This window comes from Methylocystis rosea, assembly GCF_003855495.1.
In the GTDB taxonomy this organism is placed as follows: Bacteria; Pseudomonadota; Alphaproteobacteria; order Rhizobiales; family Beijerinckiaceae; genus Methylocystis; species Methylocystis rosea_A.
The window spans coordinates 288,357-346,027 of record NZ_CP034087.1; the positions used below are offsets into that span (position 1 = coordinate 288,357).

General features: G+C 59.8%; 42 protein-coding genes and 8 pseudogenes (1 of these 50 only partly in view). 27 read left to right on the forward strand and 23 right to left on the reverse strand.

From position 1 onward, the window contains the following. From EHO51_RS19130 to EHO51_RS20640, 5 genes are all read left to right on the forward strand, one after another. Positions 1-573, forward strand: partial view of an acyl-CoA carboxylase subunit beta gene (locus EHO51_RS19130; protein ID WP_124740430.1) — the end only. The gene continues 963 nt to the left of window position 1, outside the view; the window shows 573 of its 1,536 coding nt (coding positions 964-1,536); its start codon lies beyond the left edge, outside the window; the stop codon is at positions 571-573. Positions 574-1,185: 612 nt separating this feature from the next. Beyond that, positions 1,186-1,512, forward strand: coding sequence for a hypothetical protein (locus EHO51_RS19135; RefSeq protein WP_124740431.1), 327 nt, complete (start codon positions 1,186-1,188; stop codon positions 1,510-1,512). Between the two features lie 258 nt (positions 1,513-1,770). Next, positions 1,771-3,408, forward strand: a complete 1,638-nt coding sequence (locus tag EHO51_RS19140) for a formylmethanofuran dehydrogenase subunit A (protein ID WP_124740432.1) — start codon at positions 1,771-1,773, stop codon at positions 3,406-3,408. Next, positions 3,396-3,596 carry a dihydroxy-acid dehydratase gene (locus EHO51_RS21490; RefSeq protein WP_432431934.1) on the forward strand — a complete coding sequence of 67 codons (201 nt, stop codon included), beginning with the start codon at positions 3,396-3,398 and terminating at the stop codon, positions 3,594-3,596. Before EHO51_RS19140 ends, EHO51_RS21490 begins: the two co-directional genes overlap by 13 nt. A 666-nt stretch (positions 3,597-4,262) precedes the next feature. Next, positions 4,263-4,526 carry a hypothetical protein gene (locus tag EHO51_RS20640; protein WP_164479484.1) on the forward strand — a complete coding sequence of 88 codons (264 nt, stop codon included), beginning with the start codon at positions 4,263-4,265 and terminating at the stop codon, positions 4,524-4,526. On the opposite strand, the gene EHO51_RS19155 is transcribed toward EHO51_RS20640, so the two are convergent. The 7 genes from EHO51_RS19155 to EHO51_RS19185 form a co-directional block, all read right to left on the reverse strand. After that, entirely contained in the window at positions 4,486-4,761 is a 276-nt protein-coding gene (locus EHO51_RS19155) for a hypothetical protein (RefSeq protein WP_124740433.1), read from the reverse strand. The two genes, EHO51_RS20640 and EHO51_RS19155, sit on opposite strands and share 41 nt — an antisense overlap. A gap of 446 nt (positions 4,762-5,207) precedes the next feature. After that, positions 5,208-6,497 carry an adenosylmethionine--8-amino-7-oxononanoate transaminase gene (locus EHO51_RS19160; RefSeq protein ID WP_124740434.1) on the reverse strand — a complete coding sequence of 430 codons (1,290 nt, stop codon included), beginning with the start codon at positions 6,495-6,497 and terminating at the stop codon, positions 5,208-5,210. A gap of 219 nt (positions 6,498-6,716) precedes the next feature. Further along, the gene (gene cysD, locus EHO51_RS19165; protein WP_124740485.1) at positions 6,717-7,622 is read right to left on the reverse strand and encodes a sulfate adenylyltransferase subunit CysD; all 906 of its coding nucleotides are present in this window, start codon (positions 7,620-7,622) and stop codon (positions 6,717-6,719) included. 94 nt (positions 7,623-7,716) lie between these two features. Next, a complete protein-coding gene (ccrA, locus tag EHO51_RS19170) occupies positions 7,717-8,991 on the reverse strand; it encodes a crotonyl-CoA carboxylase/reductase (RefSeq protein WP_124740435.1) in 1,275 nt (424 codons plus the stop codon). Positions 8,992-9,138: 147 nt separating this feature from the next. Next, positions 9,139-9,777 carry a dethiobiotin synthase gene (bioD, locus tag EHO51_RS19175; protein WP_124740436.1) on the reverse strand — a complete coding sequence of 213 codons (639 nt, stop codon included), beginning with the start codon at positions 9,775-9,777 and terminating at the stop codon, positions 9,139-9,141. A gap of 309 nt (positions 9,778-10,086) precedes the next feature. After that, entirely contained in the window at positions 10,087-12,696 is a 2,610-nt protein-coding gene (locus tag EHO51_RS19180; protein WP_124740437.1) for a YbcC family protein, read from the reverse strand. A gap of 19 nt (positions 12,697-12,715) precedes the next feature. Then, a complete protein-coding gene (locus EHO51_RS19185; RefSeq protein WP_124740438.1) occupies positions 12,716-14,305 on the reverse strand; it encodes an NADH-quinone oxidoreductase subunit L in 1,590 nt (529 codons plus the stop codon). Between the two features lie 101 nt (positions 14,306-14,406). Between EHO51_RS19185 and EHO51_RS19190 the strand changes: the two genes are divergently transcribed. Further along, on the forward strand, positions 14,407-15,312 hold the full coding sequence (locus EHO51_RS19190; protein WP_124740439.1) for a LysR family transcriptional regulator: 906 nt from the start codon (positions 14,407-14,409) through the stop codon (positions 15,310-15,312). A 5-nt stretch (positions 15,313-15,317) separates the two neighbouring features. On the opposite strand, the gene EHO51_RS19195 is transcribed toward EHO51_RS19190, so the two are convergent. Beyond that, positions 15,318-16,271, reverse strand: a complete 954-nt coding sequence (locus EHO51_RS19195; protein ID WP_245434980.1) for a LysR substrate-binding domain-containing protein — start codon at positions 16,269-16,271, stop codon at positions 15,318-15,320. 409 nt (positions 16,272-16,680) lie between these two features. On the opposite strand from EHO51_RS19195, the gene EHO51_RS19200 reads away from it, so the two are divergent. From EHO51_RS19200 to EHO51_RS19215, 4 genes are all read left to right on the forward strand, one after another. Continuing rightward, positions 16,681-18,267 (forward strand): MFS transporter, encoded by a 1,587-nt coding sequence (locus EHO51_RS19200; RefSeq protein ID WP_124740440.1) that lies wholly within the window; start codon positions 16,681-16,683, stop codon positions 18,265-18,267. Then, positions 18,267-19,856 carry an efflux transporter outer membrane subunit gene (locus EHO51_RS19205; protein WP_124740441.1) on the forward strand — a complete coding sequence of 530 codons (1,590 nt, stop codon included), beginning with the start codon at positions 18,267-18,269 and terminating at the stop codon, positions 19,854-19,856. Before EHO51_RS19200 ends, EHO51_RS19205 begins: the two co-directional genes overlap by 1 nt. A 55-nt stretch (positions 19,857-19,911) precedes the next feature. Then, positions 19,912-21,105: an HlyD family secretion protein gene (locus EHO51_RS19210; RefSeq protein ID WP_124740442.1), complete on the forward strand. Its 1,194-nt coding sequence runs from the start codon at positions 19,912-19,914 to the stop codon at positions 21,103-21,105. 83 nt (positions 21,106-21,188) lie between these two features. Next, a complete protein-coding gene (locus tag EHO51_RS19215) occupies positions 21,189-21,890 on the forward strand; it encodes a hypothetical protein (RefSeq protein WP_124740443.1) in 702 nt (233 codons plus the stop codon). Positions 21,891-22,285: 395 nt separating this feature from the next. Here the strand turns inward: EHO51_RS19215 and EHO51_RS19220 are convergent, their stop codons facing one another. The 6 genes from EHO51_RS19220 to EHO51_RS19245 all read right to left on the reverse strand — a co-directional run bounded on the left by EHO51_RS19220 (position 22,286) and on the right by EHO51_RS19245 (position 29,276). Beyond that, a complete protein-coding gene (locus EHO51_RS19220; protein ID WP_124740444.1) occupies positions 22,286-23,347 on the reverse strand; it encodes a bile acid:sodium symporter family protein in 1,062 nt (353 codons plus the stop codon). A 125-nt stretch (positions 23,348-23,472) separates the two neighbouring features. Beyond that, the gene (smbP, locus tag EHO51_RS19225; RefSeq protein ID WP_164479485.1) at positions 23,473-23,811 is read right to left on the reverse strand and encodes a small metal-binding protein SmbP; all 339 of its coding nucleotides are present in this window, start codon (positions 23,809-23,811) and stop codon (positions 23,473-23,475) included. Positions 23,812-23,925: 114 nt separating this feature from the next. After that, the gene (locus tag EHO51_RS19230) at positions 23,926-24,306 is read right to left on the reverse strand and encodes a PepSY domain-containing protein (protein ID WP_124740446.1); all 381 of its coding nucleotides are present in this window, start codon (positions 24,304-24,306) and stop codon (positions 23,926-23,928) included. A gap of 142 nt (positions 24,307-24,448) precedes the next feature. Next, positions 24,449-24,778, reverse strand: a complete 330-nt coding sequence (locus EHO51_RS19235; protein WP_124740447.1) for a hypothetical protein — start codon at positions 24,776-24,778, stop codon at positions 24,449-24,451. A gap of 346 nt (positions 24,779-25,124) precedes the next feature. Then, positions 25,125-28,643 (reverse strand): HAD-IC family P-type ATPase, encoded by a 3,519-nt coding sequence (locus EHO51_RS19240; RefSeq protein ID WP_245434982.1) that lies wholly within the window; start codon positions 28,641-28,643, stop codon positions 25,125-25,127. Between the two features lie 345 nt (positions 28,644-28,988). Beyond that, on the reverse strand, positions 28,989-29,276 hold the full coding sequence (locus EHO51_RS19245) for a hypothetical protein (protein WP_124740449.1): 288 nt from the start codon (positions 29,274-29,276) through the stop codon (positions 28,989-28,991). 242 nt (positions 29,277-29,518) lie between these two features. Between EHO51_RS19245 and EHO51_RS19250 the strand changes: the two genes are divergently transcribed. From EHO51_RS19250 to EHO51_RS21055, 8 genes and pseudogenes are all read left to right on the forward strand, one after another. Continuing rightward, complete coding sequence (locus EHO51_RS19250) at positions 29,519-30,862, forward strand: IS1380 family transposase (protein WP_124740450.1); 1,344 nt, start codon at positions 29,519-29,521, stop codon at positions 30,860-30,862. Positions 30,863-31,199: 337 nt separating this feature from the next. Then, a pseudogene (locus EHO51_RS19260) lies at positions 31,200-31,898 on the forward strand (IS5 family transposase); the annotation flags it as partial. Between the two features lie 389 nt (positions 31,899-32,287). Continuing rightward, positions 32,288-33,385, forward strand: a pseudogene (locus EHO51_RS19265) (recombinase family protein); the annotation flags it as partial. A gap of 562 nt (positions 33,386-33,947) precedes the next feature. Continuing rightward, positions 33,948-34,082 (forward strand): annotated as a pseudogene (locus tag EHO51_RS19270) (IS5/IS1182 family transposase); the annotation flags it as partial. Positions 34,083-34,748: 666 nt separating this feature from the next. Beyond that, on the forward strand, positions 34,749-35,102 hold the full coding sequence (smbP, locus tag EHO51_RS19275; protein ID WP_245434984.1) for a small metal-binding protein SmbP: 354 nt from the start codon (positions 34,749-34,751) through the stop codon (positions 35,100-35,102). Between the two features lie 359 nt (positions 35,103-35,461). Further along, a complete protein-coding gene (ftsH, locus tag EHO51_RS19280; protein WP_124740488.1) occupies positions 35,462-37,378 on the forward strand; it encodes an ATP-dependent zinc metalloprotease FtsH in 1,917 nt (638 codons plus the stop codon). Between the two features lie 75 nt (positions 37,379-37,453). Next, positions 37,454-38,245, forward strand: coding sequence for a 1-phosphofructokinase family hexose kinase (locus tag EHO51_RS19285; protein ID WP_245435078.1), 792 nt, complete (start codon positions 37,454-37,456; stop codon positions 38,243-38,245). A gap of 68 nt (positions 38,246-38,313) precedes the next feature. Next, a pseudogene (locus EHO51_RS21055) lies at positions 38,314-38,751 on the forward strand (DUF4158 domain-containing protein); the annotation flags it as partial. A 433-nt stretch (positions 38,752-39,184) separates the two neighbouring features. Here the strand turns inward: EHO51_RS21055 and EHO51_RS19295 are convergent. Continuing rightward, a pseudogene (locus EHO51_RS19295) lies at positions 39,185-40,520 on the reverse strand (IS701 family transposase). Positions 40,521-40,581: 61 nt separating this feature from the next. Here EHO51_RS19295 and EHO51_RS19300 point away from each other — a divergent pair. Then, positions 40,582-42,735 (forward strand): annotated as a pseudogene (locus EHO51_RS19300) (Tn3 family transposase); the annotation flags it as partial. Between the two features lie 25 nt (positions 42,736-42,760). Next, complete coding sequence (locus EHO51_RS19305; protein WP_245434993.1) at positions 42,761-43,174, forward strand: diguanylate cyclase; 414 nt, start codon at positions 42,761-42,763, stop codon at positions 43,172-43,174. A 280-nt stretch (positions 43,175-43,454) separates the two neighbouring features. Here the strand turns inward: EHO51_RS19305 and EHO51_RS19310 are convergent, their stop codons facing one another. Continuing rightward, a complete protein-coding gene (locus EHO51_RS19310; RefSeq protein WP_124740456.1) occupies positions 43,455-43,718 on the reverse strand; it encodes a hypothetical protein in 264 nt (87 codons plus the stop codon). 23 nt (positions 43,719-43,741) lie between these two features. On the opposite strand from EHO51_RS19310, the gene EHO51_RS19315 reads away from it, so the two are divergent. Beyond that, positions 43,742-43,924, forward strand: coding sequence for a hypothetical protein (locus EHO51_RS19315; RefSeq protein ID WP_124740457.1), 183 nt, complete (start codon positions 43,742-43,744; stop codon positions 43,922-43,924). Positions 43,925-44,000: 76 nt separating this feature from the next. Continuing rightward, positions 44,001-45,266 (forward strand): CYTH and CHAD domain-containing protein, encoded by a 1,266-nt coding sequence (locus tag EHO51_RS19320; protein ID WP_245434996.1) that lies wholly within the window; start codon positions 44,001-44,003, stop codon positions 45,264-45,266. Between the two features lie 115 nt (positions 45,267-45,381). On the opposite strand, the gene istB is transcribed toward EHO51_RS19320, so the two are convergent. The 7 genes from istB to EHO51_RS19350 form a co-directional block, all read right to left on the reverse strand. After that, positions 45,382-46,224 (reverse strand): IS21-like element helper ATPase IstB, encoded by an 843-nt coding sequence (gene istB / locus EHO51_RS19325; RefSeq protein ID WP_124740458.1) that lies wholly within the window; start codon positions 46,222-46,224, stop codon positions 45,382-45,384. Continuing rightward, complete coding sequence (gene istA, locus EHO51_RS19330; protein WP_124740459.1) at positions 46,221-47,747, reverse strand: IS21 family transposase; 1,527 nt, start codon at positions 47,745-47,747, stop codon at positions 46,221-46,223. Before istA ends, istB begins: the two co-directional genes overlap by 4 nt. An 891-nt stretch (positions 47,748-48,638) precedes the next feature. Further along, positions 48,639-48,863, reverse strand: coding sequence for a hypothetical protein (locus EHO51_RS19335; RefSeq protein ID WP_124740460.1), 225 nt, complete (start codon positions 48,861-48,863; stop codon positions 48,639-48,641). A 442-nt stretch (positions 48,864-49,305) separates the two neighbouring features. Beyond that, positions 49,306-49,467, reverse strand: coding sequence for a hypothetical protein (locus tag EHO51_RS21060; protein WP_245434997.1), 162 nt, complete (start codon positions 49,465-49,467; stop codon positions 49,306-49,308). Between the two features lie 88 nt (positions 49,468-49,555). After that, on the reverse strand, positions 49,556-50,167 hold the full coding sequence (locus EHO51_RS19340) for a TniB family NTP-binding protein (protein ID WP_245435000.1): 612 nt from the start codon (positions 50,165-50,167) through the stop codon (positions 49,556-49,558). Between the two features lie 14 nt (positions 50,168-50,181). Next, on the reverse strand, positions 50,182-50,544 hold the full coding sequence (locus EHO51_RS19345; protein WP_245435003.1) for a Mu transposase C-terminal domain-containing protein: 363 nt from the start codon (positions 50,542-50,544) through the stop codon (positions 50,182-50,184). Next, positions 50,541-51,449 carry an integrase catalytic domain-containing protein gene (locus EHO51_RS19350; RefSeq protein WP_164479486.1) on the reverse strand — a complete coding sequence of 303 codons (909 nt, stop codon included), beginning with the start codon at positions 51,447-51,449 and terminating at the stop codon, positions 50,541-50,543. The genes EHO51_RS19345 and EHO51_RS19350 overlap by 4 nt, the downstream gene beginning before the upstream one ends. Positions 51,450-52,753: 1,304 nt before the next feature. Between EHO51_RS19350 and EHO51_RS19355 the strand changes: the two genes are divergently transcribed. The 5 genes and pseudogenes from EHO51_RS19355 to EHO51_RS19375 all read left to right on the forward strand — a co-directional run bounded on the left by EHO51_RS19355 (position 52,754) and on the right by EHO51_RS19375 (position 57,616). Then, positions 52,754-53,830, forward strand: coding sequence for a hypothetical protein (locus EHO51_RS19355; RefSeq protein ID WP_245435006.1), 1,077 nt, complete (start codon positions 52,754-52,756; stop codon positions 53,828-53,830). A gap of 11 nt (positions 53,831-53,841) precedes the next feature. Beyond that, positions 53,842-54,198 (forward strand): copper resistance CopC family protein, encoded by a 357-nt coding sequence (locus EHO51_RS19360; RefSeq protein WP_124740464.1) that lies wholly within the window; start codon positions 53,842-53,844, stop codon positions 54,196-54,198. Beyond that, positions 54,195-55,115 carry a CopD family protein gene (locus EHO51_RS19365; RefSeq protein ID WP_124740465.1) on the forward strand — a complete coding sequence of 307 codons (921 nt, stop codon included), beginning with the start codon at positions 54,195-54,197 and terminating at the stop codon, positions 55,113-55,115. The genes EHO51_RS19360 and EHO51_RS19365 overlap by 4 nt, the downstream gene beginning before the upstream one ends. 202 nt (positions 55,116-55,317) lie before the next feature. Further along, positions 55,318-55,930: pseudogene (locus EHO51_RS19370) on the forward strand (IS6 family transposase). A gap of 235 nt (positions 55,931-56,165) precedes the next feature. Continuing rightward, positions 56,166-57,616, forward strand: a pseudogene (locus EHO51_RS19375) (ISKra4 family transposase). Positions 57,617-57,671 lie beyond the last annotated feature (55 nt).

Genomic DNA, 57,671 nt, shown 5'->3' on the forward strand with positions numbered 1-57,671 from the left:
TTCGTCGCTAATCAACCCCTCGTGCTCGCCGGCGTGCTCGACATCGACGCCTCGAAGAAAGCGGCGCGTTTCGTGCGCTTCTGCGATTGCTTCAACATTCCGATCGTCACCTTTGTCGACGTTCCGGGTTTCCTGCCCGGCACGGCGCAGGAATACGGCGGCCTGATCAAGCACGGCGCGAAGCTGCTGTTTGCGTACGCCGAAGCGACGGTGCCGAAGGTGACCGTCATCACGCGCAAGGCGTTCGGCGGCGCCTATGCCGTCATGTCCTCGAAACATCTTCGCGGCGACGTCAATTACGCTTGGCCGTCGGCGCAGATCGCCGTGATGGGCGCAAAGGGGGCAGTCGAAATCATCTTCCGCGCCGACATCTGCGACGTAGATAAGATGGCCCGCCGTATCAGCGAGTATGAACAGCAATTTCTGTCGCCTTTTGCGGCGGCAGAAAGAGGTTACGTCGACGCCGTGGTTGCGCCGCGCGACACGCGAAAGCGAATCGCTCGCTCACTCGCCCTGCTCCGTGGAAAAGCTTTCGAAAAGCCGAGGAAGAAGCATGATAACATTCCATTATAGCATCTGTTTTGGCTTGAATATATTCAGTTATTTGCTCTGACGCTACAAAACCGCGATCAAATTGCTCTCGCAACGTGAAGCTTCTCCGAACTTGAAGCGCACACCGCAGCTTATTGGTTCTTTCCTCCTAGTCGGCCGTGAAGACGCCAAGCGCGCGGCGCGGGCAAGATTTTCTGGCCCGGCTGGTAACGCCGATTGCGGTAAGGCGCGCAAAAGCGGCGCGCCAACTTCGTAATATTTGGTAGTGCGCTCTTCCGCCGTCTCCGGCTCGTTCGAACGGGGAAACCAAATAACTTGTCTGCGTTGCGATCGCGCGCGAACTCTCCGCCTTCGTTTGGCGATCGCGACGAATGACGCCGTCTTCGCCGTCGCCTGACGGCTTGGCCCGCAAAGGGCATGGCGGAGCCACGCACGCGAGCATGAACATCTACGCCTGGCGGAGACGGTGGCACGGTATTGTAACCCTGGCTGTGATTGTGTGGCCGGCAAAAATCGACGCCCGGCTTGTGACAGAGCCAGGCCCGAGACCAATACGCGGTCTTGCGCGAACCGCGCATCAGAGTCCGATCAGTCGGCGTCTCGAAGCTCCTGCCTCCGGTTATGTGTAGCCACATGGCCGCCGCGTTGAAAAAGGACATGAGAAAACCACGCCGAGCCCGCCGCTTCAACCATTCTCAAGGCGTCGTCGAGCGAAGGAAGGGCGGTCACTTCGGCGGAGATTCCATCCTGCGCGAGACGAACGGCCATCGCCCGCAAGGTGGGCGGCTCGCCGTGAACCAAAAACTCGTTATGCGCGCCGCCGCAGCGGCAGCCACACAGCGCTTCATCGCGATGAAACTGTCGGGCGTCACGGAAAGCGATTCGATCCCGTACTCAACGAGGAACTCCGCGAATTCCGGGCCGGTGCCTGCGGAAAACGAGTTCGTCATTATGAAATAGATTATTCGATAAAGAGCAATTTAAATAATGTTTGCGCGCGTCTAGCATAGGCAAATAATTGTTACGTCGAGGGAGATTTATCTCTTCTTCCGAGTCGGGCAGCGATATCGAACGACGTCAGCCCGGCGTCACCCATGACGCGGGGCTGATGAGTCAGGAAACCGGCGGCATGACGCTCCGCAGAGCAAGCGCGCCGACCGACGCGCCGAGCGTCGCGCTGGCGATCGGCGCCATCATGGCGGAAGTTTCGGAGGGCGCATGGCGCTGACAGTTTTGCGCGGCGGCCATATCGTCGATCCGGCGACGGGTCAGGACGCGATCGGCGACGTCTGGTTTGAGGATGGCCGTATCGTCGAACGCCCCGAGGGCCGCAGCGCGGACGAGGAGATCGACGTCTCGGGCCATATCGTCATGGCCGGCGCGATCGACATTCATTCCCATATCGCTGGCGGCAATGTGAACACGGCGCGGCTGCTGCTGCCGGAGCTGCATCGCGCGATTCGGGCGCGGCTGGCCGATACGCCGCTGTCGACCGCCAAATGGTCGAGTTACGAGACGGGTCGTCTCTATGCGCAGATGGGCTTCACCACCGTCGTCGAGCCGGCGATGGCGCCGCATCACGCCTTGCAGACGCATCTGGAATTCAACGACGCGCCGATCATCGACAAGGGCGCGCTCACCGTGCTCGGCAACGACGACTTTTTGCTCGGCATGCTGCGCGACGGCGAGAAGGACGGCGCGATCAATGATTATGTCGCGCAGACCGTGGAAAACACCCGGTCGCTCGGCTTAAAGTGCATCAACCCTGGCGGCGTCGAAGCCTTCAAGGAGAATATGCGCGCCTTCGGGCTTGACGACGTGGTGCCTTTTTATGGGTTGACGTCGCGCCAGATTTTCCAGGCGCTGCAGAAGGCGACGCAGGCGGTGGGCATCGCCCATCCGCTGCATCTGCACATGAATAATCTCGGCCTCGCGGGCAATATCGACACGGCGCTCGCAACGATCGACGCGGCGCAAGGATTGCCGCTCCATCTCGCCCATGTGCAGTTCTACGCCTATGGCAAGGAGGGCAAGAACGGCTTCTCGTCGGCCGGCGCGCTTTTCGCCGAGAAGATCAACGCCAATAAGAATGTGAGCGTCGACGTCGGCCAGGTGATGTTTTCGGACACGGTGACGATCTCGTCCGACGTTCTGAAACAGTTCAACAGCCTGCCGGGCGCCCTTCCAAAGAAGGGCGCGATCTTCGACGGCGACGCCAATGGCGGCGGCATCGTTCCCTACGCCTACAAGATCTCGAACTACTACAACGCCATTCAATGGGCGGCGGGCTTGGAGCTCTTCCTGCTGATTGAGAATCCCGAGCAGGTGTTCTTCACCACCGACCATCCGAACGGCGGTCCGTTCACGACCTATCCGGAGCTGTTCGCGCTGCTGATGAGCGCCGACCTTCGCGCGCAATATCTCTCGCGCCTGCCGGCCGACGTTTTGGAGCACACCACGCTGCCGTCGATCTCGCGCGAGTATACGCTTTACGAGATCGCGCAGATGAGCCGCTCCGGCGCGGCGAAACTGTTCGGCTTTGAAGACCGCGGCCGGCTCGGCGCCGGCGCCGTCGCCGACATCGCGGTTTATAAGCCCGGACGCGACGTCGCCGGCATGTTCCGCCGCGCATCTTATGTGTTCAAGGACGGCAATCTCGTCGTGCGCGATGGCCAAGTCTCGCATTACACGCGCGGCAAGACGCTGCATATTCGCCCGCGCTACGATCGGCAGATTACCAAGCGCCTCGATTCCTACTACGACGACCTTTACGGCCTGCCGCGCAGCATCTTCGACGTGCCCGACGCGGCGCTGCCGCACGCGGACGCCTTTGCGGAGGTTCCATGCCGGATATAATTCGCAACGGCGTGACGATAGACGACAATTTCGCCGAAGCCTTCCCGATGAGCGGGACGGGCATGCGCGTGATGCTATCGACGACGGCGGCACTCGCGGGACAGGGGCGTGGAGACAAGGATGCGCTTGTAATCGACGGGCGCTTTTCGGGCGCCACACGGGAGTGCCCGATAGGACCTCAGAAGTGAATGAAGAGGAGGCTGCTCCGATGGGACAGTTCGACAAGTGCCTTCTGCTCTTGGTTCGATCTGACAATGATATTCCCCGCGCTTGCAAGGAAGCTGGAGAGTTTCTAGCATTTCGAGACGCGCGATTCCCGACAATTCATGAGGAGCACGACGAGGAATTTGTCGGAATCTGGGTCGACCCCTTGGTGGTCGATTCACCCCCGGAGCTGTTAGGCCGCACCTCGGCATATGGCCATCGTGCATTCCGGAACCGCGGGTCCTTTGGTTCGAGCGGAATATGGCTCTTGTGTTGGTTAGATGCTGCACATGGAAGCACTTCAGCGGATCTCGGAGCTTTACGTGAATCGTTGGTGTTAGCCTTGGTTGAACAGCAGACACTTCACGAATATCATACTACTCCGCAGTTCGCTCCAATCTTTAATGCGGCAGATGAGTTGTCGCATATTTGTTTTCAGACCGAGCGGCTACGCATATTGTTTCCAGAAGTAATTGGCGGGCCCCTCACATGGAACAGAACGACTGGATCCCTACGGCGTGTGGATGATTCGAGCACGCAGAGCCCAGCAGCGAAGGTGACGATTGATCTGAATTAAACTTTATGAATCGATCACGTTTCCTGCGGTCAGACGAGTCCGCCTAATCAAGCGCCATCGATAGGAGCTCCGAATGAGAATAAGAGAAATGTCGGCGGCGGCGGTCGCGCTTGCCGGACTCTTCCTCCCGCTGGAGCCCGCGGCGGCGCGCGACAACTTTGAATTTAGAAATCCGCGCGCTCATTCCGGCGCTGATGGAATCAAGAGCCATCGCCACAATGGCGCCTGGATCGATAACGACCGCGGACATTGGGGCGCAGACCGCGGCCGGCGCTGGGGCCATGGTCACGATCACTTCAGCCCCCGGGGACATGGCGGCCATCATTGGGGCTGGTGAGGCGCGTGGCGCGGACCCTGACCGTTTTGGACTCGGGGCGGGACACTTTAGGTTCGCCGGAGGGGAGCTTCTCAAGCAGGCGCTTGAGGTGTGCGGCGGCGGCTTCGATCAGTCCGCTGCGGGCTGGCGCCGGCCAGATCTCGACGGCCGCCATATTCGCCATCACCTTGGCGAGATTACCGGTCGGAAGCCCCGCGGCGTCGAAAAGCATGAGATCATAGGGTCCGGCGACCACGCGCTCGGCGACATGCGCGAGAAAAGAGGTATAGGCTCTAAAATCTGTCCAGTCTTTTCGAAGCGTAGCGCGACCCTCTTTAAACGCCTGAGCCGCCCGAAGCCGGTGTTCAATGCGGACGCGAGCTTGTTAGTCGGCGTTGGATGTTTAGCGTGACGCAGATTTTGTTGCAAATGGCCTCTATCTGTCGCCAACGAGGCGCGCTTCGAGTAGATCGAGTTTGACGCATGCATACATATGCCGTTTCACGAAGTTCAGCATCGTGATCTGTCCTTCGGGTTAACAAAAGGGACGATTGCAGCGCTGACAGCGGTTTTATCTTTCGTAACCCGTTAGCGGAGGACGCCGCCCGGCCGGTTCTGGCCCGCTCAATCCCGCGATCGAATTAGCACTCTGCCTCCTAACAAAAAGAGGCAAATGAAAGGGCCTAAATGCAGGATCGCCACCTATAAAGCTTTGGCAGTCGCGACGACTGCATCCGTCAATGCCCGCAGTTCTGCATCCTGAATGTTCAGCGCGGGAGTGAGGTAGATGCAGTCCGTCAACGTGCGAATCCATACGCCCTGCGCGAGAAGACTGGCTCGGGCCGTTCCGTGATCCAACTCCCTATTGAATTGCACTACACCAATCGCTCCTAGCACTCGTACATCGATGACCCTTGGTAGATCACGGCACGGTTCAAGGTCGCGCTTCAGCGCGAACTCTACTCGTTGCGCCTGCTCCAACCTGGGCTCGCTCTCAAAAAGATCGAGAGATGCGTTCGCGGCGCTGCAAGCGAGGGGATTTGCCATATAGGTCGGACCATGCATGAGGGCCTTCTGGTGATCATCGGACCAGAACGCCTCGAAAACATGAACACGAGCGAGCGTGGCCGCCAACGTAATTGTGCCTCCAGTGAGCCCTTTCCCGATACACATGATGTCAGGAATTACGCTCGCGTGTTCACAGGCAAACATCCTACCGGTGCGTCCAAAGCCGGTAAAAATCTCGTCGGCGATCATAAGGACGCCATGTTTCGTGCAAAGATCTCGCACACTCCGCAAGGTCGCCGCATCATGAAATTTCATGCCTCCCGCGCCCTGCACAATGGGCTCGATGATCACAGCAGCGATACGATTTCGCTCACGTCTCAGCAAATCATCTAGTGCCGTCTTTGTCTCCTTGTCGCGAGGGAGATCGGCCAAAAAATTCTTTGGAAGGTAATTCCCGAATTGGCTGTGCATGCCCTCGTTCGGATCGCAGACCGCCATGCAGGCAGTTGTGTCCCCATGGTAGCCATGGCGAAAGTGGACAAATTTTGTGCGCCCCCTTTCTCCCTTGTTCAACCAGTACTGCACAGCCATCTTGAGCGCAACTTCTACCGCGACCGAACCCGAATCGACGAAAAACACCCGGGTAAGATCGCCGGGAGAAATCGCGGCGATGCGTTTGGCGAGACGCAGTGCCGGTTCGTGGGTTATCCCTCCAAACATGATATGTGGCATACGCTCCATCTGCGTGCACATGGCGGCGAGAATATGCGGATGATTGTAGCCATGACATGCCGTCCACCAGGAACCGACACCGTCGATTAACTCGCGTCCGTCTGCAAGCCGAATGCGTGCGCCGCGCGTTGCGTCAGCGAGCAAAGGCCGCGGGTCGGTCTTCATTTGGGTGTACGGCAACCAAATATTGGCGCCGCCGAGACCACACCAATCCTCCTCACTATAGGGGTGCCCGTCGTTGGAGCAGATCATGCAATTTCTCTAGGATTGAATAAATAAATGACGTCGCGGAGACGAAGAGATCGGGAATCATTTGCACGCCGGCTACGTCGCCTTGAATGAGAAGCCGGTCAAATCGCGTGTGGACAGCGGGACGGCTACTAAACAATTAGCTAGCGGCTTTTTTTGCACTGATAACCGGATGTTGTCTCCAAACTCCTGACATTTTCGCCTTCCCTATTGGCGGTGTTGCTAGAAATAGCCTTCACGCTTCTTTTGCTCGAGCGAACCGCCGTCTTCTCCATCACTGATTCTTCCCTGCCGCTCTGACATTTTCGCCGCAAGAGTTTCCTCGAGGACGGCGCCGATGTCGGTCGCCGTCGACTCGATCGCGCCTGTGACCGGCCAACACCCAAGTGTGCGGAAGCGAACAGTTCTCGTCTCGATTTTGTCTCCGGGGCGAAAGCGCATTTTCAACTCATCGTCGACTACGATGAAGGCTCCATTGCGTTCAACAACTGGCCTGGGCGACGCAAAATATAGCGGCGCTAGACTGATCTTATGCAAGAACGCGTAGCTCCAGATGTCGTTCTCCGTCCAATTGGAGAGTGGAAATACACGGGCCGACTGACCTTTACCGAGCCGCAAATTATACTGCCGCCAAAACTCAGGGCGTTGTTGACGGGGATCCCAGACGTGCCCCGCGGTCCTGACTGAAACGATGCGTTCTTTCGCCCTAGATTTTTCTTCATCGCGACGCGCGCCTCCGAAAATCACATCATACCCGCCTCCATTGAGAGCCTCCTTTAAGGGCTCCGTCCTCATCACCATTGTGTATCGATCACCGTAGTCGAACGGGTTCATGCCCGCAGCGCGCCCGTCCTCATTTGCATGAACGATCAGTGAAAAGCCGGTTTCACGCGCAAAGGCGTCGCGAAACTCGAGAAGGGAGCGAAATTCCCATGTCGAGTCGATATGAAGCAGCGGAAACGGCGGCTTGCCCGGATAAAAGGCGCGCAGCGCGAGATGCGCGAGCACGGTTGAATCCTTGCCCGCCGAAAACAGCATCACTGGCCGTTCGGCTTCCGCCACCGCTTCCCGAAGAATGTGGATGGACTCCGCCTCGAGCCAGGAAAGGTGAGAGAGTTTGTTCTCCAACAACAGCCCGCCTTTCCTGCCGCCTCAGCGGCGCCCTGTGCGGTGAACTGCCGAGCAGTCCGCCAGTTCGGCGCTGGTCGCCACTATTCGCCGATCACGCCGGTTCGGAGACGCGTGCGCCTTCGCGCGCCGCGGCGATCGTCTCGCTGAAGGTCTTCAGCCCAGGCTTCGGCGCCATCACGAGCGCCGCCATATTTCCCGGCGCATGTTCGTTGCGCCACATCTTCATGTGCGCTTCGGGAATGCTCGTCCACGAGAAGACTTCGGACATGCAGGGATCGACGCGGCGGTCGAGCACGAACTGGTTGGCGGCGCTCGCCTGCTTCAGATGCGCGAAATGCGAACCCTGAATGCGCTTCTGGCGCATCCAGACGTAACGCGCGTCGAACGTGATGTTGAAGCCGGACGTGCCGGCGCAGAACACCACCATGCCGCCGCGCTTCACGACCAGCACCGAGACCGGAAAGGTCGCCTCGCCCGGATGTTCGAAGACGATGTCGAGGTCCTTCTTGCCGGTAATGTCCCAGATCGCCTTGCCGAATCTACGCGCTTCCATGGTCCATTCGTGGAATTCTGGCGAATTGACCTTCGGCAGCTGACCCCAGCACCTGAAATCCTTGCGGTTGATGACGCCCTTGGCGCCGAGCGACATAACATAGTCGCGCTTCGAATCATCCGAGATGACCCCAATCGCATTGGCGCCGACCGCCGCGCAAATCTGCACTGCGAAAACGCCAAGGCCGCCGGATGCGCCCCAAACGAGCACGTTATGTCCGGGCTTCAGCTCATGCGGCGTATGGCCGAAGAGCATGCGATAGGCGGTGGCGAGCGTTAAGGTGTAGCAGGCCGACTCCTCCCAGGTGAGGTGCTCGGGGCGCGCTAAGAGCTGACGGTCCTGCGCGCGGCAGAACTGGGCGAAAGAACCGTCCGGCGTTTGATAACCCCAAATCCTTTGCGACGTCGAATACATCGGGTCGCCGCCATTGCACTCTTCATCGTCGCCATCATCCTGATTGCAATGGATGATGACCTCGTCGCCGATCTTCCAACGCTTCACCTTGGAGCCAACCGCCCAGACGATGCCCGAAGCGTCGGAGCCGGCGATGTGATGGAGACTGTTGTGTCCGTCGAACATAGACACAGGTTCGCCGAGCGAGGCCCAGATTCCATTGTAGTTGACGCCGGCCGCCATCACGAGCACGAGCACATCGTGACTGTCGAGCTCCCAGGTCGGCACGACCTCCATCTGCATGGCGGTTTCCGGCGGGCCCTGACGCTCGCGGCGGATCGCCCAGGCGTACATGTTCTTCGGCACATGTCCGAGCGGCGGGAATTCGCCCATTTCATAGAGGTCTTTTTTCTCGGTCAACTTTCTGTCTCCTTGACGAGTTGCGCTCATTGAACGGCGGCGCCTTCTGGCGGGCGCCGCCGCATTTATGTTGACGCTCCTTCCAATGGGGCGCCGTCAAACTGGGAAGAAGGGAGGGCCGGCTCTCCGGCGAACCGGGAACAAGTTTCATTGCTCCGCACATTGCGCGAATTCGGCGGCGCGAAAGCTCGCATTGAAGGCCGCGCGCAGTGTTTCCCGCGTAAGAAGGGCGACGAACGGAAGTCGGCCGAGAATGTGCGCGCCGCCCATGGTCCCGATCGTGGCCTGTGTGTTCTCGTGCTCCTCGCCGACGAAGGCGACGCCAAGCAACGGAATATTCCGTCGCCGTAGCGCCTCGATCGACAGGAGGCTGTGATTGATGGTTCCGAGAGACGTGCGCGCCACGAGAATGACGGGAATTCTCCAACGCGCCAGCATGTCGATCGTCGGAACTCGAAGGGTCAACGGCGTCATCACGCCGCCGGCGGTTTCAATGACGAGCGGACGATCGCATTCGGGTAGCGCGAGGCGTTCTGGATCAATCTCGACGCCGTCGATTTTGGCTGAATAATGCGGCGAGACCGGCGTGTTCAGGCGCCATTTCTCGGGCAGCACGCGCGCTGGTGAAAGCCCAGATAGCCGGGCGACGGTTTGCGAATCCGTCTCGCCGTCGAGACCAGACTGCACGGGTTTCCAATAATAGGCGTCGAGCGCCTGGGCGAGCGCGGCCGAGAAGATCGTCTTGCCGACGCCCGTGTCGGTTCCGGCGATCACGAAACGCTTCACTCGTCGATGCCTCCCTCAGCTTAGTTGCGACGGGCACGGCCGTCATAGCCGACCCTCAGTTAGCGTGCGCGCAATGCGCGGGAATGTTACGACTGCGCCACAAGCCGCACATTTCGGAGCTGCGAAATAGACGATCGCAGCATGAAATTAATCGCCCCAGTTCCCATCGAAAGGGTAGGCAAACATCATGGGCTTGAAAAATTCAAACTTCAGAACAGATCATTCGAAATAAGCTAATAGAAATCATGTGTGACGCGCGAACTCATTGAGCTGGGGGCGCTGGCGCGCGGCTAGACGCTGTTTGTGCGGCTAGACGCTGTTTGTAGTGCCGTCCGTCACGGCTCGCCAATCGCCAAACGTACGATAGCTGCGTATCGTATCCCCTACGTCGTCGAGGGAGTAAAGGTGGAGCCAGCGATTGTTTACGAGATCGCGAACGGTATCGTTCTTACGGATAACCGCCTCGATTGCGGCTTCCGGCGCTTCGATGAAAACATTGAGCCGCAACGGCTCGTGAACGAAGCGCTTGCCGTTATGGACAGACTGCCATGGCAGGCCGACCTTAAGGTCGCCGGCGTTTCCCTCAAGAACGCCAATCTGGCCCACGACATTGTGCAGCGTCTTATTGCCGCTGCCGAAGACGCGATTGTTCGCCGTCGAACCGAAATATTGGAGGTTGATCCAGCTAGCAACGACCATCGGCGCCGTCATGATCAGCTCCAGCACGCTATATCCGTCATCCTTCGTGTGGTCATAGCTGTGCAAGAAAGCGCGCCCGCCGAGATCGAGTCCCCGCGTGCGCTCGCGCGGCGCGGCGATGAACACCGCATTGCCGGCGAGACCCCATTCGGGACGAAGCTGCGACCAGTCGCGGCTGCGCGCGACAATCTTCGCATCGATCATTTCCTTTCCGGCGAGTCCGAGGAGCGCGGAGCGCTCCATGCGAGCCAGCGAAGCGGCTTTGCCCAGCCAGGCTTTGAGTTCGTCAATGTCCTTGCTGTGCGACGTAGGGGCGTTCTCGACGTCATAGAGTCGCACCTCGTCCGTCGTCGTATCGTGCATGGCGCCTAGGAACCATGTGTCATGCGGGATGCGGATTCCCTTGAGCGCAAGGCCTTCTCGCACATGGGCGTCATTGAGGATCGTCGCGGCGACTCGGGCATTGGCCTCGCCCGTGTGTCCGCCGCAAGCGCCGCAATCGAGCCCCGAGGCGTGCGGATTATTAACTGTCGTGCTGCCATGCCCGGCAAGCATCACCAGACGCGCGAAATTCTCCGTCATCGACATGGCCTTGAGAACGGCCTCCGCCATGGCGACGCGCTGAATGTCCGTGAAGCCGGTGGCGCGTCCACCGACAATCCGCGGCTCAATGCTCGGGCCCACACGTTCGATCACGGAGCGATCAAGGCCGTCGAGATTGGGATGCGGCGCGACGCGCGTCAGGCCCAGACTGTCGGAGAGGATCTTGCCGGCGTAGAGGAGCCCCGCCGATTCGACGAAGGCGAAAGACGAGACTGCGGAAAGCTTGAACGCCTTCCACGCCTTGCTCGCACGACGCCGGAGCAGACGAAGACCTAGAATCTCTTCCTCTTCTTCCTCGGATGCGTCGCGTACCGCTTCGCAGACGACGAAAGCCGGCCTCAGGAGCACCGGACAATGTGCGCCGCCCTTGCTGTGGCCGATCGGCACATATTCGATCGGGAAACCGAAGAAGCCCGCGAAGCCGACTGTTTCCGCCTGCGGGCAGACGGTCTCTAGCGCGCGGCGGTAAATTTCGGAGCGCACGTCAATGCAAAACGCCGCCTGAAGGGTTGCGCGTTCCGTCTCGCGACTTTTAGACCACTTCACATTTTCATGCAATCGTGCGACGAGCCGCCGCTGAAACGCGATTTCATAAGCGTCCTGCAGCATGAGATCGACGGTGAGATCGGTATCGTTATTGAGGCTTTCATCCTGCGGCGTCGCGGCGGCGATGCGCATCGCTTCCGCCCACGCGGAAGAGAAGGCTGCGTCGGTACGGGCCTGGAACAGGCCATATCCATAGGCAACGCGAATGGCCAGAAGCTGCGTCAGCGTGTCGTTGGGTTCGCCATAAAGCTCCGAATTCCAGACGAGATACCGCGCATAGGCCGCCCAGCCGCCAATGTCGAAGAGCGTCCGGTGCAGATAGTCCTCGATCGCGCGCTCGGCAATCCCCAGTTTTTCGATCGCGGCGCCGATAGTTTCCACTGGGTCATCAGGCAATGCGAGAATAGCGCGGCGGAATCCGCGCACTCCCATGGCTTCTGGATTGCGATCATAGCGCGCGGCGGCGCGCCAGGCGGCATAAGGCTTCATGTGGCGATTGGGCATACGCCAACTAGCCTGGCCGTCATCGAAATAGGCCGCGCACCACCGCGAAATATCGTCGATCATAAAGCCGACGAGCGACGCCTGCCGGTCTCCATCGGTAAGCGCGTCGAGCACCTCGGCGACCGTCGCAATCGCCGCCTGATTTGGCGCGTCAGCTTCTGGAGGGCTCGTGGCCGCCTCCTTCAGCGCGGCGACGTCAGCCGGCGCGCCCGTTGTGTTCGACGCTCTAGCGAGCGCGGCTTCAAGGTCGGCGTCTGAAACGGCGCCGGCCTCGATCGCTTGCCAGTAAAAGCCGCGCGGCATGAGCATATGGGTTTTTGCCACGCGCTTGAGGGTCGCTGCGGTGCTGGCGAACGACTGGTGGGTGAAGCCGAGAAATGGATTCACGGCGACAAAATGCTTCAGCGGCCAAAGCGGCGCGATCTTGCGGCAGGCACGGTCGATCGCCGCTTCCAGCAGCTTGCGCCTGCGCTGCGAGGCGGAGAATCGCGGGAGTTCTTCCGGCGCCAGATCGAGTGAGGTCGCATCGGCGATAATGTCTTTCACTTTCCTTGTGAGCTGGAACATGCTTCGTCTCCGGCGTCGATCAGTTGGATTGGACGGCGAGCGGCCGGCGCCGCCAGAATCTCAACACAAGCCGGTTGGCGATGGTGTTGAGATAAAGACCCTGCGAAATGTGGACATAGGCCGCCTGCCAGACGGGCGCCTTAGCGTGCCGCGCAATGACGCTTTGAAACACCGTTACGGCGCAGAAGGACAGGATCATGCTCGCGAAGATGAGATGGCCCGCAAAGCCATGAATAGACATGGTGGCGGGAAGGCTAGAGGCCATTAGCCGCTCGGCCACCTCGTGCAAGGTGAAGAAGGCGACGGCTGCCAGAGCGGCGAGCGCAATGGTCTTGCCGATCACATAGCCGTTCGGCCGCTCGTCGATGGCGTTGGCGACCATATGCGCCAGCCCCATCATCAAGATGACTGCAAGAGCCAGGGCGCCGGGCTTCTCGCTGAAGCTCGCGCCGAAGAGCGGGCTGACAACGAAGGCCACGGCGACTGTTGCAACGAGCGCGAGTCCGAAGCGCTCCGGATGTGGCTGCCCGCCGGGGTTCGGCGTCCATGAGGCGCGCGCGAGATCGATGACGCTGCCGGACGAGAGGAAGGCGTGCGCTTTGTAGAGCGAATGGGCGACAATGTGCAGAATCGCAGCGGGGAAGGCGCCGAGCCCGCATTCGAGCATCATAAAACCCATCTGCGCGACAGTAGAATAAGCGAGCGACACTTTCACCGAGGTCTGGGTCAGCATGACGATCGAGCCGAACAGGGCCGTCGCGCCGCCAACAACCGCGAGCAGATGCAGCGCCCCGTGAGAGAGCGCCACGAGATCCGCAAGTCGAAGCACAATGAAGCCGCCGGCATTGATGACGCCCGCATGCAGCAAAGCGGAGACTGGTGTCGGGGCCTCCATGACCTCGATCAGCCAGCCATGGGTTGGCAATTGCGCGGATTTCAGCAGCGCCGCCATGACAATCAGTACCGCGGCGGTTGTGACGTTGGCGTCGTAGGCGCTCATCGTCTTCGCTTGCGCGAAGAGCGCGGGAAATTCGAGCGTGCCAAATGTCGATAGTAGAAAGGCGGCGGCGCCGATGAGGCATAAGTCAGCGATGCGACTCGCAATGAATTTCTTTTTCGCAGCGAGTTGTGCGGCGGGACGCTCGCCGCAAAAAAGCAAGAGCTTGTTGAGCCCGATGCTCGTCGCAATCAAGGCAGCCATGAGCTGGACAAGATTGCCGGAGATGACGACGGCGAGCACGGCGGCGAGCGTTAGAGCCATGAATTTCAGAAAGCGTCCATGGTTCGGGTCGCCGTCGAGGTAATTTCGGCTATAGCGAAGGACAATCAATCCGATGAAGGAGACGAGCGCCAGCATCGTCGCCGAAAGCGCATCGACATAGACGCCGATACCGACGCCGCTGACGCCAAGCGTGACGCTGGCCAAGGGACCATGAAGCGCGATGATTGCTGTTGCACATAGCGCAACGGCGAGGGCCATCGATGCTGCAAGCAGCGTTCTTCTCGCCATCTGGTCGGGCGCGGCATTGGCCTGTCCGGAAGGCGTCATCCCGACCCACGCGAGCGACAGCGGCGCCAATAGTACAAACCAGCTTACAAGTTGACCCATGACCGGCTCCATCAATGTCGATGGAGCAAGAGCTAGATCAACCCGGCCGTTCGGAAAAATTCTATTATTGAAATCCATCATTCTGTTTGATAGAACGATGCATGGCTTTCCTGAACTATCATCACCTGCGGTATTTTTGGGCGATCGCCAATGCGGGCGGCCTAACGCGAGCAGCGAAATTGCTCAACGTGTCGCCGTCCTCATTGTCCGTCCAACTCAAGTCGTTGGAGGAACAACTCGGTCAACCACTATTTGAGCGGGACGGCCGCGCTCTGCGATTGACGGAAGCGGGTCGTGTCGCACTCGACTACGCCAATACGGTCTTCAAGTCCGGCGAGGAATTGCTGAGCACGTTTAAGAGTATGAGTTTTGGTGATCGGCAGATGTTGCGAATCGGTTCCGTCGCAACGCTGTCGCGCAACTTTCAGATCGAGTTCCTCAAACCCCTCATCGACCGTCAGGATGTGGAGCTCCAGGTAAAATCGGGAGCATTGAACGAGCTTCTTCAAAAGCTCGAAGCCCATGCGCTCGACCTCGTGCTGTCAAATCAGCCTGCCACAATGGACATGGGTTCCGAATGGCAAAATTTGCTCATCGCGGAACAGGCGGTCAGCATTATCGGTCATCCGAGCCTGGGGATTGGGAGGAAGGGAAACGCGTCGACCTTCCAGTTCCCCAACGATCTCACACGGGTTCCGATCGTTCTCCCCGCGCGGGGCGCCGCGATCAGAATAGCCTTCGACCGCATCGTCGAAAAAGCCGGAATCAGTCCGATCATTCTGGCGGAAGTCGAAGACATGGCGATGCTTCGTCTCATCGTCAGAGAGAGCCACAGCGTGACGCTCGTGCCGCCAGTCGTTGTCAGGGACGAACTTGAGTGCGGCGCTCTCGTCGAACATTGCAGGCTTGAACAGATAAGGGAGTCCTTTTACGCCATCACGCGAAAGAGGCGCTTTGCAAATCCCCTATTGACGGAACTCGTCGGCTCGCGGCTACTCGTCGGTTAAGCGCTCTACCAGGAAGACATGCTGCGGATCATCGCCGCCACCGCGGGATTCCGATGATTGGCGACGGCGAAAACGCGTTCCTGAACGCCCTCTATTTCGGCCACGAAATCGAGTCCATAGCGCTCACGCATTTCGCGCCGTATCACACTCGGTGCAAAGATAAGCCCCTCGCCGGTTGCGGCGATACTCTTCAATAAAGAGTTATCCTCGATTTCCGCTCTGACCTGCGGCTTTAAGCCATGGCTATGAAACCAGCGATCCAGCGACTGTCGCAAAATTGTGTTGGAGGTCGGTAAAATCACGGGCGCGTAATGCAGCGATCGCGGAAAGCCATCCCGATATGCGGCAACGAGGTTTGGCGCGCCGAATATAGACATATCCAGCGCCGCTAGAAGCTGACTGGAAAAGCCGTGCCTTACGGAAGCTGGTGGCGTATTCAAGAACGCGAGATCGTAAGTCAACGGCCTCAGCTCTGAAAGCGAACGCTCTGCGTTGCTATCGAAACATACGAGCTTCGGCGACTGCGGCATACTCAACAGTGGCGTGAGCAGCCGGCGTACAACCAAGGTATCAAGCGCGTTGCAGACGCCTATCCGTAGTTTCAGCCGACGTTCTGCGTTTTCGCCCTTCAGCCAAGTGCTCAGCTCGTCGCCTATGCTGAATATTTCATCCGCGTAACTGAAAGCCAGCAGGCCCTTTTCGGTCAAAACCAGCTTCCGGCCCTCTCTGCGAAAAACCTTATTGCCGATCGACTTTTCGAAGACGGCCAATTGGCCGCTGATTGTCGGCTGCGCCAATCCCAGCATACTGCAGGCGTTCTTAATTGAGCCCATTTTGGCGACGGCCCAGAAATAATAGAGATGCTGGTAGTTAAGGCGTTCCAAGTCCAAGTCCGGCTGCTTTCTCCTTTCGTACGAGCCGCTTGTCGCTATGAAAATTACATTTTTCTTAATCAACACTTCCGTTTCATAGAACGATGCCGGATCCTGTCTTCTATAGACTCAGCTTCGGTCAACTTGATCAATCAACAAGTTCGCTTCGTTCTCGATCGCTTGGGCGGCTTCATTTGAAAGCTGAGGATCAAAAAATGCGATCGGGAGCTCATTTTTCTGTTTGTTGCTGGTGAGGATTTTCGATACCGATAGGACGTAGCGTTTGCGGTTCGCACGGATTAGCAGCCGGTTTGACTTCGTCGTGAGAGTGAACTATGCGCACCATAAACTGGCCAACTAAGTCAACGCCTTTGCCGTACGGGTCCCGTTTCATTCGTCGCCTCAGTTTACATCGGATGTTCGGTTCCGCATCACACGCCAGCCTTTCGGATAAGCTGGATGAGTTCTCGCGGGCCGCGGAAATGCGCTGGCCGGCATGATCGTGTCATTCGATAGGCTGGTTGGCGGCAAGCTGCTTCTGTTGCTTGGCGCGCTGGGGATCGGCTATGTCGACGTTTTGTCGAATGTCTCCGGCCATAGTGTGCTGACACCTTACTCGGCCGGTTCGCTTGAAGGCGTTACGCCGAGCTTCGCCGCTTGGGGAACGACCTTCTATCTCATCGGCGTTGCGCTCGGCGTGCCGTTCGCGAGAGTCCTTTCCGGTCGCTTCGGCGAATATCGCGTGCTGACGTTCGGCTATTTCTGCTACGCGATCGCCTCGCTGATTTGCGTCTCGAGCGAGAGCGTTTTTATGTACGCCCCAACGCGGTTCGTTTTCGGGGTCTTCGGCGGCTTTCTTGCGGTCGTCAGTCAGTCGGCGGCGCTCGGCGAACTGCCAGAAAAACAGTACAAGATCGGCCTTGGCTACTGGGCCGCGCTCGGCATATTGCCTTATACGCTGGCGGTCTTTCTCGGCGGCTTCTGGGCCGAGTATTTTTCCTGGCGTTGGCTCTTCTACGCCAACGCCACGCTGGGCGTTCTCATCTCGGCGATCATTGGGGCGCTGCTTTATGGCCGCGAATATAAGCGCAAGATCGTCCGCTTCGACGCCGTGGGCTATGTGCTGCTCGTGATCACCTTGATCGCCATGCAGATGATGCTTAGCCTGGGCAATGATTTCGATTGGTTCGGCTCGCCGCTTCTGTCACTCGCATTGTTTACCGTGATATTCTCCCTCCCGCTCTTCATCATCTGGGAATGGGGCGAACGCCACCCGATCGTCGATGTGCGGCTTTTTTCGCGCTCGAGTTACGCCATTGGCGTCCTCAGCGGTTTTCTCGGCTTTTTCGTCATACAGGGGCTGATGTCGCTGCTGTCGGTGCAGCTGCAGCTCCTGCTCGGCTACACGTCCTCGCTCGCAGGCCATGTCTATCTCGCGATGATGGTCGCGGGCCTGCCGCTCGCGGGCTTCATGTACGAGATTTCGAAGAAGCTCGATGTGCGCTTCGTGATCTGCATGATGTGCATGTGCTCGTCCGTCGTGCTCACCTGGCTCGGGCTCTTCGACAAGAACGCCTCATACGATACGCTCACCATACCGGTTGTTTTCCTGGGCTTTTGTGTCGCGGCGCTTTCGGCGCCGACGTCGACCCTCGCTACTTATGGGTTATCAGGACCGGCATATAAGCGGGCGGCGGAAGAGTTCCTGCTGTTTCGCCTCGTCGGCGGCGCCTTCGGCATCGCGTTTCAGAGCGTGATCTATTTTCGTCGCACGCCGTGGCACCAGCTCAATTTGTCCGAATATCTCGGCGGCCGCCGCTTCGCCTCGCTGGACACGCTGGCGGCGTTGACGCAACAGCTTCAGTCGTTGGGCGTGTCTGAATCGGTCACGCGTCGCGTGATTGCGCGCGCCATTCGCCAACAAGCGGGCATTCTCGCCATGGATGACGCATTTCTGCTCGGCGCCGTCATTATGTTCCTGCTTGGCGTTGTCGTCTGGTTTGCCAAACTCCAGAAACATCCAGCAAAGCCGGCAGGCGCCTCGGCGCCTCCTCCCGGTCAGACGATGGCGGCGGAGCATTGATGGTTCTCATTCGCAAAATTCTTTGGCTGCCAGCGAAACTCAGGCGCGCGACCCGCGTCGGCGTCGCCGCGGGCTCCTGTGCTTTGCTCGCAGCGTGCATGCCCATCGACCGAGCGGACCGCTCGCAATTCATCGAGCAGCCCGCAATGACCCGCACGCTCTCGCAAGCGGGCCTTCCCGTCGTAGAGGGCGAGACGGCCTGGCCGCAGGAGGAGTGGTGGCGCGCCTTCCGCAGCGCCGAACTCGACGCGGTCATCAGCAAAGCGCTGTCCGACAATCAGAACTACCGTAAGGCGCAAAACGCGCTCCGAGAGGCCGACGCCGCCATTCGTATTTTCGGCGCCCGTCTCCTGCCGGAAATCAATTCAACTTTCGGTATGCGGCAGTCGCGCAATCCCCTGCATGGCGTCGTCGCTTCCTACAATCCGGAGCAAGGCGGTCTGGAAAAGACCATGGCCTTCATCAATCCGCTGGCGTTGACCTGGGAACTGGACTTTTGGCAGAAGAATCGCGCGCTGCTCGATGCCGCGATCGGTGAGGCTGCGGCGCAGGCGGGCGAGACCGAGCAAAGCCGGCTTCTACTGACGACGGGAGTGGCGCGGGCGTATTTGCGCGGCTACGCGCTGACACAGCAGTCGGGCCTCGCAACAACGTCGGTGAAAATGCGCCGAGAGCTGCGCGCGCTTGCCGAGACCCGCTATCAGACCGGGCTTGATACGCTCGATGGCGTGCAGATCGCGCGCACGAACGAAGAGGTCGCCGTGCGGCGCGAGGCGACTGTCAAGGCGGCGATCACGCTGCAGCGCGACGCGATTGCGCGGCTGATGGGCGAAGGGCCTGACGCGGGCCTCACGGTTCTCAACGGGCGTGGCAGCGTCGTGCCGGCGCAGCCCGCATTGCCGAAAGCTCTGCCGATCGAATTGTTACGGAGACGTCCCGATCTCGCGGCCGCGCTCGCGCGGGCCGAGGCTTGGGCGGCGCGCGTTCACGCCGCGAAAACTCTGTTTCTCCCCTCCGTCGATCTTGCGCTTGGGGGCGGCTTCGAAGCCTCCGTCACTTCGACAAAGATTAGTAAGCTCGCGGGTTTTCTCTTCAATCCTTCCGCGCTCGGCTATGTCGCCGCCCCGACCATTCGCCTGCCGGTCTTCCAGGGCGGCCGGCTGAGCGGCAATCTTGAAGTGCAGCGCGCGGAATATGATCAGGCGGTCGACGCCTATAACGACACGCTGCTGCAGGCCGCGCAGCAGGTCGCTGATGCGATCGCCAATCTCAGGCGTGCGCGCTCGGAATTCGACGCGCAAAGCCGCTTCGTGCGGGCGCGCCGGACCGAACTGGCGTTGTCGAAGGTCCGGCTGCGCGACGGCCTGCGCGACCAGCGAGAAATCCTGCAGGAACGCGCCGACCTGCTCGACGCGATCTTTACCCTGCGCGGGCTCGATGGCGACCGTCTGATCGCCGCTGTCGATCTTTATCAGGCGCTTGGCGGCGGCTTTGCAGGCGGCCCGGGGCCGGATTATCCGAAGCCCGCGCCCGAGACCGATCCAATCACGCCCGTCGTCGAGGGAATCCAGTCGCTGACCGGCGGCTGAGACGAGATTGCGCGGGAGTAAATGTTGATGCGGCAAGCGGTGGTGTGATTAGTCCATGTCTCTGTCGAGAAAAAGCATCCGCGCGAGAAGGTCCTTTCTTCTTAAAGTCGTCTTCCTGGCAATTGCGATCGCCGCATTCCTAGCGCTGTTCAAATGGTTCACTTACGACCGTGACCGCATCACGACAGACAACGCCTTTGTTACGGGCAACATCATTCCCGTCATGGCGGACGCTACGGGCGTCGTCGCCGCTGTGAATGCCGAAGAAACACAGCTCGTCAAAAAGGGCGATGTGCTGGTTCGGCTCGACGCCCAGCGCGCGCGCGCAGCGTTGGGACAAGCCGAGGCGGAACTCGGCCGCGCCGTGCGCGCCGTCGGCGCGCTCTTCGCCAATCGGCAGCAGGTATGCCAGAAACTCGCCTCCCGTACGGCGATACGCGAACGGACACGGCACGATCTCGCCCGTTATCGGTCGGCCGCGCCGAGCGGCGCCGCGTCGCGCCAGCTTCTGCAGAACACCGAGGACCAGCTCGCGGCGCAGGAAGCGGATCTGCGCGAGACGCGCGCCGAGCTACAGGCGTTCGATGCGCGCCTCATCAATGCGACGCGCGTCAGCCATCCCGATATCGAGGCGGCGAGGGCGCGCTTTAACGACGCCTATGTCGAAACGCTGCGCCAGAGCATTCGCGCGCCGGCGACGGGCTATGTCGCCAAGCGCCGCGTTCAGGTCGGCTTCCGCGTCAAGCCCGGCGACCAGATCATGAATATCGTGCCGCTGGACCATCTCTGGATCGAGGCCAATCTCTGGGAGAACCGTCTCGAGAGCATTAGGCCGGGGCAGAAGGCGGAGATCATTGTCGATCTCTACGGGAGCAAGCGAACCTATCATGGCGTCGTCGAAGGCGTCGTGCCCGGCTCGGGCAGCGTGTTCGCCACGCTGCCGCCGGACAACGCCACCGGTAACTTCATCCGCATCGTGCAGCGCATCCCCGTGCGCATCGCGATCGACCCAGAAGAGCTGAAAAAGCAGCCGCTGCGGCCGGGACTTTCGACGATCACGACGATCGACGTGAACAGCACACCCCTGTCGCCCAATGACTCGATCGTAAAGACGGCGACGAGCGAATATACGACCGAAGTATTCGACAAGGACCTGGCTGAAGCAAGGGCGCGCGCCGAAGCCGTGATCAAGAACAATTTGCTCGGCGCGCCGGACGCGGCGGAAGCCTGCGCCGTCGCGGAGAAATGATTCGCGGCGCCGCCCTTTGCGCTAAACGGACCCGGCGGGGTCTCGGGTCCGATCGTTGCCTTGCGGGCGTCGGAGCAAGCTGAATGGAGCGAAAGCAATACCTTCAGAACATTCTGCTCGGCCTGCTTTCCGGGCCGCTGCTTGCCGCGCTGATCCTTCTCGTTCCGATGGGGATTCTGACGGGCCTGTCGGTCGTCCTCGATCCGTCGCTCGCAATGTACGAATTCGTGCCGGAAGAGGCGCTTGTCGTTCCCTTCATTATCCTGGCCGTTCTCATATCGGCCGCTAATGTCCACATTGCAGTCGTGATGGCGCGAGACAGAGGAGTTGGCCGTATCATTAGGGCTACGACAGACCGCTACGCTGACGATCCAAGCGGCGCGCAAAACATCCATGGCCACCCAGGCCGCGCCTTCGCGGAGGAATTTAAGGGGTTTCTGGCCCAACATGAAGACAAGGCCGTCTCGCTGAGCGAGCCCACTGGCGAAGATTATGGCTGGGGCTTTTGGGTTGGGGAGAAAGAGTTATCGCCCTTGTGGGTCGCGATCGCGCATGTCGGGCGCCCGAATGAAGAGGAGCGCGCGGAAGAATATATCGTCGCCATCACGCTGGAGCCGCCGATACTGCCCTGGCGGCGTCTCACCTATAAGCCTGACTTCGCTCTTCGAGACAAAATAGGGCTGCGCCTCACGGAGTTTCTCACGAGCAAAAACATCCCCTTCGTTACTGAAACCGAAGAATGGGTCGACCCGGAGCCGAAAACGGATCGGGAGGCTCGATTCTAACGTCGTGAAAGATCTTGAATGATGCTGTGCACCAAATCTATTCTCGATATCAAGGGACCTCCCCAACTCGCTCTGACACCACGGTTCAGAAGCAGCATTCATGATAAATTTGTCATCCCCCAAGAAAAGCTCGTGGACTTCATGATACAAGCGCCCGTTGATTTTTGATCGGCTGGATCGGCGCAAATTGTATTGAGGGGCGCCTGACCTCCTTGCAAAACGCCGCCGCATCCGCCGCGGATCATGGCGAAGCCCGACCAATTCACGCGTCCAGAAGGAGAAACAGCCACAGACTTCCGACCCGATGAGGCATTGCGGAGTAACGTCAGCGGCGAGGCGCCGCTACCCAGGGACGGGGTCGAAGCAAGTGAGATCGATCGATCGAAACGATGCGATTAAACGAAGCCATCCCGTTCCTGGAACATGAGTCGATCGACGAGCGCCGCCACAAAATGCTGGATCAAATTGTACAGGATAACGGGAAGCAGAACGCCCGGGTGATCGGCCATCGTCGTCGAGGCCAACATCAGACCGGCGCCATTGTTGTTCATTCCCAAGCCGAACATGAGCGACGCCGTTTCCCGCCGGTCGGCGCCGCCGAGCCGCGCGATCAGAAAGCCGATGGCGAACGCGGTCAGACAGAGAGAAAACACAATAAACATCATGAGAACCAGAAAGTCGGCGTCGGGTTGCCGCAGGACTCCGGGCAAGGACAGCGAGGCGTTCGCGTAATTGAGAATGACGATGGCCGCGTAATTCGAAATCTTCAGATAGGGTTTCGCCGCAGCCGCGCGTTTGTCACTGAGGGCGCGGCCCGCGGCGAGGCCGAGGAGAGATGGAGCAAGCACCCATAGACCCAGGAAATTCGCCGACTCGCCTGCGGCGATTTCGTGCAAATCCTCGCTGTAATCCCCTGTCGTGACGGCTCCTGCCGCGTGCAGGACAAGTGGCGTGAGCGCCGGACTGAACAGGGTGGTCGCCAGAACCAGGCCCACGCTCAGCGACATATTGCCGTTGGCGCTTTGCGCCCAGGCCGTAGACGCGCCAGCGATAGGCATGGCGGCGACAAAGGCGAGGCCGGTGAGCAATTGTTGCGTTTCATCGTTGTTGTGCCAAAGCCGCAGCAAGACGCTGCTAACGAAAATGAAGGCAAGCGGCGAAGCGAAATTTCCGACAAGGCCGCCGAGCGCCAGAACCGGACGCCGCGCAATTGTTTTCAACTCGTCGATATTCGCCACAAGGCTGGCGTTGAAAAGAAGCGTCGCCAGCAAGATTGCGGGCGTCGTCGCGACGATACTCATTCCAGCTATCGATGTATTCAGGAAACGCCACGATCGAAGCGTTTCTCCAAGCTGCGGCGTGAAAGCGGCCGCGCCATAGGACGCAACGACGATCCAGATGAAATATTCATGGAGCAGATGCGCGCATTTTTTGGCGAATCCACTCTGATTCGACATGTTTTTTCTCCCAGCCGGATATAAGCGCTCCAGCGACACGCGCCTCTTGTACTAAGTAAATTTTTGACGGCGCTGCAAAAAGACGGCGGCCTGAAAGGGCCGCCGTGAAACCGGAACAAGAGACGCTATTGCGGCGCGCGTTCGAGTTGTTGCAGAGCGCGATAGACGATTCGCGTCGCGCTACGGCGCCTCTTCTCGCCGAACCTGATCCCTTCTTCCAGGCGGGCGATCGCCTCCTTGACTTGCGCATTGGGCCGTTCCTGCTGTTGGGCCTTCGCGTGATGCAGCGCCTCCGTGGCGTGTCGGACGAGCGTGCTCGGCTTACCTTCGCGGCCCGCGACGACGGCTTCCCGAGCATGATGAATCGCCTGCGCGATGTGACTTTCCTGCGCGAGCGCGAGGCGCGGCGCAAAGGACCAAGCGAGCCCGAGGCTCAACATGGCGATCATTAATCTGCGGCTCATAATGTTCTCCTCTATTACGAAGGTCATTCCGGCGCCCCCCTTGCCAGTTCTACCCAGCTCGGCCGTCGCCGGTTCCGGTATAGCAGTCGCCGACCCCCGTTCAACCAATTGAGATCACGGGGCGTGCTCCAGAGAATCGAATTCCTCTTTTGCGGGGCGGCCCGGCGTCGCCGATGTGCGCTCAATTATTTTTCTTAGGGAAAGTAGGGCTCCTGTTTGAGCGTCGAAAATGAGCTCCCTCTTTCGCCCCCCGCTCTGCGGGAGAACCTCGACCTCATAGACCCATACGCCCCGCTTGCGCTCCAGTTCGATTTCCATGACATGGCCTGGAACGGCGGCGCGCGCCTCGGCCAGAATTGATTCCATGGGCTGCAGCGCTTCGCCCTGTGACGGCGACAGAAAATCGAGGAGATTTTGCGCCTGCGCCGCGCCCGCTTCTAGGCTGGCGACCACAGTAACCATTTTGATCATCGGCATGAATCGCGGCTTGAGCATCTTGGCACTCGCTTTTTCGAGTGGCCGACGGTTTCATCGAGGATGAGACCGCCGTCACCATCGCCATATTTATGCGCAACGGCTGCGCCCTAAGTTCAGGCCGCCGCGCGAATGTCCACTCATAGCGGCAACCACTTTCCGATCACCCATGGTGATGCGGCGAATGCCGGGGAAGCGGATTGTGACGATGGTGATGCGGGTGGTAAGGGTTCAGATGCTTGCGGTCATGATGAGGGCAAGGCGAACGCCAATGACGAATGCCCCTCGTGAAATTTTGAGGCGAGGTCGTGACGAAGCACCCTCGTCCATGGTGGCCATGTCCGTGATGGCCATGATGATGGGGGGCTAATTCGTGAAGAAATGCGACGGTCTTCTTTTCCATCGCCAGTGCGCTGGCGCCTCCCAGGACAGGAAAACCGATAACCGCCACAGCGGCGGCGACAAGCAAGCTCTTCTGGACAAACTCCAGCATCCGCAACTCCCTTTCCATTTGAGTTCTTCGATGAAGTTGATATGGCAGTCGCACCAGCCGCTTCAATGACCTCGACAGGAGCGCCGGCTGCGTCACGGTGTCTCCCTCAGCTGGTCGTTCATCCTTCCGAGCCACGTTTCATATGTCCGTCGGAAATCATGCAGCGATGCGGGCGTTGCGAAGGCCGTAAGGAGATCGGAGCTGGATTGGATCTCATGGCGAATGCGGATGAGTGGCGGATTCGCGATGACGGCCGCCCCGTGGAGCCATTGCCCAATGATGAGGCCGACGCACTGGCAATGAACGGCGACTTCGGCGTTGCGGGTTCGATGCCGCATCCGCGCGCTCACTTCCCTGAAGCGTCGCGCCGATCGGCCTCGATGCGTATGGTCGCCGTCATTCCGGGTTCGAGCAGCAAATCGGGATTGGGCGCGTCGATTACTATATTGAAGGCTGCGTCGTTTTCCGGCCGCTCCGACGCTTGCCGGATGCTGCTCACCACCCCGGAGAAACCGTGGCCGGGAAGGGTTGCGACCTTGAATGCGGCCTTGTCCCCGACTTTGATTGCGCCGGCATTTTTCCCGCTGACGCTGACCGTCACTCGCAAATTTTCCAGATCGGTCGCGACGCCGAAAAGCGGCGCTTCGACGCTCTTTGCAACCGACTGTCCCACCTCAATGTTTCGGTCGACCACAATTCCCGCGGATGGCGCAAGCACATCGGTGTAGGCGAGCGCCGCCTCGGCGGCGGCGAGCGCAGCCTGGCGCTTGGCGAGAGCGGCCTCCGCCTCGCTCACGCGAGCCTGCGCTCGCGTAACCGTTCTGCGCGCGGCGTCAAGCGCCTTGCGTGAAATGGCTCGACGTTGCGAAAGCGCGGTTTTCCGTTCGAGGTCCGCTTGCGCGGATGCGAAGCCGGCCCTGCTCTGAACGAGTTCCGCGTCCGCCGCCGCCAGCGCGGTTTTCTCCCGGTCGATTGCGGTCTCGAAAGGACGCGGATCGAGCTTCGCGCAGAGCTGACCCTTCGCCACTTTCGTCCCGCGATCACAGTGGACCGCCTGGACGACGCCCGCGGCTTGCGCGAGGACCGGCGTGACAGCGGCTGGGCTGACGACCCCTTGTGCCGTCACGACGGCGCCGCCGCCAAAAACGGAGAAAAGCAGCCAGCCGCCGGCGATAGCAAAGAGCGCAAGCGCGCCAAGAGCCCCCTGCGGGGCCCAGCTGCCTTTGGAGACCCGTTGCGCCGGGCGCCGGTCTGCCCGGCTCCTATATCGACGCACGGCTTTTTCCAATTCGGCGACCGCGAAGAGCGTGACGCCGGCCGCGATGATGTTCGTCCAGGAGTCTAGACCCAGGGCGGTTGTTCCAAAAAGCGCCTGCATCCAAGGCGCATAAGTAAACAGAGCTTGAAAAACAACGATCAGACTGACAGCGACCAGCACGGAACGGCTTCCAAAGATTCCGTCCAACGACAGGGACGACGCGGTCAGGCGCCGCACGCTGAAGATGTAGCCGATGCCGCAGGCGACGAGAGTGTTGACCGCCACGGTTCGCGCGGTCTCGACGCTGGCGCCCCGAGCCGTCGCCCACTCATAGAGGCCGAAGGTCGCAACGAGCGCCACGAAGGACACGAACGCGATCCGCCACATGAAATAGCGGGACACGATCGGCTCCTTGGGCGGGCGCGGCGGACGATCCATGATGTCCGGGTCGGCGGCCAGGAAGGCCAGCGCGAGGCCGAGGGTCACGCCATCGACGAGATTGACCCAAAGTATCTGGATCGGCGTGATCGGCAGCGCCTCCCCCATGACAACCGCCGCGACGATCGTCATCGCCTGACTGCCGCTGATGGGCAGCATATACATAATGGTCTTTTTCAGATTGTCGTACACCGCGCGGCCCTCGCGCACCGCTTGCACGATGGAGGCGAAATTGTCGTCGGCCAGCACCATCTCGGCCGCTTCCTTGGCGGCCTCCGTTCCCTTCACGCCCATGGCGATGCCGATGTCGGCGCGTTTCAACGCCGGCGCGTCATTGACGCCGTCTCCCGTCATGGCGACGATATGCCCCTGACTTTGCAAGGACTTGACAAGCCGTAGCTTGTGCTCGGGACTGGTGCGGGCGAACACGGTTGCGTCGCGAACCGTGGCGTCCAGTTCTTCCTGGGACAGTTTGTCGAGATCCCGGCCGGTCAGCGCCCTCTCGGGGTTCGGAAGCCCCAGTTCGCGCGCGATCGCCGCCGCCGTCGCAACATGATCGCCGGTGATCATCTTCACGCCGATGCCGGCGTCGACACATTCCCGGATGGCGGCGACGGCTTCCGCGCGGGGCGGATCGATGAGGCCGAACAGGCCGAGAAAGGTGAGATCGCGCTCCACGTCTCCAAACGCCAGCTCGCAATGGCCGGCGGGCGCCTGCTTCGCGGCCACGCCCAGCACGCGCTGGCCTTTCGCGGCTATGTCTCCGATGTGGCGCAGCCAGAAATCGGCGTCGAGCGGACGTTGCGCGCCGCCCGGCTCGCGCTGCCAGAAACACATTTCGAGAAGCCGCTCGGGAGCGCCTTTTACGAATATGAAACCGTTCCCGGAATGGTCGTGATGCAGCGTCGCCATGAAGCGGTGCTGAGCCTCGAAGGGTATTTCGTCGGTTCGCGGCCGTTCTTTCAGCTCCCGGGGAACATCGAGGCCCGCCTTGAGCGCCCCCGCCAGCAAGGCCCCTTCGGTTGGATCGCCATCGACGCCCCACACGCCGTCCCTCTCGTTTAGAACCGCATCGTTGCACATGGCCGCGGCGCGCAGCGCTTCGACGAGGTTCGCTCTTTCTTCGACCGAAACGGTCTTTCCGTTCTCGGTGAAGTCGCCGTGAGGATCGTAACCGACGCCGGACGTCTCGAAGACCGAGTCCGCGGTGACGACGGTGCGCACGGTAAGCTCATTGCGCGTCAGCGTGCCCGTCTTGTCCGAACAAATCGTCGTCACCGCCCCCAGCGTCTCGACGGCGGGCAGACGCCGGATAATGGCGTTGCGTTGCGCCATCCGCTGGACGCCGATGGCGAGCGTGACCGTGATGACGGTTGGTAATCCTTCGGGAATCGCGGCGACGGCCACCCCGACCGCCGCCATGTACATGTCGGAGACCGGAAAGTTCCAAATCCACGCGCCAATAGCGAACACCGCGGAGGAGACGGCAAGAATAATGACCGAGAGCCACCGCCCGAATTTGCCCATCTGTTGAAGCAGCGGCGTCGTCAACTCCTCGACTTCGGACAGCATGGCGCTGATCCGGCCGATCTCCGTCTTCATGCCGGTCGCGACGACGACGCCCGTGCCCTGGCCGTAGGTCACGACGGTGCCGGAATAGGCCATCGAGGCGCGGTCGCCGAGCAACGCTTCAGGTGAGACCGGCGTCTCCTGCTTATCGACCGGCGCCGATTCGCCGGTCAGGGCGGCTTCCTGTATTTGCAACGTCTTTACGCGAATGAGGCGCAAATCGGCGGGAACCTTGTCACCCGATTGGAGAAACACAATATCGCCGGGAACAAGCGTTTCGGCTTCGACGACGAACCGGCGCTCGCCGCGTATAACAGTTGCGTGAAGGGATAGCATATTCCTAACGGCGTCCAACGCTTGTTCGGCCTTACCCTCCTGAATGAATCCAATGATTGCGTTGATGACCACCGCGGCGAGGATCACGCCCGCATCCACCCAATCCTTCAGGAATGCCGTGCCGGCGCTCGCCGCGAGCAGCACATAGATGAGAACGTTGTGGAACTGCAGCACGAATCGGACGAGCGCGCTGCGCCGCTTCGCCATCGGCAGGCGATTGGGGCCAAATTGAGCGAGACGCCGCGCGGCTTCATCGTCGCTCAATCCAGCACCGGACGACCCGAAATGTTGAAGAGCGGCGTTCGCGGTCAGAGCTGACCAATTTTCAGAAGGATCGATCGGCTTGTGCATCTGTTGAACACCTTAATTCGCAGAAGCGAAGTGGGGAGGAGCGACGGCAGTCTCTTTCGTGCGTTACGGGGGGTGAACAAGATAAACTTAACTCTAGAGCGCCTGGGAGGCGGAGTGTCCAGCCCTCGCCGGGGTTTCTCGATGAGCGGTCTTGAGTGCGTCCTCCCGGCAATTTCAAGAACGAGGCGATCGGGGCGCCTCTCTTCGAACAAGCCTACTCGGGGAAAGGCGCCCCCGTCGCCGGCCCATTTTATTTTGTCACGCCGCTTGTTCGGCCTTGCGTCTTTGAGCATAAGTCGACGCCCACAACATGACGCCGACGAGAACGAGCCCGCCGAAGGCGACCAGCATAAACAGGGCCGACTGCTGAACGAAGGCCATGGCGGGAACGCACAGCGCAAGCGCCACGCCCACAAGGCTAATTTGCCAGGCCTTCGCATGAACGCCCGCTAGAAAGGTGGCGAGCGCGAGAATGGTCATCAAATTGAGTCCCGTGGCGTTATTGTTCACCACGTCGCGCACCAAGTCGAGATGTACGAACCACATGGCGAGAAGAACCGCAAACCAGTGCAGAATCTGTGTCCAGACGAGCTCGACGCGCTTTTCTCGGCTGTCGGCGTGGCGCCAACCGACGTAAATACAGATGCCGCAATAGAAGGGTGTTAACCCATCTTATTCAGCGAGGCGGTAATTTTGGGCTGGCGGATGTGGCGTAAGGCGTTGATTTAGCGTATGGATTAGTTGCTTACGCTGATCCCTCACGCCATCGCATCACAGCCACACCCGCCATGATTGAAGATAGCCTTCTGCCGTTTTCGTTTCCAGCCGTTGGCCGCAAGAAGATCACCGCCGCATTCGACGGCGGACGCATTACCTCGGACGCCGGCGTGATGTTGCTGGGGCAAGCCGAGCGCCGGCTGGGACTGGCGGACAAACTCGCCGCCGTCATCGCCGATCCGCGCAATCCATTGCTGATCACCCATTCGCTGGACAGCATCTTTCGCGCGCGCATTCTCGCCATTGCCTGCGGCTATGAGGACGCGGACGACCTCGATCATCTGCGCAAGGATCCAGCGTTCAAGCTTGCCTGCGGGCGGTTGCCCGATACGGGACACGATCTGTGCTCACAGCCGACCATGTCGCGTTGGGAGAACGCGCCGACCTTGCGCGAAATCGTGAAGCTGAGCGGCGTCCTCATCGATCTTTATTGCGCCAGTTACGCCGCGCCGCCACAAGCTGTCACGCTCGATATCGACGATACTTGCGATGTCGCGCATGGTCATCAACAGCTGTCGCTGTTCAACGCGCATCATGATGAGCGTTGCTTTCTTCCGATCCATGTTTACGACACCGCGACCGGACGCCCCGTGGCGATCATTCTGCGGCCAGGCAAGACACCGTCCGGCGAGGAAGTGCGCGGCCATTTGCGCCGAATCGTCCGCCGCATCCGCGCACATTGGCCGACGACCAAGATCACCATCCGGGGCGACGGCCATTATGGCCGCCGCGAGGTGATTGATTGGTGCGAGGACAACGGCGTCGAATACGTCTTCGGGCTGTCGGGCAACAGGATTCTCGCCGTCGCCGTCGATGTCGAGGCCGACGATATCCGCACGCGTCGTGCGTTGAAACAGATGCTCGTCCTGCGCGGCTATGCGCAAACCAGCTACGGCGCCAAATCCTGGCGACGCGAGCGTCGCGTCTGCGCCCGCATCGAAGCGACGGAACTGGGGCTGGATATCCGCTACGTCGTCACCAACATCACGACGGGCTCAGCCGAACATATCTACGACACGCTCTATTGCGCGCGCGGCCAGATGGAAAATCTAATCAAATTGCACAAGAGCCAGCTGGCGTCGGATCGCACATCCTGTCGGTCGCCGCTCGCCAATCAGATACGCCTCATTCTGCACACCGCCGCCTATTGGCTGATGCTCGAATTGCGTGACGCCATCCCCAAAAACCATCCCCTCGCCGTCGCTGAATTTGTAACCTTGCGCGAAAAACTTCTGAAGATAGGCGCGCGCATCGTCGAGACCGCAAGCCGCATCAAACTTGCGCTCGCCACCGCCTGTCCTCAGGCAGGGTTATTCCGACATCTGGCCGACGCCTTGCAGCCAGCGGGACCGTGAACGACGGGGCAGAGACAGTGTCCGCACGCCCCAGATCACCCATCCATCCAACTCCAGCGCGTTCGAGATGTGCAGATCGACCCAGCGGAAATAACGCAACGCGGAATTGCGTCCGCAATCATGTCGCGAAGAAAATCAGAAATGCGTGTCGGCAGGGCGAATAAGACGGGTTAAAATCTCCCAATACAGCGGCGCCGGCTGTCCCGTGAAAGTGATAAAGCCGATGCCGAACACCGCCATGGACAACATCACGATGTAAGAGGCTGACTGAAAATGTAGTTGAGTGATTTCAGGAGGTTGTGATTCCTTCGGATTTGCGAGATTCGAGGGAAGCACGATGGCCTGGACTGAAATCACTCGGCGCAAGTATCGCCGCGACGGATTGCGTTACGCAAGTCATTTGACGGATGCGGAATGGGCGTTGATCGAGCCATTGCTTCCGCCGGCGTCTCCGCTGGGCCGGCCTCGCGAAACGAACCTGCGATCGGTCATGAATGCGCTCCTGTATATGGCTTCGACGGGCTGCCAGTGGCGGCAATTGCCGAAGGAGTTTCCGCCCTATTCGACCGTGCAGAGTTATTTCTACGCATGGTCGCGCGGCGGCGTGTTCGCGACCATCAATCACGCTTTGGTCATGGCGGCGCGCGAACAGGCGGGCCGCGAGGCGAGCCCGACGGCCGGCGTCATCGACTCTCAGAGCGTGAAGACCACGGAAAGCGGCGGACCGCGCGGCTTCGACGCCGGCAAGAAGATCAAGGGCCGCAAGCGTCACATCGTCACCGACACGCAAGGAAACCTCGTTGGCCTCGTCGTGCATGAAGCCGACGTTCAGGATCGCGACGGAGCACCGCGCGTGCTCGCTTCGATCCGTTCGCTTTATCCTTGGTTGCGTCATGTCTTCGCCGACGGCGGCTATGCGGGCGACAAGCTGCGCGCCGCGCTGAAAGGCAAAGGCTCGTGGACGTTGGAGATCATCAAACGTTCGGACACCGCCAATGGCTTCGAGCTTCTCCCACGACGTTGGGTTGTGAACCGCCATACAATATTGCCAACATTTACGCCTTCGAGTGGTCGTCATCCATCGCGCGGGCATTTGGGCGTGCGCGTCCCTGTCGGTTAGCGCCAGAGGAGTCAGCCAGAGCGAGTCGATTTGTCGCAGACGAATCCGAACCAAACGGGAGTTTGATGCGCGTTCGGCGGCGTGTCGCCACGCCGGAAGCCGATGGAGGCGCGCATGGTCCGGCGCACGGATCGTCCTCGGTTAAAAGTGCGCGTATCGTTCGAGACGACGAGGTTCAGCCAAGAACATCTGATCGAGGTTTACGCTCGTCTCGCGCCGACCTCGCGCCGCAGCTTGCGTTTGACGCGGGAGGACGCGCCACCATCGAAGACTCCGAAGACGGCGATGGGATCCGGGGGTAGGCCATGATCGCAGGACGGACCGCAATTTACGCGCGTGTTTCCAGCGAAGCTCAGGCGCGTGAGAACACCATCGCCAGTCAATTGGCCTCATTGCGCGAGCGTGTCGCAGCCGATAGCCTTATGCTCGAACCAGATGATTGTTATGTTGACGAAGGCTTCAGCGGCTCTATCCTTATACGCCCGGCGCTCGAGCGACTTCGTGATGCGGCCGCTGGCGGCCAGGTCGAGCGCTTGTATGTCCATGCCCCTGATCGCCTGGCTCGGCGCTACGCCCATCAAGCGCTGCTCATCGACGAGCTTCGGCGCGCCGGCGTGGACATTGTGTTTTTGAACCGGCCGATCGGGGATACGCCGGAGGATGATCTCTTGCTCCAGGTTCAGGGCGTGATTGCCGAATATGAACGCGCCAAGATTTTGGAGCGCGGTCGTCGCGGTCGTCGCCACGCTGCGCGCTCCGGTTCTGTCAGCGCACTTACTGGGGCGCCTTTTGGATATCGCTACGTCAACCGCAGCGACGGCGGCGGCGTAGCACGCTTCGAAGTGGTCGAGGAAGAAGCGCGTATCGTTCGGTTCATTTTCGCGTGGATCGGCCTCGATCGCCTGAGCCTGCGCGAAGTTTGTCGGCGCTTGCAGAAAATGGGTTGTCAGACCCGACGGGGATCAACGCATTGGTACGCATCGACCATTCGCGGCATGCTGGACAATCCTGCCTACATTGGGCGCGCGGCCTTCGGGCGTTTCCACTATTTGCCGCCGCGGCCTCAGCTGCGACCTCTGCGAGGCCGCACAAAGCCCTCGCCCCACCCGGTCTCTCGCGTTGCCGCGCCTACTGAAGAGTGGATTGATATCCCTGTCGCGCCAATCGTCGACAAGGCAACTTTTGAGGCGGCTCACGCCCAGCTTTGCGAAAACAAGAAGCGTAAGCGCGATCGCGAAAGCGGCTACGTCTGGCTGCTGCAAGGTCTGACGGTTTGTCGACATTGCGGTTACGCCTATTACGGAAAAATCGCTCCGCGCACGCGCGGCTACGACAGGACGAACGTCTTGCGCTATTACCGTTGCACTGGAGCCGACGGCTATAGGTTTGAAGGCAACGCCTTATGCTGCAATCTGCCCATGCGCGCCGATCTACTGGAGCAAGTCGTTTGGGATCGAGTCAAAACTGTCTTGCAGGAACCGGAGCGCGTCGCCGATGAATATCGACGCCGACTCGCCCAAGCTGCTGACGGCGCCGCCGAGCAAGAACAGGTCGCCCGCTTGGATAAGCAGATGACTGCCTTGCGGCGCGGCATAAACCGCCTGATCGACAGCTACGCCGAGGGGTTTGTCGACAAATGCGAATTTGAGCCAAGGATTACGGGTATGAAGCAGCGCTTGTCGCAGCTCGAGGAGCGCCATGAAGCGGCTGCCCGAGCCGCGGAAAGTGAGCGAGATCTCTGCCTCGTCATCAGTCGCTTGGAGGACTTTGCCGCGAAGGTGTCTGACGGGCTCGACAAGCTCGACCGTGCCGGGCAGCGCGACATTATCCGCGCCCTCGTCAAGCGCATTGAAGTGGGCAGCGATGGAATCGAGATCATATTCCGAGTACCACCGCCAAATGCGCCGGTCAGGCCAACCGCACCCGCCAAAACCCGACCCGCTTGGCAACAATGTACAGCGGTTCGTCGAACGGACCTTCGCCTGGCTCGGACGGTGTCGGCGCCTCGCCAAGGACTTCGAGGCGACAATCGCCAGCGCCGTCGCCTGGGTGTTCGTCGCGCATATCCGAACGCTCACCCGACGAATCGCAAGGAGTTGAAACGAAATGAAAACATTTCGAGTCCGACTCTAAGGCATATCCAGTTTGACGACGTCGACGACCAATACCGTCGGCGGCTGCGTGGCGATTTCTTCCAGCCCGTGTTCGAGCGTCGTCATAAGGCCGTTTTCGTCTTCCTTCGTGACGGCGGCCTCGTTTTGTTGTTCGATGGGGTTCTGAACGTTCGTCATTACATTGCCCCCCGCTCGGTCTGCGCAGATAACGGCGTTTAGCCCATCGTGTCGAAGTCTTACGCCGCCGACGGCGTGTGGCGGCGTAACTCCCATCACGCTCGCTCGATGAAGCGTCCGCGTGCCGGTTGTGATGCGTCCAAAATAATGTGAGGGTTACGCGACCGCAATCTGCGCGCAAACGCTCGCCAAGCGCGTCAATGCGACGCATGACATTAGATTGCGTCAATGGCACAGGAGACTGAGCGCGTCGCGCATAGCGGCAATTGCGGAAGCGGCGCGACTCGGACTCCCGCTCTTCAAGGAAGGCCCTTGTTGCGCTGCGTCAAGACGGCGCACTGAAATGCCGCCTCGACTTCTGGAAATGAGATCGCCCGAGTCTTAGCTTGAGAAAGCGCCCGGTAGGGGCGGATCAAAATGGACGGCCTGAGCGCCCGCTTACGCCCAGGGGGTTCCGTTAGAGGAGGAAACGAATATGCTGACACGAAGACTAATGGTCGCCCTTGTGGCTTCCTCGGTGGGGTTGGCCGTCGCGCCGCGCATGGCGCTCGCTCAGGCCAGCCATTTGGAGCAGGCGATCGCCGAGACAAAGGAAGCGATCCACGAAGGGAAGCGAGACGAGCCGGCGTCGCTGGTCGAGCACGCCGTCAATGCGCTCGATCACGCCAATGCGGCCCAGAAGGAAAAGCCCAGCGAGCATATCAAGACCGGGGTCACGCATCTCAAGAAAGCCATCAAGACCGCGAAACACACGCATTCGAGCCGCCGCGTAGCGAGGGCGGTCAAACACGCCGAGACGGCTTTGACCCATTTTGAAGCGGCGAAATAATATAGGATGGGTGAACGAAGGGACGCCGGCTTACTTTCTTTCTTCGCCAAGTGGGCTGTCAGGTCAGGCGGCGCGCGGCGCGAAGTCAGGGGGCCCGCGTCTTTCGTCCATTCGACCGCGCGGCAGCGTCCTGAGGGAATGGGTTAGGCGCTTTCGAAGACTTATGCGCCGCTAAACCGGATGCAAGAAGCGGGTATATGCGCGTTCAAGCGTCAAAACGGGGCGGCTTCGTCCTGGATCTGTGATCCGAGGATGACATAAGGCGGCTAACACAGCTACCGCTTTCGTTGGCCGGGCCATTGCATCGCCAACGCGGCGTCGGCGTCCGCTTCCTGACGGGTGCGAGGGCAAGAATGAGCATGTCGCAACACGGCGAGGACGCGGAAAAGCCTCCGGGCCGGAATTGGCGTTTCAATATCGGTTATTTGCTTTTCGCGCTGATCGGCGTCCTGCTTCTTCATCGAATGTGGGACATCCACCAACAAACGCAAGTCATTCCCTATAGCGAATTCGCGAACCTCTTGCGCGAAGACAAGATCGCCGAGGTTTTTGTGGGCGATCAGGCGGTCCGCGCCACCCTGAAAGAGCCGATGCCGGACGGACAAAAGCAAGTGCTCGCGGTGCGCGTCGAGCCCAACTTCGCGCAGGAGCTGGAGGCCGCGCACGTCAAATATACCGGGCTCGTTGAGCAAACGTGGATCACCACGCTGCTCTCCTGGATCGTGCCGGTCGCGATCTTCTTTTTCTTCTGGAGTCTGCTCGCGCGCCGTATGCAGCAGGGCCTCGGTTCGATGATGTCGGTCGGCCAGAGCAAGGCCAAGGTTTTTGTCGAGACAGACATAAAAATCAGCTTCGCTGACGTCGCGGGCGTCGACGAAGCCAAGGAAGAATTGCAAGAGATTGTCGCCTTTTTGAAAGATCCGGCGACTCATGGCCGCCTTGGCGCGCGCCTTCCGAAAGGCATTCTCCTCGTCGGACCACCGGGAACCGGCAAGACTCTTCTGGCGCGCGCCGTCGCAGGCGAGGCTGGCGTGCCGTTCTTTTCGATCACCGGCTCTGAATTCGTAGAGATGTTTGTCGGCGTTGGCGCGGCGCGCGTGCGCGACCTCTTCGCCCAAGCCCGAGCCAATACGCCTTGCATCATTTTCATCGACGAACTCGACGCGTTGGGGCGCGCGCGGGGCATTTCGGGCTTAAGCGGCGGGCACGACGAAAAGGAGCAGACCCTTAACCAGCTCTTGAGCGAACTCGACGGCTTCGACCCGACCATCGGCGTCGTTCTGCTCGCCGCAACCAATCGTCCCGAAGTGCTCGATCCGGCGCTGCTGCGCGCCGGGAGGTTCGATCGGCAAGTTTCGGTCGATCGCCCCGACAAGAATGGGCGCGTCGCGATCCTTCTCGTGCACCTAAAGAAAATCAAGCTCGACGCCGACGTCGACACCTCCCAGATCGCGGCGCTGACGCCGGGCTTCACGGGCGCCGATCTCGCCAATCTGGTCAATGAAGCGGCGGTGCTGGCGACGCGCCGTCATGCGCAGGCCGTGTCGCTCGACGATTTTACCGCAGCGGTCGAGCAGGTCATCGCCGGCCCCGAAAAACGCAAGCGGCTGATCAATCCGCGCGAACGTCGGATCGTCGCTCATCATGAGATGGGCCATGCGATCGTCGCCATGGCGTTGCCAGACACCGACCCGATCAAGAAAGTTTCGATTATTCCGAGAGGCATGGGCGCGCTCGGCTATACGATGCAAATGCCGACCGAAGACCGCTATCTGATGACCCGCACGGAACTCTTAAGCCGCATGACCGTGCTGCTCGGCGGACGCGCTGCGGAGATGGTTATTTTTAGTGAGGCGACGACGGGCGCCGCCGATGATCTCCAGCGTGCGACGGAAATGGCGCGCGCCATGGTCACGCGATACGGCATGGAACCGGAAATCGGGCAGGCTTCCTTCGCGTCGGAGCGCCCACGTTATCTCGATATTCCGGGCCTCGGTCCCACGCAGTCCGAAGCCAGCGACGAAACTAATGCGAAAATCGACGCGGCCATCCGCAAGCTCGTCGATGAGGCCTTTGAACGCGCGATCTCCATATTGCAGGCCTGCGCTGCGGTTCATCGGGAGTCGGCGCAGCAACTGCTCGAAAAGGAAACCTTCAGCGAGGATGATCTCGCTCCGATACGAGTCGCGGTGCGGGAGCGCGCCGGCAATTCGGTAGCGGCGACGCCGGGCGCCGCTGCGCGCATTGTTGTGGGCGCCCAGCAGCCCGACTCCTAAACTCAGGCGGCCATGGCCGACATTGTCACCCTCACCATCAACCCCTCGATCGACACATCGACTGCGGTTGATCGAATGGCGCCCATTCACAAGCTCCGTTGCGCTCCGCCACATCGCGATCCCGGCGGCGGCGGAGTTAACGTAGCTCGAGTCGCCGTCCGATTCGGCGCCGACGTCAAAGCGCTTTGCGCCGCCGGGGGCGTAATGGGCGAACTGCTGCGCCGTCTCATCCACCGCGAGGGAATTCCGAACCTCGTGATCCAAGTGTCCGAGGAGACTCGTGAAAGCTTCACGGTATTCGAGGAGGCGACCGGACACGAATACCGTTTCGTGCTTCCAGGCCCGGAGTTGCGCGAGGAAGAGTGGCGTCAATTCCTCGGCGCGCTCGCCGGCCTCGAAGATGATCCGCGTTTCATTGTCGCCAGCGGCAGTCTGTCGCCTGGGACTCCCTCGGGTTTCTATGGGCATGTTGCTCGCATCGCCAAGCAACGTGGCGCCAAGGTCGTTCTCGACGCCTCTGGGCCGCCCTTGGCGGCCGCTCTGGAAGAAGGCGTTTATCTCAACAAGCCTAATCTTCGTGAGTTGAGCGAGCTCATGGACGTTTCGCTCGAGGGCGAAGATGCCTGGGTCGACGCCTGCCGCCAACTTACGACAACAGGGCGTGCGGAGTTTGTTGCCCTCACCCTCGGAGATCGAGGCGCGCTTCTGGTCGCGCGCGACCATGCGTGGCGCGCGCCCGCTTTGCCGATCAAGCCGGTCAGCACTGTAGGGGTCATCGCAGAATCTTCCCAAAATCGTACGCTAAGGGCGGTTGGGGCGCTGACCAGTAGCAGTTCACACGATTTGGACTGCCAGTTGCTCGCCTAGAATGCTGGTTTTCGAATTCTCGGCCAAACTGCTGCGCCACCATTTGGGTGCGCAACAGGGGGCCAGCAATGAAAAGGCATGAAATTCTTTCCCCGCAATCCCGTGTTGCCCTATTCGACCCGCCAACAGATCCGGCGGCTATCGTCCGGCACTACACGCTCTCACCTGACGATTTAACATTAATCCGCCAACGACGGCGTGATGCTAATCGATTGGGATTCGCCGTGCATCTTGCGTATTTGAAATTTCCCGGCAGGGTTCTCGGCAGCGAGGAAACTCCCGCCACCGACATGGTTGCCTTTTTGGCCCATCAGCTCGGAATCGTGTCCGATGCGTACGGTGAATACGCCCAGCGTGAGGAAACTCGTCGCGAGCATATTGGTGAAATACAGTCGCATTTGCGCGTTCGTCCTTTCAGCCGCAATGATTATCGGTCTGTCGCGAGGATTGCGACGACCGAGGCGATTGGCACGGATCGTGGCGACGTCATCGTTTCCGCCATGATTGAAGGTCTTCGAACTCGCGGCGTTTTATTGCCCGCGCCCACAATTTTGGAACGCATCGGGCTGGCGGCTCGCGCGCGCGCCCGAAAGCAGGCCCACAAGAATCTCGTCGAGGGATTGGAACAGCGGACGATCACTGAACTGGAGGCGTTGATCGCGGTCAGCGATGGCAGAGATCGCACGCCTCTCGCGTGGCTTCGTGATTGGCCGGAAGCGCCGACGCAGAAGAACTTGATGGGTGTCGTCGAGCGTTTGCAATTCGTCCGAAGACTGGGCGTTGGGCCAGATCGCGAGCAACGGATTCATCGCGCACGCTACAGAGCGATCGCTCGGGAAACGTCCATTCTCAGCGCCCAGCATCTTTCACGATTCGATAGGCCCCGCCGACTAGCACTACTTTGGCAGTTTAGGCTCGACGGGTTTGGCGAGCAGCCGATCACAATGCGGACATCGCTTTGGGGGAGGTCGCGCGAAGATGTCGAGAATGGCCTGCCGGATGGCTGGCATGCTCGGTTGTGGCGGCGGTCCCCCGATTCTTTTTTTTCCGCCCCGCGGCTTTAAGGCGGCGGGATTGGAGGAAGGCGTAGGCGATCATCGTCATCAATGCGTGTCGATGCAAACCGGTCCAGGACCGACCTTCGAAGTGATCGAGGCCGAGTTCCTCCTTGAGCTGCTGATGCGCCTGCTCACAGATCCATCTGGCTTTGATCGAGGCGGCGAGCTTCTTCAGGCTCGTATCGGCTGGCAAGTTCGACACATAGTATTTTTGCTCGCCCGTCGACCGGCGTTCGCCGACGAGCCAGACCTCGTCGCCCGGCATGCACTGCATACGATTGTCGCGCATGCGGTGCTTGTGGCCATCCGCTACGCGAATACGTCGAGCCGCGAAGAGACATGTTAGCCGGCCTTTGGTTCCCCGCCGCCAACTGACCTTTTGCCATTTCTCGCCGGCCAACGCCGCTTCAGCGGAAACTGGCGGTTGATCGGGGATGTGGTATTTGCGGGGCTTCCCTGCTTTTGCGACAGGGAACGCCAGAGCGACATCTGCCGGGTAGACGTTCTGGCGTCGCGACAGTCCCACTGCCCATAGTAGACCACGCGCGCTCAGAGCCTGACGGAAGGGCCCGCTGGAGCCGTAACCTGAATCTGCAAGGACGCAGCCGAAACGCACGCCCGAGGCGATGACGCGGTCGATCTCCTCGATCGCGATCTCCGGCTTGCTCAGCGCGCCCCGCCTGTCCTCTGGGACGCGCGCCCGCGTCATGCGCTCGGGATCATTTGTCCAGCTTTCGGGCAGGAAGAGCCGCAGGCTCACCATCACAGGAACCTCGCGCGACGCCAGGGTGAGCGAGACCAGCGACTGACAATTGGCGGTCTTTCCCAGCGACGATGCATATTGCGGCGCGACGCCGACCGAATACGCGCCCTTTTTCGGCAGGGCCGTATCGTCGACGATCAGCCACGCGTCGGCGCCGCCGACCATCCTGTCGGCTTCGACGAGCAGCGCCTTCTCCAGCGGCGCGGCGTCCCACACGCCGCTGGCGATGAAGTGATGAAGCTGATCGTATCCAACGTCGCCGTCGCGCGCCGCCATGGGCTGCATGCTCTTGCGATCACCCGCGCCTATCAGCCCTGCAACATACACTGGGCACATCCGCGCCCGCGCCTTGTGTCGCAAAGCGCCAAGGAAAGGCGCCAGCCACCGCTCGAGATCTGACTTCCAAGTCTCGTCCATGGTCGGCCCTCCAAAACGCCGACCACCCATGAATCACGCAATGCGCGTCGCGGGAATCCCAAAAAAGCCTGACCTCTCAAAAATCTGCCAAAGTAGTGCTAGCGACTCTGGTCGTGTTTGCCCGTGAGATGGAAGCGATCCTCACGGACGCGGCGCTCGTCATGTTCGACAAGATGCTTGGCGGCGTGTTCCGTCGCGCCGATCGCGCCTACAGAGAAAATATTGTCCATCGAGCGAAAGCTCTCGATGCGTCGGCGCGTGCGCTTCTCCAAATGGCAAAAGCCATGTTGGCGGCGAAGGAAGCTGGAGAGGATCAAATCTCGGCCGTTGAACGTTCGCTGGGTTGGGAACGCTTGAAGGCACTTGTCGCGGAAACCGAGATCGTCGTCACAAACACGCGCGAAGACAATCTCACCGAAATCGTCGAAAGGTATCCAACGGTGCGCCGGACGATTCCGGTCTTGCTCAATGCATTTGTATTCCGCTCATGGAAGCCAAATGACTCATTGCTCGATGCGCTTGATCTGTTGCGTGGACTTTATGCGGTACGGCCGAGACAGCTCCCACAACGTCCGCCGACAGCATTTCTAAGATCGACATGGCGCAAGCTCGTTGGAAGAGGCTTCGCCTTTGATCGTCGGGCTTATGAGGTCGCGGTCATGATGACGCTACGCGACAGTTTGCGGTCCGGAGATATTTGGGTCGAAGGCAGCCGCGCGTTCCGCGCCTTCGGCGATTTTCTTCTGCCGCCGGAGGCTTTTGTCACACGGCGACAAGAAGGCGAATTGGGACTGGCCGTCCAGGATCGCTTCGATGACTGGCGCACCGAGCGAACCGCTTTGCTTGAATCGCGGCTCAATGAAATCGATACACTCGCGTCGGCAGGCAAGCTTGTCGAAGCGGCCATCACCGCAGAGAGGTTGTCGATCAGTCCCATTCGCAAAGACGAGAACGATGAATCTGACGATATCGCGCGGCGGCTCTATGGCATGTTGCCCCGCCTGCGGATCACGGAGGTTCTCGCCGAAGTCAATGGCTGGACAGGATTCGCCGAGCGCTTCGGTCATCTTCGCACCGGCGCGCCGCCCGACGAAAACATAGGACTGATGACGGCTTTGCTCGCCGACGCCACCAATCTCGGTCTCGCCAGAATGGCTCGCAGCTCCAAGATCTTCAGTCATTCGAAGCTGCTGTGGATCGCTGAATGGCACGTTCGCGACGAAACCTATCAAGCGGCGCTTGCGTGTCTGATCGAAGCGATACACGCTCAGCCATTCACAAGAGTTTGGGGCGATGGCGGCACGTCATCGTCTGATGGGCAATTTTTCAAGGCAGGCGGGCATGGCGAAGCCCACGCCGATTACAACGCCAAATATGGCTCAGAGCCTGGCGTGAAGTTTTATACGCATGTCTCCGATCGATATGCGCCGTTTCACACCAAGGTCATTGCGGCCAACGCCAGTGAGGCCGCGCATATTCTGGACGGCTTGCTTCGCCACGAATGCTCGCTGGACATCCGCGAGCATTACACAGACACGGCGGGCGCCGTCGATCACGTGTTCGGTCTCTGTCATCTCACGGGATTTAGATTCGCGCCGCGCATTCGCGATCTTGCCGATCGCCGTCTCTATGTCGCGAATGCTCGCGCCACATATAAATCTCTCGACCCGATGATCGGCGGCGCTATCGACTTCCGTGTCATTGGCGAAAACTGGGATGAGACGTTGCGCCTCGCGGCGTCAATCAAAGCTGGAACCGTTGCGCCGTCGATCCTGATGCGTCGGCTCGCGGCTTACCCCAAACAGAATGCGCTGGCGAAGACTCTTCGGGAAATAGGACGGCTCGAACGCACGCTCTTCACCCTCGACTGGATCAGCGACCCGGGTCTGAGGCGGCGAACAAACGCCGGGCTCAACAAGGGTGAGGCCCGCAACGCGCTCGCCAGGGCGGTGTTCTTTCATCGCCTCGGAGAAATCTGCGACCGGACGTTCGAAAATCAGCGCTATCGGGCCTCTGGCCTCAATCTCGTCGTCTCGGCCGTCATCCTTGGGAATACGGTCTATCTCAGCCACGCGGTTGCCGAACTGCGCTCGAGTGGCGAACGAGTCCGTGAGGATTTGCTCGCTCATATCGCGCCGCTCGGTTGGGAGCATATCACCTTCAACGGGGACTATGTTTGGCCGACGGAGCCGCTACAAAATGCCTTCCGGCCCCTCCGAAACCTGCGGTCCGAGCCGCTCGACGCCGCTTAGCGTACGATTTTGGGAAGATTCTGCGATGACCCCCACATGTCTCGCGATGATGGACCTGGATCACTTCAGGGAGGTGAACGACACATACGGCCACACGCTCGGCGATGAATTTCTCGTGCAATACGCAGAATTCGTGATGTCCCACTTGCGGCCCCATGATGAGTTTTTTCGCTTTGGAGGCGAGAAGTTCCTCTACTGCGCCGCGGATGCGGACCTGGAACAGGGTCGCGCAGTCGCAGAGCAGTTGCGAAAAGGCTTATCGGACAGGGAATTCTTCGTCGAAGGCTATTTGCCGCTCACGGTAACGGCTTCCTTCGGGCTTACGCTCCTCGACCCCTCCGTTCCGGTCGAGCAATCGATTGAGCGCGCCGACCAGGCGTTGCACGCCGCCAAAGCCGCAGGTCGCGATCGGATCGCGAATTGGCAGGCGCCAAACTAGGGCCAATCCAAAATGGGACGAACGCGCGCGCCCGCCGAGGCGGCTTGCCACTCGCACAGCGGCGATCGACCCCCTCTCGGCCTTGGAGGGCGGCTCCTGCTCAATCTATTCAAAAACTGGTCATCAGGCGACGCTTGCCGGAACGTTCGCGTGTTTCTAGATAAAGCGTACATGCAATCCAGGAACTTTGTTCAATCCCATGTTATCATTAATGTTTGGTAACACGGGAACCGGAGTTCGACGACCTGGTCCTGCGAGAATGTTTAGCGCTGAACGCCGTTCAATCGCGGCGCGGTTTATTCGCCGCGCCTCCGAAGGATTTTGTGGCGAGAAGCTGCTCGCCCACGTCCATGGCGATTGCCCCGAGGCGACAAGACGAGATTTGACGGTAGGCGCTTTTATAGCGGTCACCCGAAAACAAGAGGACCAAGCCGCGGTTCTCGCCATTTATGACGTTGCCATTCTGCTTCGTCAGGCGAATAACTTGGGTCTGTAATCGATCGTGGCCGATGCACACTTGGCTCAGACCATCAATTTCATGCAAAGTCACGGGTTCAAGAGGACGACATGACAGATAGCGACAAAACCGAAGCGGAAATTTTGCAGCAGTGGATTGAGGCTGTCGGCGGCAGCATCTCTCTTGGAGAGAGCCTGTTGAAATCTGTAGAGGTGTCAAAAAGAGGCGATAAGCTGACCATCGTGCTGAAGAAAAAGAAGCAGAAAAAAGGGGCCGACCAGACACAGCGATAGTCGCTCTGGACCGACCCGCCGCGGTAGCGCCGATCGAGCGCTACGCGCCGCTACAAAAGTGATATAAATTCGTCACATGAGCGAGATCGAGCTAAAACTCCTGCTGGACAAGACAAAGTCGAGTGAGATTTGGGCGCGCGTGAAGGCATCGAAGCTGGCTCACGGCGCTCCTGTAACGAGAACGCTCAGAAGCATTTATCTCGACACGCCCGGGCACGCACTGAACAAAGCGGGAATTGCGCTGAGGCTCAGGCGCGATGGGCGGCGGTGGATTCAGGGCGTAAAAACCAGGGCGACCTTGCATGGCGGCCTTTCGCAGGTCGGCGAGGTCGAGAACCCGGCGCCTGGCGGACGTCTGTGTCTCGATGCAATTTCTGACTCGTCGATTCGGGAGGAGATCGTTGACCGCGTCAACGGCGCCCCGCTTCAGCCCGTTTGCGAGACGGTGATCACGCGCAGGACGAGCGAGCTGATGCTTTCGGACGGGACGCGCGCGGAGCTCGCGCTCGACATTGGCGAAGTTCGGGCCGGCGAACGCTCCGCTGAACTCTCCGAGTTGGAAATCGAACTCCTCGCAGGCAACGCAAGCGGATTGTTCGACATTGCGCTAATCCTGGTTCCCGATGGCGGGTTGCAGTTCTCCCGACTATCCAAGGCCGCGCGCGGCTATTTGTTAGCCGAAGAGGGGCGGATCGATCAGCCGCTCGCGCCCCGCAACGCTCAAAACATTTTACTCGATCCGGCGCAAACCGCCGAGCAAGCGGCGCGTGACGTCTTGCGCGAATGCCTCGATCAGATCGCCACGAATGTGCTCGTCGTTCGCCAGCTGGACGACGATGAAGGACCGCACCAGCTAAGGGTCGGCCTGCGGCGGTTACGCAGCGCATTCTCGGTCTATGCTTCCGTGTTGGGAAATGCGGTGATGAAACGGCTCGATGGCGAGGCGCGTTGGCTTGGCCGGGAGGTCGGGAGCTTGAGGGATCTCGATGTGGTGGCGAACGACATGGCGCGGCGGGAAGCCGAAACTCATCCCGACGAGCCTGGACTTTCGGCCCTCGCCGATGTGGTCGCGCGGCAGGCGCGAGAACGGCGCGAGCAGCTGCGCAAGCTTCTCGCCGGCGCGCGCGTGCAGGCGTTCCTCATTGATCTTGCGCGGTTCGTCGAGACGCGTGGCTGGCTTGTCGCGCAGGATTTCGGCCAGACCGAGCGGCTGGCGGCGCCGATTGCGGCCTTAGCGCGCCAATCTCTCAACAAGCGCTGGAAGAAGACCGCCAAGCATGCTCAGGGACTTGCGACGCTGACTGTCAACGGCGGCGACAATTTGTGCCAGATGGCGGCGTAAAAGTGTACCGGTCTGGTTGAGAGAAGAGGGCCGTGAAGCCCTTGTGAGTTGGGTTGTCGCGCGCATTGAGGCGCGCGGAGCGTAGCGAAGCGCGCTTCAATGCGCGCGGCGGCGGTTAAATGTCTGCGTCGGCTTCTCCCTTGGTTCTTGGGTTTACGCTGGGCTCGTCGGCATTGCGCCGTTGCGCCTTCCTGGCTGTCGCGAGACGATAGCTGTCGCCGTTCATCTCCAGAATGTGGACATGATGGGTGAGCCGATCGAGCAGCGCGCCGGTGAGCCGTTCCGACCCGAACACCGACGTCCATTCATCGAATGGCAGATTGCTGGTCACCAGCGTGGCGCCACGTTCATAGCGCTGGCTGAAGACCTCGAAGAGCAGTTCAGAACCAACCGCCGTGAACGGCACGTAGCCCAGCTCATCGACGATCAGCAATTTGACGGTGTTGAGATGCTTTTGCAGCGCCCGCAGGCGGCGCTCGTCGCGCGCTTCCATGAGTTCGTGCACGAGAGCGGCGGCCGAGGTGAAGGCGACGCTGAAGCCCTTTTGGCAAGCGGCAAGCCCAAGGGCGAGCGCGACGTGAGTCTTGCCGGTTCCGGATGGACCCAGCGCGATACAGTTCTGTCGCTTCTCTATCCATTCGCACCGCGCCAGCTCCAGAACCAGCGGCTTGTTGAGTGACGGCTGCGCGGCGAAGTCGAATGTGTCGAGGCTCTTGATCTGCGTAAAGCGCGCCAGGCGAATGCGACGCTCGACATTGCGCCGCTCGCGATCGATGCGCTCCAGTTCGCACAGGCGCAGCAAATAGCGCGGATAATCGGCGCGATCTTGCGCCGATTCCAGCGCCACTTTCTCATATTCGCGCGCGAAGGTGGGAAGCTTCAACGCCTTGAGGTGATTGCCCAGCAGCACCTGCGGCGCGACGATCGTTTGGGAGGTCGACTCCTGCGAGGCGCTCATGCCGAAACTCGCGCACTTGGCTCGATAGCGGCTGCGTTGGCGACGAGCCCGAGATAGGCGCGCGGGTCTGTCGCGCCGACCGTCGCCACTGGCAAATAGGGGTAGAATGTCAGATCGAGCCGGGCTGGCCGGTTCTCCAATTTGGCGAGCAGGAGCATCTTCACCGCGTCAAAACTGATTGCGCCAAGACGCAGCGCCTCCGCGATGGCCTGTTCGACGAGATGTTGATGGAAGTCCTCCATCAGCCGCAGCACCTGGATGAACTCGCGGCGCCCGCTGTTCCCCATGCGCGCCTCCATCAGCCGCCGCAGACGATAGACGCAATCGGCGAGGCGCCAGTCGTCGAGCGGCGCGGCCTGATCGAGCGCCTTGCTCTTGTGTTCGAGCAAGGCGAGATAATGCAGCGGATTATAAATGAACTCGGCCTTGTCGTAGCTGCGCGCATGCACGGCGACCGTCTCACCGCGACAGACAATCTCGACTCTGTCGACGTAACCCTTCGCCAACACCTCTTGATGGCCATAGCGGGTTGGAACCGAGTAATCGTTGTTGCGGTAGCGCACCAACGACATGGACGAGACGCGCGTCGCAATCTTGTGACAGGCGTCATAAGGGGTCGGCGGCAACGGCATGAACGCGGATATGTCCGACTGCATGCGTTCGCTGATCGTCATCGACTGGCCGCGTAATATTGCCTGTCGTCGCTTCGTGCAGGCGTCGAGGAGCCTTACGTTGAGCGCGTCGAAACTCTCCGCGACAGGCAGAGGCGTCATGAAGTTGCGCCGGACATAGCCGACCAGCCCCTCGACCTTGCCCTTGTCATTGCCTTTGCCCGGTCTGCCGAAGCGATCCTCAAACAGATAATGGCTTTGGAGTTCGGCAAACATTTGCGAACGCAGGCGCCTGCCGCCCTTCACGATCTTTGCAACCGCGAGCCGAGTGTTGTCGTATAAAATCGACTGCGGCACGCCGCCGAAAAAATCGAACGCCGCCACATGACCATCGCAAAAGGCTTCCGCTGTCTCGGCGGGATAGGCCTTGACGAAGCAACCGTCCGAGTGCGGCAGGTCCACGCAAAAGTAATGAAAGCGGACCTTCTTGCCGGCGATGTAGCCGTCCGCCTCGCCAAAATCCGCCTGCGCCTGTCCGGAGCAATGGCTCAACGGAATAAACATCTCGCGCGACCGCAACAGCGCCCGCGCCACATGCTCGCGAACGATCGTGTAGCCGCCGGAAAACCCCTCTTCGTCCCGTAACCGTTCAAAAATCCGCTGCGCCGTATGCCGCTGCTTTTTGTGAACGCTCCGGTCGCCCTCCAGAATATTGTCGATCCAGGCCATATACGGCCCCAGCTTCTTCGATGCCGGTCGCTCGCGCCGCCGATAGCCCGGCGGAATCGAATATTGGAGCATCTTCGTGATCGTGTTGCGATGAACGCCAAAGCGCTTAGCCGCCTCCCGCCGGCTCAGCCCGTCCGCCATCACTGCGCGTCGTATCGCGGCATAGAGTTCCACTGTGAACATCCTTTCGGCCTCTCCATGCCTTTCAAAGACATCGAGTCGGCCTATCAGGACCGGTACACTTTTGTCCCGCCATCAAAGCGGCAGATCAAAGCCGGTTCAGTGGTACACTTTGCGCCCGCGCTTTATAGCGGTCACCCGATTAAATTCAGTTGCTAATATTCGCCTTCCAATATGCTTTGATTTGCATCACAAGCGATGGAGGCAGCGGAACATAGTCGAGTGCTTCGGGCCAAAGCCCTCTGGCGAGACCTCGAGCGGACCCGGCCGTTCTGGAGATGACAGAGTTCTCGCGGACTCGCGGAGACGGCGACCGCCATTTTCCGCTAGGCGCTGGCTGCGGCAGCTTCGCGATCCAGCGGCGGATCGCGAGCGGCCTACGCTCCAATGATCGCAGCAAAATCGTTCTCTGACCAGATGCGATCAGGCGTGACGTTACCAGCGTGGGCGAGGGGACGCAGATTGACACAGGGAACGCTTAGGCGTCAGGTTTGTTTTTTTCTTCGGCTTGTTTTTTCTAAGCACTACGTTGAGCCTCTCGCCGTTCTTGGACACCTCTACAGATTTCAACACACCCTCGCCGAGAGAGATGCTGCCGCCGACAGCCTCAAGCCACTGCCGCAAGAGTTCAAATTTCGGTTTTCTCGTCAGGCTTCTTATTTGCCATTTCTTCCTCCCAGAGTCGGGTTCGCGCAGAATGAACATACCCGTCGGAAGCTCCGCCGTCCGCTGCGAGGTCAAACATGAAGAATTTCGCTGTGCGAAGCAAGATTGCTACAGAACCGCAGCTTCTTCCGCCTCGTGGCGAGCAACGGAGATTTGCCGCTTTTTCCCTCGTAAACGAGGCCATAACGGCGGCGGCCGAGCCACTCGTCAACAAGGAGACGCTCGCCTTTAGCTTTGGTCGCCGTCACGCCTCACCTCGAAGATCGGCGCACCCTGCCGGCTTTTGATTAAGCAACCGTCCGCCCTTTTTCCATTGAAAATGACATTATTAATACTGCCAAGCGCATAAGATACGGCCACTTGGATCGTCTCGAAAGTTCTCTCTTCAGTCGCGACGATCACGCGATTTTCATCGCGTGGCGCCTGGCGAAAGAACTCCAGTATAACAATCACCCGGTCCCCCCCCCCCTGCCTCAGAAAAGTCGCATATTTACATATCGCTCGCCCAACATGGCAAATGTTGGACTCTTGTCACACCATTGATTTTTATTGAGGATTTTGAGGAGCTGCGCCGCAGCGCGTGTATCGGCAAACACGGAGACGGTTATTCGCGAGTGGATTCGCACAAGAGATTTTCGAATCTGAGACGCTGAGGTCGTAGTGAAGACGCCGATTATACCCCGAGCAATTCGCGGGGCTCTCGCTGTCCGTCCGGGCCAACGACAACTTCAAAATGTTCGGCGCCGATCTCGTTTTGTGCGTCGCAAATCTCTGCGACGTAGATGTCGATTGGCAGTTCAATCCGGGACTCGGGATGAATGGTCCGATTTGCGGCATTTCATGTGAGACTATTTTGGACCGAGTCTCATTTGAAATGCCTTTCTTGGCTTGGGCGTCACGCGAACATGGTTTCCTTCTCAAGGGCAGGTTTCCATGACTCGATGTCCTCATGGGTGATGCGCTCGGCGCCTGCCCGGATCGCCTCGATTGCCAATTCGTTGAGTATGGCGAAAACACGCGCAGTGACCCCGTCGCTGATACGCGCGAGATGACGCAAGCCCCTGGCTCGATAGGGCTGAAGGTTGTTTGATCGGCAAACTTCGCAGAACTGCGCTGATGAGCTCGTGGAATTCTTCGTCTACTTTTCATCGCGGCAGCACGATTTGATCGAGACGCCGCGAGAGTTGAGTATCGCCTGCGATGGCGTCGCGGGCATCCATCACGCCGAGGCAAACGAGCGACGCTTTGAGTTCGTTGCTGAGATATCGCAACAGTTGGAGGATTACACGTTGCTCTCTGGGATTGCCCGCGAGCAGGTTATGGACCTCATCAAAGACCAAGACACGAACATTGCAGTTCTTCAGCAGAAGCATGGTCCTGATTTCAAGGTCCATGAGGGTGGCGCGCTCATTGACGCTGGCGCCAAGAGCCATGAGCAGCTGACCGTATATCCGTCGCTCCGTTGGGCGCGACGTTAAGGTGATGGCAAGAACGGGAACAGCCTCGCAGCCGGTGTTCCGGTCGACAACCGGCGGGTGATCCCGTCGAAACTTTTCGACGAGCATCGTCTTGCCCATACCGCTGTGACCGTAAATCGCAAGTCCCGGTGGCCGCGTTGATGGCGGATGATCACACAGCGCGTCAAGATATTGCAAAACACGTCGGGCGCGACCGAATCCAACCCAGCGGTCGGATCGAATGGCGCGAATACGCACATGGTCTGGCGCGTTAATGAGGGCGGCCGCGCCGGGGGCCAAATGGGAGGGCTCAATCATTGGTCCCAAAATTCCATATCGTCATTAGAGTATCCCGGTTTCGCTAAATCGATGCCGGTGATTTTCCCGCCTTCTTGGTCTCGCGGCTGGTTGGGCCGGCGCGTCACACTCCGGCGCGCTGTTGCGCTCGCCTGTGCGGCGTAATCTTCGATCTGTCGTTGCTGCGCAATAGAAGCAAAAATGGTTTCCTCGTTCAATTCTCGTTTCCCCTGTTCGCGTAACCTCTTCTTTGCGTGCTTCCACTCCCACCATGAAACGGGAGGGTAGGCGAGATTGCGATAGCGAGCCTCGACGAAATGACCGTCCGGTTGGCGAACGAAGATGCGCGATAGATCGCGCGGATCATATTTGATTTTCACTTCTGCGCCACGGCCGACGTCACGGGATAAGGCGTCAGACCAATATCGTATTTTTCCAGATGGATGCCGTCCTTCAGAAGGCGCCGCCGCTCCTCTGGCAAGAAGCTCGTCCAGAAAGCCATTCTGTCGGGCGGAAGGTCGAAATCAACATCACCCTGAAGATCGCGCCAAACCGCTACTGGGGGGTGCAGGAGCGCCGAATGGATGCGGTGATGATATTTGCCTGCGATCTCTATCGCGATCCACTTTTCCAGTTCGCGTAATGTGAAAGTCGCGCGGCCTTCAGCATCGTAATCGCCCTTGATCTTGACGTTGCTGAACGTTGTGCCGGGCAGCACGTGCACCGCGCCCATCATCGTCCCGATGAGACGTTCAATATGCCCCCCGAAACGCGGAGTCGCTGGCGGTCGAAATTGAAGCTTGATTCCATATTCACGACAAGCGGCTGCAAGAGCGCGCGATCGAAACTCGGCGCCGTTGTCGCAATGAAGCACCTCGGGCAATCCTGCCACGGGCCAAGAAACATCTATCTCGCGCTCATTGAGCCAGACGGTCTTGTCATAGACGGCATGAAGCAAGCAAAGCCCAACGGACACGCTGGAGGGAGCCTCAAGAGACAAATGAAAGCCCGCCACCATCCGCGTGCACACATCAATGGCGATTGTCAGCACTGGCCGCCCAATGGGACGGCGAAGCTGTTCGTCGACGACGATGACGTCGACAAGGGTGTGATCAATCTGCCAAATGGCGTTGGGTCGACTGGCGACGAATTGTCCGGACTCGGAATCGCGGTGGTTTCGATGTCGCGTTCCCTCCGCTTGCGGGCGGCGGATACCGGGGTCAAATCCATGACCCGTCGCCGCACCGTTCTGTAGTGTGGCGGGTGTAAGCCTTCGGCAAGGCAAGTTCCGCGGATGCGCTCCATTAAGGCGCTGAATTTCGGCTTTTCCTTCCTGAGCCAGAAGCGCTCGATCTGTTCGGCGATAATACGCTCAATCTAGGGCGCCAGCCGAAATACGCCATCCGGCGTTCCACGCTGTTGTTGTGCGAGGCTCGAAGTAAGTCGGGTGCTCCGATAACGTGACGCCATACGAAAAAGGGTTGACCTTGGAATACCGAGTCGCGTACGCGCGACGCTCACGATTTCGGCTGTCACTTTCCAATTGGATCGACGAAGAAGCTGACGGAGAGAATCCTCACGTGCTTCCGGGTCTTCCTGTCGCGCGTCATGTGGATCAATGTTGTCGGAATCCATCCCCCAACGCTACGGTCGATCGACCGGTCGATCAATCCCATTTTGACTGCCAAATATTTTTGCGTCAGTCTCAATTGGAGTGCCGTTCACGGCAGTTCAGTCTCGGTCATCCAATTGAAATCATTCTACGGGCGAGTCCCGCCTTGAAAGGCAAATCGACACAGGGCGGCGCGGTTGGGCTGAGGGGACGGTTCTCAAGTTGTCAACCCCTGGCGCGCTCGGCCGCTCGCCGATTGGAGCCCAAACGCGCCACGTAACGGGCTGTTGCGCTTTTGTCACATTCCCGCTGTCATTTCACTCGGCCACAGCTCTGGAATGACTTCCACGTCTAAAGTTGTATATAAGTTGCTCAACGCCGCATTGGGTTGAGTTCGGTGGCTCGGAGAAGGCAAGAGAAGTGCGTTGTTGCGCCTGGCGCGGAGATCCTGACTCCGCGAGCGGGGCGGAGGCCTGTCGCCCTCTGTCTCGCGGCGTTTCTTGTTTTCTGCGCACAACTCTTTGCCGTCGGTTTTCATAATCATCATTCGGCGCATCACGTCGAAAGCGCCCCTGTCTATGCGGCAAGCGGCGACGCCGCGCTCGGGGCGCCGGCCTGTCCGCCCCATGCCACAAGCGGCGAAACGAACCCGGACGACGGGCTGCCCAAGGGCAAGGACTGCACCCGCGCGTGTCCGCTCTGCGGGACGACCTTACGGTTCGCAGGCATTCTTCCCGCCTTTCATGTTCTGATTCTTCCCCGCGTCGCGGCGTCAGCGCCGACTCGTTTCGAGTTGGCGCGTCCGGCTCCGCGCGCTGCGCCGCATTCGGGACAGCCGCGCGCTCCGCCAGTTTGATCTGAACGCAAATCTCACGGTTCCGGCGCGATTCTACTGGCGCGTCGGCCTTTCACGTTCGAATCGAAAAAGGCGTCAATCAATGACACGCTTATCTAGCGCCGCGGCGCCCGCATTGGGCATGGCCGCGTTTTTCGCCACATCTCCGGCTTTCGCCCATTGTTTCGTGGGCCCCCGTTTCTTTCCGTCGACGCTCGCTGTGCACGACCCTTGCGTGAACGATGAGCTTAGCTTTATTGGCGGCTCGGGTCTCGGGGCCTCCCATGGTCACGGCGGCGGCGGTCACGGAGACGGTCACGAGGATGGTCACGGTGGTGGGGTCGGGGGCGACGTCGCCCCCCCGCGTGACTACGGGATCGTGGGTGAGTGGCAGAAACGCATCACGCAAGATTTCGCCGTGTCGGTCGAATCGGGTTGGACGCGTCTGCACGCGATTGGCGGGGCCAGCGCCAGCGGCTGGAACAATTTCGAAACCTCGTTTCAATATCAGTTTCTGACCGCTCCCGAAGCTGAATTCGTCGCCAAGGCCGGGCTTTCCGTTGAATGGGGCGCCACCGGCAATCGATCGGTCGGCGCCGAGCGGTTTACCTCGCTGACGCCGATGATTTATTTCGGAAAGGGCTTCGGCGACCTTCCTGATTCGGTCGGATACTTGCGGCCCTTCGCCGTGACCGGCCAGTTTGGCTATTCCGTGCCGACGTGGGGCCGGACCGTCACGTCGGAGGTGCATCACGAGGTCGAGGAGGAAGTCGAAGACGGTGAAACGCACGTCCACGAACATACCGAGCTGCACCAGTCCGTGGAGCGCCACCCATACGCGTTCGTTTGGGGCGCCGCCGTTCAATACAGCCTGCCTTACCTGAAGGCCCAGGTGATCGACCTAGAACTGCCGGATTTCATCAATCGCCTCACCCCCCTCGTGGAGGTGAAGTTCGCGCAGCCCTTCACCAATACATTGACGTCGGGGCGGCAGCTCGTCGGCACGGTAAATCCTGGCGTCATTTGGACGGGCCAGTATTTCCAGCTCGGCGCCGAGGCGATCATTCCGATCAACCGTGCGAGCGGCAAGTCGGTTGGCTGGATGCTTCAGCTCCACTTCTATCTCGACGACATATTCCCCACTACGATTGGCCGGCCGATTATACAGGCCGTGCTCCCGACCACCATCGGTCAGCCAACCTCGCTGTCCTTCGAATGAGGTACGTAACCATGCGCCAAACAGTCATTGTTGCGCTTCTGGCGTCGCTTTATGGCGCCGGCGGCGCGCAGGCCCACGCCTCGCTCGATCATGCGGAGCCCCGGGTCGGAAACACGGTGAGCCCCGCGCCTTCGACCGTGACGCTCTGGTTCACCCAGAATATCGAACAGGCGTTCACGACCATCGCGGTGTTCAACTCCGCCGGCGCGCGCGTCGATATTGGCGGCACGCATGTCAGTACGGAAGAAAGCCGGGCGCAAGTCCGCTTGAAGGCCTGTCCGCCCGGCGTTTATCGGGTGCGCTGGCGGGCGCTTTCGGTCGACACGCACAAGACCGAAGGTAGTTTCACCTTCGTGGTCAGTCCGTGACGGCGGCGCTCGCGGCGGCGCGGCTGCTGCAGTTTTTGGCGGCGACGATCCTGTTCGGAACGTCGCTGTTTCCTTTCTATGCGCTCCCGAAGGTTTCGCCCGACGTAGGCCAGATCGCGCGGCAGTCGCGCGCCGCCCTGGCGTTCGCTGCAGTGACTGTGTTTGTTTCAGCGCTCGCGTGGGTCGCCGTTTCCGTGATCGATTTGGCGGACGACGCGGGAGCGCTCTTCGATCCAGAAACCGTGTCGCAATATTTCTTCGAGACGAGCTTCGGCAAAATATGGCTGTTTCGTCTCGCGCTCGTTCTGACTCTGATCGCCGTCGCGCTTGTTGCGCGACGGCGTTTGTTTGCGCGCAACGTGGCGACCGGACTACTCGCCGTCCTCGCCGCTTTGCTTCTCATTAGTCAGGCGTGGATCGGCCACCCGGCTTCGCTTCCCGGCGGCGCCGGGCGCCTCGTCGTTATCTTCGCTTACGCGCTGCATGTGCTCGGCGCGGCGATCTGGCTCGGAGCCCTCATACCGTTGGGCCTCCTTGTCGATCGGGCCCGGTGTGACGCATCGGCGCTGCCCGTCGCGGAATTTGCGCTGCGCCGTTTCTCGCCCGTGGGGATGGGCGCTATCGTGGCTATTCTTCTTGGCGGACTGATCAATTTGGCGTCGCGAGTCGATTCGTTCGAAACTCTCGCCGCCTCGGGATGGGGACAGATCGCCATGTCGAAGGCCGCCATCATTGCGGGCATGATCGCGGCCGCGGCAATCAATCGTTTCGTTCTGATGCCGCGCCTATTTGCGGCCCCAAGACAAAGCGTCGCGGCGCTCGCTCGCAGCATCGTCTTCGAACAAGCGGCCGGACTTCTCATTCTGGCGGCGACGGCTTTCATGGCCGTCTTTCATCCGCCGGGAATGCACCACTAGTCCGTCTTAACTCACCTCGTGAAGTCAAACACCTGTAAACCATATAACCGTCGTAGTCGATGCAAGATCAGTTGTCATTCTGCTCTAGCGTTGCTCGAAATTCATTTTTTGCCTGGCCGTTGGTCGCTTTATCGGGTTCTGTCGCAAATTTTTGTCCCAGGTCGGCCTGGGTTATGCTGGCTGGCAGGGCGGGCGGAATAGCATGATGATCGAGTTCAAGGGCAGCCATTTTGAACGTGATGTGATCCTATGGGGCGTGCGCTGGTATGTCGCCTACCCGATCAGCTACCGACAACTCGAGGAGATGATGGAAGAGCGCGGGGTCGAGGTCGACCATTCGACGCTCAATCGCTGGGTCGTCAAATACGCGCCGAGCTGGACCGTCAGTTCCGTTCCCGCAAGCGGCCGGTCGGCTCCAGCTGGCGGCTGGATGAGACCTATGTGAAGATCAAAGGCTCCTGGAAATATCTCTATCGGGCAGTCGACAAAGCCGGCGCAACGGTGGACTTCCTGTTGACAGCCAAGCGGGATCGCAAAGCGGCGTTGCGGTTCCTGCGCCGAGCGATCGGTCAGAACGGCGCGCCGAAGAAGATCACGATCGACAAGAGCGGCGCCAACACTGCCGCGATCGAGAGCTACAATGCGGACCACGAAGCGGACAAGCGGGTGGCGCGGCCGGCGCTAGGGTTCAATCCTTTCGCTCGGCCGCAGCGACGCTCGCCGGCGTCGAGCTTATGCACATGATCCGAAAAGGGCAATTGCGAACGACGGGCAAATTGCATCCAGCGAAGCAGTTCTACGCTCTCGCGGCGTAAACCCGAGAGCCCTGCGGTCCTGCGTCTCGCCCTCACGCAAAATTTGCAACAGAACCCATCAGCGCAGTTCTGCGAAGTTTGCCGATCAAACAACCTTCAGCCCTATCGAGCCAGGGCTTGCGTCATCTCGCGCGTATCAGCGACGGGGTCACTGGGGACCGTTAAATTAACTGGGGTGCCACGGAGCTTTAACTTCTGTTAAGGAAAAGAGTTGCCGGCTTCGCAGGAGACGGCAATGCGGTGGACGATTACGATTGAAGGCACGGATGAATTTGGCGCTGCGCATCGGTCCGAGATAGCTCTGGAAAAAGATTTGAACAGTTTGACGGCGGGAGCCGTGGGCTTTTCTATCGAGGACGGCAAGACGATCATGGCCCACCTGCAGCAGGTCATCGTGAAGCAGCAATGCGAGACCTACGTCTTGGTTCGCCGATTTTGCATGGATTGCGAGCGCTTTCGGCGCATCAAGGACTACAGCAAGCGAAAGATCAGAACGGTGTTTGGCTGCGTCGAGGTTCGTAATCCACGCATCCTGAATTGCCAACGCTGCGTGCCGTATTTCCGCGACGCCTCCGCAGTCCTGTGGGATTTTTGCCCCGACCAGGCGACGCCGGAATTGATGAGCTGTCGGCTCGCCTCGGCAGTTTGATGCCCTACCGCAAAGCGGCAGATGTCATCGCGGAGTTTTTGCCCGTCAAATCGACTGAGTCCTTCGTCACGGTTCGCCATCGCACGCTCGCTCTCGGCAAGCGGCTCGATGAAAAGGCGCGAGATCGCGCCTGGTTCGATCCGCCACACGCTGACGAGCGCGAGCAGATCGAGCTTGATCTTCCAAATGATCCCGAGCGAGAGTTCGTTGTCAGCATTGACACAGGCCATATCAAAAGCGCTTCCGAGGCGGACGGGCATACCTTTGAGATCGCAGTTGCGCGATGCGGCCGCGGACTACGCGGCTCCCGTCCCGGTCACTATTTCGTGACGGCAGACACCTCGAAACATGAACTACGGCTGCGCACGCTTCAAGCGCTTCAGAGCGAGGGCTACGCGGGTCGCGGCGAGATTACCGTGTTGTCTGATGGCGCGGAGATTATGAAGCGGCTACCTCGTAATTTGCCACGTCCAACCAAGCATATCGTTGATTGGTTCCACATCGCTATGAAAATCCAGCCCCTACAGCAAGTCGCCGATCATATCGTGCGCTGCCGCGACGAATGGACAAATGAAACCGTCGTTCTCGATGAGGAGACCCGCGCGTTGAAGTGGAAGCTGTGGCATGGACAGGTCGATCGAGTGATAGAACACCTTGGGGAAATCATCGCAGACATGTCGATGTTGCGCGAGCAAGGCGACCTGGGCGCCGGCCGCATATGGCAATTGGCGCAACCGCTTCTGACTTATATCCGTCAAAACAAGTCTGCGATCGTCGATTAGGGAGCTCGATATCGGTCGGGACGACGGATCGCCACTGCGCTGGCCGAATCCGCGGTGAATTCGCTGACCGCCCGCCGCATGGTCAAAAAACAACAGATGCGATGGTCAAAACGCGGCGCTCATCTGATGCTGCAAGTGCGCGCCGCGGTCATGAACGGAAACCTGCGTGAGCAGTTGTCCTACGAACCGCCAATCTTCAAATCGCGCTTCGACTGGCTGTTCAAGCCGACGCCGCCGCTCCTTCGAGCAGCATAGCTGCCCCAGTTAATTTAACGGTCCCGAAATGTATGAAGGCCGATTCTGCCGTTTA

Coding starts and splice junctions, on each gene's coding strand:
- EHO51_RS19180 (WP_124740437.1), bottom strand. CDS start 12,696: ATGTTCCAGCTCACAAGGAAAGTGAAAGACATTATCGCCGATGCGACC.
- EHO51_RS19285 (WP_245435078.1), top strand. CDS start 37,454: ATGGCGCCCATTCACAAGCTCCGTTGCGCTCCGCCACATCGCGATCCC.
- EHO51_RS19200 (WP_124740440.1), top strand. CDS start 16,681: ATGATCGTGTCATTCGATAGGCTGGTTGGCGGCAAGCTGCTTCTGTTG.
- smbP (WP_164479485.1), bottom strand. CDS start 23,811: ATGAGCCGCAGATTAATGATCGCCATGTTGAGCCTCGGGCTCGCTTGG.
- EHO51_RS19360 (WP_124740464.1), top strand. CDS start 53,842: ATGCGCCAAACAGTCATTGTTGCGCTTCTGGCGTCGCTTTATGGCGCC.
- EHO51_RS19320 (WP_245434996.1), top strand. CDS start 44,001: ATGAGCGAGATCGAGCTAAAACTCCTGCTGGACAAGACAAAGTCGAGT.
- EHO51_RS19185 (WP_124740438.1), bottom strand. CDS start 14,305: ATGGGTCAACTTGTAAGCTGGTTTGTACTATTGGCGCCGCTGTCGCTC.
- ftsH (WP_124740488.1), top strand. CDS start 35,462: ATGTCGCAACACGGCGAGGACGCGGAAAAGCCTCCGGGCCGGAATTGG.
- EHO51_RS19355 (WP_245435006.1), top strand. CDS start 52,754: ATGGCCGCGTTTTTCGCCACATCTCCGGCTTTCGCCCATTGTTTCGTG.
- EHO51_RS19305 (WP_245434993.1), top strand. CDS start 42,761: ATGACCCCCACATGTCTCGCGATGATGGACCTGGATCACTTCAGGGAG.
- EHO51_RS19210 (WP_124740442.1), top strand. CDS start 19,912: ATGTCTCTGTCGAGAAAAAGCATCCGCGCGAGAAGGTCCTTTCTTCTT.
- EHO51_RS19190 (WP_124740439.1), top strand. CDS start 14,407: ATGGCTTTCCTGAACTATCATCACCTGCGGTATTTTTGGGCGATCGCC.
- EHO51_RS19235 (WP_124740447.1), bottom strand. CDS start 24,778: ATGCTGGAGTTTGTCCAGAAGAGCTTGCTTGTCGCCGCCGCTGTGGCG.
- EHO51_RS20640 (WP_164479484.1), top strand. CDS start 4,263: ATGAGAATAAGAGAAATGTCGGCGGCGGCGGTCGCGCTTGCCGGACTC.
- EHO51_RS21490 (WP_432431934.1), top strand. CDS start 3,396: ATGCCGGATATAATTCGCAACGGCGTGACGATAGACGACAATTTCGCC.
- EHO51_RS19160 (WP_124740434.1), bottom strand. CDS start 6,497: ATGATCTGCTCCAACGACGGGCACCCCTATAGTGAGGAGGATTGGTGT.
- EHO51_RS19245 (WP_124740449.1), bottom strand. CDS start 29,276: ATGTGGTTCGTACATCTCGACTTGGTGCGCGACGTGGTGAACAATAAC.
- EHO51_RS19315 (WP_124740457.1), top strand. CDS start 43,742: ATGACAGATAGCGACAAAACCGAAGCGGAAATTTTGCAGCAGTGGATT.
- EHO51_RS19205 (WP_124740441.1), top strand. CDS start 18,267: ATGGTTCTCATTCGCAAAATTCTTTGGCTGCCAGCGAAACTCAGGCGC.
- istB (WP_124740458.1), bottom strand. CDS start 46,224: ATGAGCGCCTCGCAGGAGTCGACCTCCCAAACGATCGTCGCGCCGCAG.
- EHO51_RS19250 (WP_124740450.1), top strand. CDS start 29,519: ATGATTGAAGATAGCCTTCTGCCGTTTTCGTTTCCAGCCGTTGGCCGC.
- EHO51_RS19215 (WP_124740443.1), top strand. CDS start 21,189: ATGGAGCGAAAGCAATACCTTCAGAACATTCTGCTCGGCCTGCTTTCC.
- EHO51_RS19220 (WP_124740444.1), bottom strand. CDS start 23,347: ATGTCGAATCAGAGTGGATTCGCCAAAAAATGCGCGCATCTGCTCCAT.
- EHO51_RS19140 (WP_124740432.1), top strand. CDS start 1,771: ATGGCGCTGACAGTTTTGCGCGGCGGCCATATCGTCGATCCGGCGACG.
- EHO51_RS19230 (WP_124740446.1), bottom strand. CDS start 24,306: ATGCTCAAGCCGCGATTCATGCCGATGATCAAAATGGTTACTGTGGTC.
- smbP (WP_245434984.1), top strand. CDS start 34,749: ATGCTGACACGAAGACTAATGGTCGCCCTTGTGGCTTCCTCGGTGGGG.
- istA (WP_124740459.1), bottom strand. CDS start 47,747: ATGTTCACAGTGGAACTCTATGCCGCGATACGACGCGCAGTGATGGCG.
- EHO51_RS19135 (WP_124740431.1), top strand. CDS start 1,186: ATGGCCGCCGCGTTGAAAAAGGACATGAGAAAACCACGCCGAGCCCGC.